A 53738-nucleotide genomic window follows, 5' to 3' on the forward strand; every position below is an offset into this window, starting at 1 on the left:
TGCCGACGGCAAGGAAGTCCAGATCGGCAAGGGGAAGGCTCTCGTTGCCCAACTTCAAGCGGCCGGCGAGCAGGGCCTCGCCCTTCCGACGATCGCCTGCGACATGGTCCCGCGGCACCGCTACCAGCTTCAGCGGCTGACGGCCCGCGCTGGTCAGGCGGGCAAGCAGTGGACGACGGGCGAGCTTCCGGACGAGGGCGGCGTCGGCCAGCCCGCCGGCGCTCATGCCTCTCCCCGAAGCGCCTTGAGATTGGCGGCGTAACGGTCGGGGCCACCGCGGAATGCTGCCGTCCCCGCCACAAGCACCGTTGCGCCGGCATCGATGACGGAAGGTGCAGTTTCGGGATCGACGCCGCCGTCGACCTCCACGTCGACCGCGAGTCCCTGCTTGGCGACTCGATTGGCGATCGCTTCAACCTTTTTGAGCTGGCTCGAGATGAACTTCTGCCCGGCAAAGCCCGGATTGACGCTCATCACCAGGATGAGGTCAATGTCCTCCAACACGTAATCCAGCATCTTGGCCGGGGTGGCAGGGTTGAGCGACACGCCAGCCCTTTTGCCGAGCGCCTTGATGCGCTGGACGGTGCGGTGGAGATGCGGTCCCGCCTCGGGATGCACGGTGATAATGTCCGCGCCGGCCTCTGCAAACGCATCCACAAAATTGTCCACCGGCGAGATCATCAGGTGGACGTCGAACGGCTTGGCGCTGTGCGGACGAAGCGCCTTCAGAACGACCGGGCCGATCGTAAGGTTGGGCACAAAGTGGCCGTCCATGACATCGACATGGATCCAGTCCGCACCCGCGGCATCAATGGCGCGCACTTCCTCGCCGAGCCGCGCAAAGTCGGCGGAGAGGATGGATGCGGAGATGCGGGGACCGGCCATTGGCCCGATTAGACCTTAATATGCGTTCCGGACAAGGCGCGCGACGAAGAAGCCGTCGAGGCCGCCCTCCGCCTCAAGCATGCCGGGAAGGATCCTGAGCCATCCCTCTAGCGACGGCTGAAGACCGGGAGGCGCCTCGGTGATCGGCTCCAGCCGAAAATTGTGGAAGCTGGCTAGGAAAGCCTGGATCACCTGTTCGCCTTCCGCCGGTTCCAGCGAGCAAACCGCATAAACAAGCGTGCCGCCTGGCTTCAGCATCGCGGCGGCATGATCCAGAAGTTGCGCCTGAACCCGCGCGTTTTCCGCAATGATGCTCGGGCGGGCACGATAGAGCACTTCCGGGTGGCGGCGGAACGTGCCGGTGGCCGAGCAGGGCGCGTCGAGCAGGATGGCGTCATACAGCCGCGGAGGTGCCCAGGTCAGCGCGTCGGAGCAGACGAGTTCGGCAGTCAGCTTGGTCCGGGCCAAATTGTCGCGCAGTCGCGCCAGACGACTTTCGCTGCTGTCGAGCGCCGTGACGTCGTGGCCCGCGGCCGCGAGCTGCATGGTCTTGCCGCCCGGGGCGGCACAAAGGTCCAGCACCGCTGCGGCATCCGCCGGAACGAAGCGCGCCGGCAGCGAGGCGGCGAGGTCCTGCACCCACCATTGACCCTGGCTGAAACCGCTTAGCTCGGGAATGGCGGTGCTATTTTCCATGCGGACGTGCCTTGGGGCGAGCGAAACCCCGCTTTCCTGTTCGGCGAAGGCCTTTGCCGCCTCATCGTCGGCAAAGGTGAGATCCAGCGCTGGCCGCGCCACGATCTGCCGTCGCGCCGAGGCGACGACCTGTTCACCCCAGGCCTGCGTCCACCGATACTCGACCGCGTAAGGAAGGTGCGGTGCGTCATCGGTCGCGACGCCCTTGCGGAGCAAGGTGCCGAGAACCCCGTGAACTAGCTTGCGCGGGCCGCCATCGACCAGCGGCAGCGCGGTCGCGACCAAGGCATGCTCGGGCGTGCCGAGCCCGATCTTCTGCGCAAGGGCGAGGCGAAGTACCATTCGCGCCTTGGCATCGTCCGGCAGCCGCTTGCGGGTTGCGCTGTCGATCAGCGCGTCCAGGTCGGGGAGCCATCGCAGCGTCTCACCCGCGATGGCCGACGCCAAGGCCCGGTCGGGCGGCGACAAATCGCGCACCATCCCGGCGGCAGCCTCCAGGGTGAGCCCCCGCCGAAGCACGGCATCCAGCATCTGCAAGGCGGCGCGGCGGGCGCCCAGTCCTTCAACGCTTGGCATCTACGACCCAGCGACCCATGTTGACGTCATGAAACGGCCCAAACACCTCAACGCGCCCGCTTACCTCAGCAAGTCGCCGCCGGTTCCTTCCCCCGATGCACCAGCCGAGCATGGTGCGCCCGAAGGCGAGGAGCTGCGCCCCGACCCGACCCGCTACGGCGACTGGGAAAAGAAGGGCGTCGCCATCGATTTCTGACGGGCGGTTCAATGCGCCTCCGGCCGCGGCGGTCGTGATAGCAATTGCTCCAGCGCCTGGGCGGCGGTCGCGCTACCTTCAAGCAAGGCGGCGACCGCAGCGACGATCGGCATGTCGATTCCTTCCTGCTCGGCAATGCGGGCGAGCACCGGCGCAGTGAAGGCCCCCTCCGCAACCGTTCGGCGATCGCTCATCAGTTCCGCCGCCGAGCGGCCTTCACCGATCCCCTTGCCGAGGGAAAAGTTGCGCGAGTTGGTGGAGGAGCAGGTGAGGACGAGATCGCCTAGGCCCGAGAGACCCGCCAGAGTTTCGCGGCGGGCGCCCCTAGCCAACCCGAATCGCGTCATTTCGGCGAAGCCGCGCGCGATCAATGCCGCGCGCGCATTCTGACCCAGGCCGCGTCCGTCCACCACGCCGCAGGCAATCGCCAACACGTTTTTGACCGCTCCACCGATCTCGGCACCTGTGAGGTCGTCCGTATGATAGATGCGAAAGGTTGGTTGGCCGAGCAGCTGGCGGATGCGCTCGCCACTTACCTCGTCGTCCGCAGCGAGGGTCACGGCGGTTGGCAGCCCGTCGGCAACTTCATGGGCAAAGGTCGGACCGGAGAGCACCGCCACGTGCGATTGCGGGTGAAGCTCACGGGCGACGTCATGGAGCAGTCGACCGCTTCGTTCCTCGATGCCCTTCGAACAGAGGATGAGCGTCCGATCTCCCGCCGGAGCGCTCTCCAGAACGGAGCGCATGTGCTGGGCAGGGGTGACGACGAGCCAGTGTTCGGCGCCGTCGAGATTACTCAACTGATCTGTGGCCCGGATTGCGGGGTGAAGCTGGCGGCCCGGCAGAAAGATGGGATTGGTCCCACCGGTGTTGATGCCCTCGACGACCTCCGGCTCTCGCGCCCACAGCAACACCTCATTGCCGGCACTCGCCGCAACCTGCGCCAGGGCAGTGCCCCACGCGCCGCCGCCGACCACCCCGACCCTGCTCATGCCTTGACCCCCGCTCCGCGCACCTTTTCAGCACTTTCATCCAACGGCCAGCGCGCCCGCGCAGGCGCATCGAGACCGTCCACTAGTCCCGCTTCAAAACGCTCCGCCCCGGCCCAGGCGATCATCGCCGCATTGTCCGTGCAGAGCCAGCCAGGAGGCACGGAGAAGCCGCGTCCACGGCTGGCCGCCAACTGGGCGAGTGCGGTGCGCACTGCTCCGTTGGCGGCAACCCCGCCTGCGACGACCAAGGCCGGTGCCTCGCTGCGGTCCAAGGCACGGGCGGTGCGATCCACGAGACAGTCGATGACCGCTTGCTGAAAACTTGCAGCGATGTCCGCAGGGCGATGGAGACCGCTAGCCACCGCCCGCTGAACCGCGCTCTTCAGGCCGGCGAAAGAGAAATGCGGCTCGCTGCTGCCGAGCAGGGGACGGGGGAGCGGCACTATTGTCGGGTCACCTTCAGTCGCTAGTGTCTCAATCGCGGGCCCGCCCGGATAAGGTAGGCCGAGCAGCTTTGCGGCTTTGTCGAAGGCTTCGCCTGCCGCGTCGTCAATGGTGGTGGCTAGCCGCCGATAGTCGCCGATGCCCCGCACCTCGAGCAATTGGCAATGTCCACCCGAAACCAGGAGCAGCAGGTAGGGAAAGCCGAGCGCGGGATCGACCAGCCGCGGGCTGAGCGCGTGTCCTTCAAGATGGTTGACGGCCACCAGGGGCTTGTTCGCGGCCAGGGCCAGACCCTTGCCGGCGAGAAGTGCCACCATGACGCCACCTATCAGTCCCGGCCCAGCAGTTGCGGCGACCGCGTCGACGTCGGCAACCCCCACGTCGGCTTCCTCGAGCACATCCCGGATCAGCTGCGGTAGGATCTCGACGTGGGCCCTGGCTGCGATCTCCGGCACGACGCCGCCAAAGGGGCGATGCGCGTCATTCTGGCCCCGCACCGCCTGCGCAAGTATGCGCCGGTCGCTGGACACCAGCGCCACCGCGCTGTCGTCGCAGGAGGACTCAAGGCCGAGGATCAGGGACATGGTCGAATTGGCCTTTGCCCGATGCCGGTCCATTGGACTAGGGGGGAGGCATGGCATTGAAGCTCGGGACTCGCGGTTCTCCCCTCGCCCTCGCCCAGGCACGCAAGGTGGCCTCGGCACTTGAAAGCGCCCAGCGCTGGCCCGCCGGCTATGTGGAAATCCTACCATTCACCACCAGCGGCGACAGGATCCAGGACCGGCCGCTTGCCGATGTCGGCGGCAAGGGGCTGTGGACCAAGGAACTGGACCGCGCGCTGATCGAGGGTGAGGTCCACTTCTGCGTTCATTCCATGAAGGATGTGGAGAGCGAACGCCCGCGCGAGATCCACCTGGCGTCGGTTCGGCCTCGCGGGGACATGCGCGACCGGCTGATCGGTGCCAACTCAATTGATGAGCTGCCGCAGGGTGCAAAAGTCGGGACCTCGTCGCCGCGCCGCGCTGCCCAGCTTCGGTCGATGCGACCGGATCTGCAGATCGTGCCCATTCGCGGCAACGTCGAGACACGGCTCAAGAAGGTCGAGCACGGCGAGGTGGACGCCACCCTGCTCGCGTCGGCCGGGCTGAAGCGGCTCGGCATCACCGGGGTGGGAACGGCGATCCCGGTGGAGACATTGCTTCCCGCGCCGGGGCAGGCGGTGATTGGAATCGAATGCCGTACCGATGACCACATGGTCCAAAGCGTCTTGTCGACGATCAGCAACGGCATCACCTTTGCAGCGATCAATGCGGAGCGAGCCTTTACTCGCGCGCTTGGCGGCACCTGCCATTCGCCGGTGGCGGCGCTTGCCATCTTCGACGACGGGCAGCTCAATTTCCGTGCCCAGATTTTCTCGGAGGACGGCACGGAGATAGTGGAGGATAAGGCGATCATCGATTGCGGCGATGAGAAAACGCCCGCCGAGATGGCGCGCCGCATGCTGGAAAAGGCTCCAGCATCGATCCGGAGCCTGTTTCACCCGGCATGACCCGGCTGATCGTCCTGCGCCCGGAGCCGGGTGCGTCCGAGACCGTCCGGCGTGCGCGGGAACTTGGGTTCGAGGTAATCTCCTTTCCGCTGTTCGCAATCGAGCCCGTGCCTTGGGAAGCACCGGATCCGGCCCACTTCGATGCCCTGCTGCTGACCAGCGCCAACGCCGTGCGGTTCGCGGGAGACGATCTGCTGCGCTATCGTGGCCTCAAGACCTTGTGCGTGGGGCAGGCCACGGCGGAGAAAGCCAGAGAGGCGGGCTTCGACGTCGCAAGCGTCGGCTCGGCGGGGGTCGAGCGATTACTCGGCTCCGTCGAATCGGACCAGCGGCTGCTTCACCTGGCGGGGGAGGACCGGACGGAGCTCGGCGAGGCAAAGCAGGAGATCACGGCCGTGGCTGTCTACCGGTCGCGCGCCTTGCCAGCGCCAGAGACTCTCCGGGAGACAGACGGAGCGATCCTGCTCGTCCATTCGCCAAGGGCCGGAAAGAGGCTCGTCGAAGTCGCCGATGAGTTGCGCGTCGATCGGTCGAGGGTGGCGCTCGCGGCGATCAGCAAGGCTGCGCTGGAGGCTTCCGGAGGAGGATGGGCAGAGACCCAAGCTGCCGACAAGCCAGACGATCCGTCATTGCTGGCCCTTGCGCGCGCCATGTGCGACAGTAGGCCCCGACCATGAACGGCACTCGGGGACAAATGGCTGGGCTGGCCGCCTGCTGATCGGGCTTACGCTCGTGCTGCTTGGGGCTGCCGCAAGCGTGTGGGCACTTGCGCGCTACGACCGCGCTGCAGTCTTCCTGGGCATCGCAACGGCGAAGCCGGCACCGCTCGTGAGCGCGCCCCAACCGAGCGCCGCGCCCGTCCCGGCAGCGCCTGCCCAGCCCCTGACCCCCGCCGATCAAGGGCGGGTTGCTCAACTTGAGCAACGGCTTGCGGCGGTGGAGCGCACGACCCAGATGGCTGCCGGCTCCGCAGGCCGCGCGGACGCGCTGGTGGTTGCCTTTGCCGCGCGGCGTGCCATCGATCGCGGAGTCCCGCTCGGCTTCATCGAAAATCTGCTCGTCGACCGTTTCGGCGCCCAGCATCAGCGCGCGGTCGCGACCGTCATCAGTGCGGGCCGGACGCCCGTTCGCCTGCAGCAGCTGAAGGATGAATATGCGGCGCTCGAGCCGGAGCTGCGCGGCGGCGGAGCGCGGGAAAGCTGGTGGTCAAGCTTCCGCCGCGGCTTCAGCTCCTTGCTGGAAATTCGGCATGCCGAGCAGCCGTCGGCCAAGCCTGAAACCCGCTACCTTCGCGCGTCCGACCGCTTGTCGGACGGCGACGTCGAGGGAGCGTTGGCCGAGACCATGCGCCTGCCCGGCGCCCCGGCCGCCGGAGCGTGGGTTGCCAAGGCACGGCGATACGTCGCTTCTCACCAGGCGCTCGATGAACTTGAAGGTGCGGCACTGATGGCAGGGTCGGCGCGCTAGCACGGACGCAGAGATGATGATGCCACTTCGAACCTTGCTGACGACGGCGGTGGCGACTCTCGGCACTTTGGTGAGCGCGTCGGCGGCGCCTCCTCCCAAGCCGAGCCGCTCTCTTGCGCCAAAGCCGCCGACACCGTCCGTCGCTGAGCCCGCAACTGCGCCGGCGGCGCTTCGTGATCAGCTCCGTACCATAACGCGCGCGTTCGACGGCTCGTCGGGCATCGCGATCGTGTCGCTTCGCGACGGCTGGGAAGCGAGCTGGAATGGCGACAAGCTGTTCCCGCAGCAGAGTTGCTCCAAGCTCTGGGTGGCGATCACGGCGATGGACGCAGTGGACCGTGGGAGAATCCGGCTGTCGAACAAGGTCACGCTGACGCGCGACGACCTAACCCTGTTCCACCAGCCGATCCGGCAGAAGATCCTGACGGGGCCTTACACCACGACCCTCGGCGCACTGCTGTTCCAGGCGGTCACTGAGAGCGACAATACTGCCAACGACCGCCTGTTGCGCGCGGTTGGAGGGTCAGAAGCCGTACGCGCCATGATCGCGCGTAAGGGCCTTGGCGCAATTCGCTTCTACGAAGGCGAGCGCAAGCTCCAGTCGCGGATCGCGGGGCTGACTTGGCAGCCGAGCTATTCCTACGGAAATGCATTCGAGACCGCGCGCGCCGCCCTGCCGATGCCAGTCAGGCAAGCTGCGTTCGATCGCTATCTTACCAACCCCTATGACGGTGCAGCGCCACGGGCGGTTGCGAATGCCCTCGCGCGCCTGAAGGCGGGACAGTTGTTGTCGCCAACCTCAACGGCGGAATTGCTGTCGATTATGGGCAGCACCCGCACCGGCAAGCTTCGCGTGCGGGCGGGCTTGGCCCCCGGGTGGAGCTGGAATCACAAAACGGGCACTGGGCAGCAGCTTGGCGGCCGAATCGGCGGGATCAATGACATCGGCCTGCTCACGGCACCGGACGGCGCCATTTACGCGATGTCGATCATGACGGTGCCGAACAGGGCCGACGGTGGCGCACAGGATCTTATGCAGGCCGTCGCAAGAGCGGTGATCGCCCAGCATCGCACCAGAAGGGCACGCCAAGTCTAGAAAATGGAGCGGGCGAAGGGATTCGAACCCTCGACCCCAACCTTGGCAAGGTTGAAAGGCGGCCCATCATGATGGCCAAGACGCCTCTACGCTCCCCTATTGCATGCCTCATATTGGCCATGATGTTGCTTGCTGTTTCACTCACCGTTACCTGATCCGCTACCTAAATTTTGCTAGGTAGCGCGTGTGCCAAGGTTTACCGATCAAAGTGTTCGTTCCATCAAGCCTCCGATCACTGGTCAGGCTGAGCACGCAGATGATTTGGTGCAAGGCTTGCGCCTTCGCGTAGGCGCAGGCGGACGGAAGGCTTGGATCGTCCGGACCAGAGTGGCTGGTAAGCCCACCAACAAAAAGCTTGGGACATTCCCGGTTCTCGGCGTCGCTGAAGCGCGGACAGCCGCTCGAACCTTCCTGGCGATGGCAGCTCAGCAGGGTCCGGGACGAGCCAATCACTCGTTTGGCGAGCTAGCGAAACACTGGATCGATCATGTTGCTCGCGTCAAAAACAAGAGTTGGCGCAATCAAGAACGCCGCATAGAAATTTACCTGCTGCCGGTCTGGAAGGATCGTGAGCTAAGTTCCATACGCCGCTCGGATGTCCGGGACCTCGTTGATGGGATTGAGGGGGAGGTGGCACCCGGCCGTGCTCTTGCGATGGCAAAGACATTGTTCCGGTACGCTCTGACTCGAGATTGGATCGATGCGTCTCCGGCTGACGGGATTCCGGCCCCTAGGGCAGACACACCTCGGGATCGCTTCCTGCGCATGGATGAGGTGCATCGGGTCTACATAGCCGCGGATCTGCTCGGCTATCCCTTTGCTGGCTTCATCAAAATGCTCCTTCTCACGGGACAGCGCCGGACCGAGGTAGCCGCAATGCGCTGGGATCAAATCGATCTAGACACTTCCTCTTGGATCCTCTCAAGAGAAGAGACGAAGTCGGCCCGGCAACACCTTGTTCCACTGTCGCAATTAGCTCGGGAGGTGCTTCGCGCCACACCGCGGCTCGGGCCGTACGTATGGACGAGCGACGGTCAGACGCACGTAAAGGGGTTCAGCAAGGCGAAGGCTGCACTTGATCGTTTTCTAGCTTCTGAAAATGCGGGCGATATCAAGCCCTGGCGCCTACATGACCTAAGACGTTCGGTCGCCACTCACCTAGTTCGGCTGGGGACCTCTGAAGTGGTTGTAGGGCGTATACTCAACCACGCGGCTCGAGGTGTTACCGCCCGAACATACGCCCTACACAGCTACGAGCCTGAAAAGCGGAAAGCACTTGAGCAGTGGTCTGCTGAGATCCTGCGACTTCTACCTCAATCCTAGGCAGCAAAAACAATGGTTAAGCGAGCACGGGCGCCATTTCGTCCTTTTGCCACCGGCGCGCTCGCTGGCCGATTACCGGTAAGCTTTTTAGTTCGCTACCTCGAAGAAGCGAAACAGTACTTAACGCGAGATGTCAGCGATGGGATGGAAGGCACTACTTCTCGAGCAGCAGCCACCAGTCGCGAGATAGGCCAGGTGCTGGGCTTGTTAGCCGACGCGCTAAATGTCGATGGGTCAGGCGACTTCAGTTTGGAGTTCGTCAAGCGGCGCCCAGGTCGGCCCACTAAAGGTCTCCGTGTGGATAGAAAGGCGCTTAGGGCAGCAATTTTTGTCGAAGATCAGGTGGAACAGGGCATCAAGCAAGAGGCAGCCATAGCGGCTGCTAAAGCAGAATTCGATGCGCCTAGAACCGCTATCTACAGTGCCTTAGCAAGTTTGCGGCGTTCGAAAAAGAACAAGAGCAGCCTGTACAATCGGGTCATCTCCGCGACTCAGTCCAGAAAATGAAGCGGGATTCCTGAACGCGGTTGTTGCTGACGGCGCTTGAGCGCTCGTTATGTATCTCGGCTCCTCATCACTGGAGAGCCGCAATGCAGGATGAAGCCTTCCTTACCGAGAGCCGAACGACACAGCTTACGACCTTAAGCCGCGCAACCATCAATCGAAAAGTTGCTCGTGGTGAATTCCCAGCTCCGATCTACATTTCCGCGCGGCGCAAAGCTTGGAGAGAGTCCGCGGTTCGTGCCTGGATGGAAGAGCGCGCCGCCCGTTCTGCCGATCAGTAGCTGAGTCCGCCGAGAAGGTCGGCCTTAACTGATGAGTATGCAGCCGCGACTTACGGAGCAGCTGAACGGCTTAGTTGTCGATAGCTGGCTGCGGCGATTTTACCCTTGGGGCAAGCGCAATCGTTTGGGTTCCACCCGAGAACAAGCGAGACGTGGCTTAAGCCCCCGCATCAAGACCACCATTGCCTATGTCACTGCCCAGGATCCGGAACGCGGCCTCCTGTGCGCTGCCGTTGATCCTGGCGCTCGCGACGTCTTTTGCCGAGTCGAGCATCTCAAGTTCGCTGCATTCCTTGCGCCGTTTAGGTCGGTCGAAGGGGCGCAGGCGGCACTCGAAGCTGCTGGTGGAACGATACAGTAGATGGAGGTGGGTGGCACCTTTTCGGAATGGCAGCCCCGATATGCGGAGCACACCATTGCGACATTTCCGGTGAAGGAGAAGCGCCCCGCTGTTAAGAACTATCTGAAGCTCGGCCTGCTCTATTCCAGCCAGCTAGCGATCAAGTTTCCTGAAGCCGAGAGCTTCGGTTTTGCGTGCCGCCATAATCGTATCACAGTTCTCGACGTCGATTGTTCTGATGAGCGTCTGCTGGCTGACGCGATGGACGAGTTTGGAACTTCCCCGTTTGTGGTGCGCAGCGGTTCCGGCAACTTCCAAGTGTGGTATCGCCACGGCGGGGAGCGGCGGAAGGTTAGACCTGATCCCTCACGGCCTATCGACATCCTTGGCGATGGGTTCGTGGTCGCACCGCCCTCCCGGGGCACAAAGGGCTACTACAGCATCATTGAGGGCTGTTTAGACGATCTGGCCCGCCTTCCAAGAATGCGGCACTCCACAGTCGCCCGGTGCGACCCTGCCGCTGTTTGCGCTGCCGGGTTGGTTGGCGCGGGCCAGCGTAATGACCAGCTGTGGACAGCCTGCATGAAGCGGGCAAGCTCATGCGGGAGCTTCGACGAGCTGCTGGAGATCGGCATGCACCTGAATCAAGCAGAGTTTTACGAACCCTTGCCCGCCGACGAAGTGCTTAAGGTGGTCGCAAGTGCTTGGCAGAAGGAGTGCACCGGCGAAAACTGGTTTGGGCGTGGAGCTCGGGTGGTGTGGGCGACAGAAGACATCGACACCCTTCTCCGCAACGATCCCGACGCCTTCATTCTGCTGACGATCCTCAAGCGCCACCACTGGGGACCGCGCAAATTCGTTATCGCAAATGCAATGGCCGACACGATGCCGGGCGGGGGGTGGTCAAGAAAGCGGTTCGCGGCAACTCGCCATCGCCTCGAACGAATGGGAGTGATCCAGGAACACCGGCCTGCAAGCCGTCAGCACGGACCAGCCCTGTATCAATTCAAGGGTGGCCGCAGATGACTACCAATAAGAAACTCTACACCCCTCTCCTCTTGTCCCCTCGACACTGATGGGCCGTTCAGCGGCGCGTCGTCGGCGGCCAGCTTGGGAACGACAAGCTGGAGCACTGCTCATCGAAAGGGTCTTACCGTAGCCGGGTGCGACGGACAGGGCACTCACAGGAGCGGCGCGGGGTATCCGAGAGCAGACGCTTGGCTTGAGGCGAGCAAGGCTGGGTATCCGACGTTCGCTGGTTGGGCCGTCACGTCCGGAGAGACCCACAATCGGACAATCAGGCCCGGATCGCCGGTGCCTGATAGCCGACGCTCCTTCAGGTGCCGCTGATGTCCCGAACTTGCCGGAGGGAACCGCCGCATCTGAGAGGAATCGCTGACCGCACTCGCATCCTCATCTCAGAGTATATATTTTCGGCTTCATGATCGCCTGATGACTGGCCCCGCCGCGACAGAAGAGGATCTCAAACTTGCAGTGGAGCGATCGGGTGGGGATTGGAACCGTCTACAACATGATCTGGCGCTTCGACGAACACAGATCGAGGCACAATTAGCAAACAACAGAATGCAGGCCTTTGAACTAGGTCTAACAGGGACTCCCGGGTACCTGATCGGATCAATCTTGGTTCGCGGAGCCCTCACGGAACGGGAGTTCTTGCGCGTGTTCGACAAGGCTCGTGAGGCGAGATGAGTGTCGGCAATGTTGTGGAAGGGACGTTGGCTGAATGTCGGCAATGGGTCGAAAGCAGACATTAGGTCATGTATCTAAGCCAAGCCATGTACGCTTGAGAACGGAACCAGAGCACAGTTGCAGCTAACAAGTTGAGTAAATTTCCGTTTACCACTTCACTGTTCTCACTTAGTCTCCCCGTAAACAGGGGGTGATTCTATATGCGGTATCTGCGTGCTTTGGCTGCTGGCGTCCTTGCGGCCACAATGATCCCAACCGTCGGCAGCGCTGCCGTTGTGAAATACGCCTTCGCTCCAGTGGGCGGCACCCTCTCGTATGACCCCAGCGTCGCTGAGGCCATCAGCGGCTCATTCATCCGCCCCGGCTACGGTGGTACCTTCACTTTTGACACGGCTACGAATAGCCTCCTTGGCTTTGAATACGGCTTCCCCTTGTCGCTTAATTGGGGCGCAGGACCAGACGACTTCCCAAAGGATGCCGTAATAAATTTATTCGGTAGCGCAGGTCCGTGTGATCTTCAGTGCTTTACTGACGCGATCAACGCGAGCTCGTATTCCATCGAATTTGTGCAAACAACCGTCAGGCTAAATTTCGGCGGAGCGCTAAATGGCACCGTCACTGGGACTGGTGGGTTTGGCGTGGGTCGCCCGATCTCAGCGACTGGCAATTTCCACGTCACCGGGAGCGTGCCCGAGCCATCCACTTGGGGGCTGCTGCTGTTTGGGTTCACCGCGATCGGGGTCGGCATGCGGCGCTCCCGCAAAGCGAACTTCCGCACCCTTCTTTCGGCAGATTAGCGACGTTGCGATGGCGCTTTCCAGTGGCACTTCCCTACAGCGTTCGTAAACATACAAAAGACGCCCGGAGCTACCGAGCTAAGACGGGCTTCGGGGTCGAAAGCAGACGTTCGTCGTTGATCTCTGATGACCCTACCGCATACGCCTGATGGTCGATATTTCGTGCAAATCGGGAAGGCTGGTCCGAGGCTGTGGCGAGCTGCCAATCCTCACCTCTGCGCAGAGGAGCGACAACGGCTCACCCGCCACCTGATGAGAGCGCGGCGGCAAGTTTCCTCTGCAACGGTGGAAGAAGAACGCAAACTTGCCCGAGCTGCCGTTGACGAGGCGAAATGTGGTTTAGGTGAACGTGGTCCAGTGTGGTGGGATGATGGCTCTCCTGACTGCAACAGGGTGCTGGTCAAGAACTCTCCCTACGCTGAGTGGTGGTCCAGCACTCAGAAGAAAACCTAGTTTGGCGAAGTGGCTGGCGCATCGTGCGTGAGATAGCGCTTGACCCCAAGATAAGCGCATAAGCACTCGTTAGCCGATTGGTGCTATCCGGTGGCTCATGAAGCGCCACTTTGCTCTTACTATCACACTCTTCCTGACCGAGCCTGGCTTTGCACAGGAGATCGTCTCCGGCGTCGGAAAGGCCGCTGATGGCGACACCTTGACCCTTGGCGCGGACCGTATTCGGCTATTTGGAATAGACGCTCCGGAGCTTAATCAAACTTGCGAGCGCTCTGGGCAAAGGTGGAACTGCGGCGAGGAAGCCAAGGTGCGCTTGGCTTCGCTTATCTCTCGGGGGATCTCGTGCTCAACGAACGGCACGGACGACTTTGGCCGGTTGCTTGCCCGGTGCTCGCTGAATGGGGTCGACCTCAACCAGCTTATGGTCACCTCAGGCTTCGCAGTGGCATTCCGGCGCTACTCGTTGGATTATGTCAGCGCAGAGGAAAAGGCACGAGCAGCTAAGCGCGGCATCTGGGCTGGATCATTCCAGATGCCATCCGATTACCGGCAATCTGGACGGGGAGGTAGACCAGATAAGTGGGTCGTCACTACGAACCGTGTGGGTCCGATTTCGCGAGCTGCTGAGGAAGCAACAAGCAGCTCAAATTCCCTCCGCACCGCCTGTGACATCAAGGGCAATCGTAACCGTAAGGGGCAGTGGATCTACCATATGCCGGAAATGCCGTACTATGGCTCAACACGGGCCGAACAGATGTTTTGCAGTGAGGCCGAGGCCCAAGCTGCAGGGTACCGCCGAGCAATCGTCCGCTGACTTGCCTGAGCCGCCGCGGGTTAGCGCTCTGATTTGGGATTATCGTGGATCATCCACCACACAATAGCGGAAGCAATGATTGCAGCCGCTGGGGGAAACACTGCCAGTGCCAGGAAAATGGCAAACGCGATTGCCAGCATGGCGACTAAGAGCAGACTGCCCTTCATCTGCTAATCTGACCGGGTTGCGGAAGATCGTCTAATCCAACTATCAGTAGTACGATCGCACACCATCAAGTCAGGATAGGGCCGGCACAACAGCCCAGCCGCATCCGGCGGACCATCAAGCCAGTCACCCCAATGCTCGCGCTTCAGGATCACCGGCATGCGGTCGTGAACATGGGCGACGTGGATGCACGCCTCAGTCATCACCATCGAATAAGCCGCGCCCCATTCCGGCGTGTCGCGCCATAGACCAGCAACGGCGAACACCTCCTGATCGGGAAGAGTGAACCAGGTCCGGGTCTTGGCCCCCTTCTCCCCCTCGGCTTCGGCGAACGACGATATGGGGATGAGGCAGCGCCGCTCCTGAAAGCTGAAGCGCCACATGAAGGTGTCGAGCTTGTCGGCCCGAGCATTGTTGACCGGCTTGGGCTTCAGCGGCTGGCCATTCTTGCCCTTCAGCACCAAGGGAAAGCCCCAGATCATCGAGCGCACCTGGAGGGCTTTTGCCGAACCGCCTCCGGCTTGGGGCGCAACAACAATACCCGGATAGCCGGGATAGACCTCACCGCCGCCCGCATTGCCGACGTCGCCAAGCGTGGCGTCGAACAGCTGGGCGATCTCGGCATTCGACTTCTTGAGACGGTAGAGGTTGCACATGACGGACAGCTTATCGGAAGCTGCGCCTTGCTCAATCCCGCAAGCGCCGATGCAGCTGCTTCCACGCCGCCTCGCCCTGCGGGAACGGGTCGGAGCCCGGCTTGTCAGGAACAGCGCTCAGGTGCGCATTGCGGGCGCCGCACTGCTTGCAAACCAGCCGGGTGCTGAGGCTGGCAAGGTTCGGGTTCCAGCTGCGAAGCATGCAGAAGCGGGCAAAGCGTTCGGCATGGAACAGCCTAACATGCTGGCAGGTGCGGCACTCGATCTTCAGGCTTGCCTTGTTGCGGGCAAGGTCGTGCAGGTCCTTGAGGCGGGTATTGGCCGACACGTCACAATGGCAACGGCATCTGGTTGACGTCCGGCACCGTCAGAGGCTCGTCCAGCCGCTCGATGATCGTCGCCGCCAGTGCATCGGCCGCCCGCTCCCGCAACGCCGCGTCGCGTACGGTCAGGCCAAGGCGCACCCAGGTCGGGGAGGTCTGAAGAATCAGGGAAAGTCGTTCTCGGTCCATTTGCTGGTGAGAACATAACAGGAACGGTTCGGCAAGACGTCGACTCAGCCGAGGTCCGCTTGGGATTGATCGCCGACCCTCAGCGAACGTCCGGAATGGGTGGAAAGTGGACGTTAGTTGTAGGCCCTCGGGAAGCGCAGGTTCTACCAGTACAGGCCAGTTTTGAGACATTGCTGCCACCGACGATATGCTCTCGCCTTGCCCGTGCTGTCGCTGGCGAGTGCAGCGTCAGCCTGAAACTTTTGCTCACACTCCTTACGATCACCTTTGGCAGCAGCGCCCTTCGCCTTTGCCGTGGCCGTCGTGGCTGGACCCAGAAGCGCCCTCATCTCGGGTGATTGAGCGTAAGCGGCCGGATTTTTCCCATCCTCGTCGCGTGCATTCCGGCTTGCACCGTGCTCCAGAAGGATCTTAGCCGCGTCAAGGCGATCTCGCTCAGCCGCAATATGAAGAAGGGTGGTCCCACCGTCCTTCGCGTTAGCATCCACGCAATCATCGAGCAGCGCCGCCAGTTCTTCCGGATGATTGTACCAGATCGCGTCGCGCGCCTTCAAGATTGGTCGAAGCGCAGGCGATCGGCCGTCGTTGACCTTCTCCGCGCGAACCGCGGCACACATACCAGCGCCATTTTTTGGACCGGGCGCAGACCGCGTCGGCTGAGCTGGCAGATCACTCGCAATTTCGTCCGCAGATGCTCCGGTCGTCGCTCGTGTTTCCTGAGCCTGTGCTTTGGCCAGCAGCACCTTAATCGTGCTTGTCATCGCCATGTCGTAAGGCGTCGATCCGCGGGCAGACTTCAAGGTGGGGTCCGCTCCACGCTGCAGCAGTGCTCTGACCATCTCCAGATTGCCATTGTCAGCCGCGTAGTGGAGCAGCGAGTACCCTTCGTCTGTCTGCATGTTGATGTCGAACTGACCGCTGTCGATCAGCTTCAGAGCATCCTCATTCTTCTTGATGCCCATGTAGTAACGAGCATCGTCAAACGGGTCCCCAGCCATCGCGCTGGTGGAAACGAGCGCCAGCGCTCCGGCGGCAACAAGCAAACGCAACTTCATGAAACAACCCCTGAATTCGGCACGCACCCAATTAGACTTAAGCGCCTACTGAACCTCCGTGCCTTTCCAAAAGGTTAGTTGACGAAATTCCTTCTTTCTACTGCGATGTGATGCAGAATGAGCGTCCCATAGCCTACGCAATGGGTGGAACGCGGACGTTGGTCGCTTTACCATGTGCGCATGGATGCCTCAGCATTTGAGCTTCGGTGCAAGCGTGCATTGCGCAACGGCACGTGGTTTGCAGGAGTTTTCACCGCAGGATGTGCCTTCCTGACGATAGCTCTACGCGCGGGTTGGTATGGACGTGCACAGGATGCCAGCCTGACTGCTGCTCTCACACTACTGGGAGCTTTCCTGTTCATCGCGGCGCTGCTGGCTAGAAGGGTCTTTCTGCCGAAACCCTGAATGTCCGCAATGGGTCGATTGCAGACCTTCGCTGAAAGGCCGGAATGGGTGGAAAGCAGACATAAGCGGGATAAGCTTGATCGGCACAACCTGGCCGAACGCAGCCTGCCGGAATTTGGCTCGAGATTGCTCATCCGGCCGGATCAGATTCTTCTTCCCAGCAGCTGACCTTGGACACGTCGGTCATTCAACTCCAGCCAGCACTGAGGGGTCAGCCCCCGATGCTGACCCACCCACTGTTAACGCGTAGCCGTTCAGACAGCCCGGTTCTTAGTGACGAGCCGGTAGAGGAACAGGAGAAGGATGGCGCCCGCCGTCGCAATCACGATATTGAGGATATTGCCGCCGCCGATACCAAGCTGGCTGGCGACAAATCCGCCAACCACACCCCCCACAATGCCGATGAGGATTGTGATCAATATGCCGCCTGGATCCTTGCCAGGCATAATCCACTTGGCAAGCACGCCAGCGATCAAACCGACGATGATCCAGCCCAGAATACCATATTCCATGCAGTCCTCCCTGTTCGCACTGCTCTGCCCTAGAAGCGGGACATCGAGGGGCTTAACCCGCCAAGATAGTCTCGCCAAGAGAGGTCCTGAAACTGGCTGGCCAAGCCCCGGTTCTTACGCATCGCGACGGCATCCGGAACATTCCGCACGCACCCGAACCAATTAATTGCCTATGCGTATTTGCAGTGGAAGGGTTCCAATTCTTGAGCGGGAGGTTTCTCAATGAACATCGAACAATTGCTGCAACAGACCAATGCGGCTGAGATGATTGCGCGGGAGCTTAACATTGACCCGGCAACGGCACAGGCAGGCGCCACGGCACTGCTGCCGCAGATTCTCTCCGGCTTTCAAAACCCAGTCGCTCCAACGGAGGCCCAGTCGGCGCTGTCAGGGCTTGGCGGCCTCGGCGGATTACTCGGCACGATCGGTGCTCTCGGTGGGAGCGGCTTGCTCGACAATGTCGCGTCAAGCGAGCCAACCGATATCGGCAAAGGCAATCAAATCCTGGGTCAGATCTTTGGCTCGAAGGACGGTAGTCGCGCCGTCGCCGCCGCAGCGGCCGGCACGTCCAGAGTCGAGCCATCCCTGCTCAAGAAGATGCTGCCGATCCTGGCCATGCTCGCCGCAGGCTATGTCATGAAGCAGGCCGGTCAGGGCGGTGGCCTTGGTGGCGCGCTGGGCAACATTCCTGGCGGTCAGACCCCGGCTGGACCGACGCCGGGCAGCAGTGGGGAAGCGCCGGCCGCGAGCGGCGGCATTCTGGATGATCTGATCGGAGCTGCCGGCAAGTATCTCGGTCGTTAGAGTCAACTCGCATGCGCTTGGAAGAGGAGAATGAGTCATGAGCATTTTCGGCAAGATCAAGGACGCGATTTTCGGCAAGAAGGCTGCCCCGGCTCCGGAAACCACGTCAAAGGCTCCCGCAGGCGGCGGCACGACGACAACGGCTCCGGCCCCGACCGCTCAGCCGCAGGCGCAAGTTGATGTCGAGCAAGTGCTGAACGGGATCGCTGCCTCGAAAGGCAACCCCGATCTCAACTGGCGGACTTCCATCGTCGACCTGATGAAGCTGCTGGACATGGATTCGAGCCTGGGCAACCGCAAAGAGCTTGCAACTGAGCTAGGTTATACCGGCGACAAAGACGGCAGCGCGGAAATGAACATCTGGCTGCACAAGGAGGTTATGCGGCAGCTCGCTGCCAACGGCGGCAAGGTGCCGGCCAGCATGATGGACTAATAGTGGTTCGGGGCGGCCGCCGGCGGCTGCCCCCCGATTCCAACCGAGACCATCAGCCAGGTGCGGCGGGCTTGTCCTTCCAAGCCTTTACGATGCGGCTCCCGTTCCACAGTTCGGCGGGCCGGTTGGAGCGGAGTTCTTCCGCAATCGATATGGCTACCCCGTCGCCCGGTGCATCAATGCCCACGGCAGGCTCAAACCGGTGCGTAAGACTGCTCACCAAATAAAGGCGATAGCTCGTCATTATCGGTATCGACGGATTATTGGTGATGGAGGCAGCCCCGAGCGGCGGTGCCGCTGCGGGGTCGCCGTTCCATAAGGTCTAGCTGTTGTCCTCGATCTCGGCGCCAGGGCCGTTCTTCTTGAAGGATTAAATGGCAGCAATCGCCGAGGATTTGTTGGTATAGCCCTCGGTCGCGAACATCGTTTCCGAATTATATTTGAAGCGGACGCGATACTCGCCCTTCTTGTCCTTATGAATCTCAAACTTATGCGGCATGTAGAATCCCCCGATTTGGTTCAGTCGACGATGAAGGTGACGGCCAGCGTTACCCGCCATTCGGTGACTGATCCGTTCCGAACGACAGCCTTGGTGTCCTTGACCCAAGCGCCCTCGATATTCTTCACCGTCTCACCGACCTTGGCGATGCCGCTTTGAACGGCGTCCTCAATGCCCTTGGCCGAGCTAGTGATCACTTCAATCGTCTTGGCGACTGCCATTTACTTCTCCCTTTTCACAAAATGACGTCAATGCACGAAACTGGCTCAACCCTTGTAGAGGTCGGACAGGCCGTCGAAGAGCGGATTGCCGCGCTCGCCCTTGCCTAGCAGGCTCGCAAACCGGTCGAGGGCACTTTCTCCGCCTAGCTGTTCGAGGATCTGGCCAAGCAGGTGCGGAGCAATACCCGAGGTAGGGGCGGCGGTTTCAATAGTATCGCCGGGCTGCGTATGGGCGACGCCCAGGGCAGCAATGGCCTGCTCAACCTTCTCGGCCGGCAGACCCACGCGTTCGCTCAGCGCCCCAGCATCTACATTGGCGCCAATCTGCGAAAGGATTCCGTCGAAAATGCCCATCTGCTGCATCCGCCTGGAATTGAACAGGTACGCAACGCAACAAAAAACTGGCGGGTATCATATCGCCCCACGCTTAATAGAGATTATGCTTGAGCCGGCCTTTCTAACAAGCCCCTTCTGGGCTGATCGTCACGGCTTGCGGCGAAGCTCGTCGCGAATCTCAGTAAGGAGTTCGACTTCGCTGGGGCCGGCCGCTTCATCGGCGCGCCGCATCGCCTTGTTGGCGTAGCGGACCAACAGGAAGATGACGAAGGCGAGGATCAGGAAGTTGATGATTACCGTCACGAACTGACCCCAGCCGAGCACGGCCACGCCAGCCTCTTTGAGTGCGGCATAGCTGGTCGGATCACCCTTGAAGGATGCCGGGATTGGGCCAAGCAGCGTGAAGTAATTCGCAAAGTCGAGGCCACCAAAGATGGCGCCGACGATCGGCATGATGATGTCATCGGTCAGTGACGCAGTGATGGTTGCGAACGCCGCGCCGATGATAACGGCGACTGCCAGGTCGAGGACATTGCCCTTGGCGATGAAGGCTTTGAACTCGGAAAGCATGCAGGCCTCCTTCTGTAGTGGTCCGCTAAGGCGTAACTAGAAAGAACCAGTCGGCAAGCGGAAAGTTTGCTTGAGCTTTGCGCCAGCAGATGACAGGATTTTATCGATGCGCCGAGTCGGGAGGCCAATTCCGTGGCGCATTACGAGCGCGGCGATGGCCGAACCCTCCCCACCCCCAGGTCGTCGCCGCGCCGCGCCTTGGCGGTGAACTCAAGCTAATCTTTGACGGCTGAACGACTGTTTCGAAGGGTCGAAACGGCCCTGCGATTACGACTGAGGAGGGCGCCCTACTGCCGAAGCGCTGATGTCCGCAATGGGTCGATTACAGACCTTCCTCGAACGTCAGCAACGGGTGGAAAGCGGACATTTGGCTGATCCGCACTTTTCGCTATCACTGCGCCATGAAGAGTTCGCCGTGGGTGATTGGACTTGTCGCATTGACGATGTGCCTCGCGGGCTGCGACCTCTACTTCAGCAATCTTCAAATCGTGAACAAAGCCGACAGCCGAGTGGTTGGCCTGACAATTTCGGACGGTCGAAAGACATGGAAGCTCCGCGACTTGGACCGTGGCGAGCGGGTCACTTTCTCCGGCCATCTTTCGGGAGAAGGCGGACCCAACATTTCTTGGACCTGGCGCGGCAAGAGGTTCTCAGAGGACGGCTGCTACTACACCGGCGGCAGCCCAGCCAAAGGCACAATAACGATTGCTGGGGAGAAGCTACGCTATCGCTGCCAATGACGGGCAGTTCGCAAGGTCTGCTTTGGGTCGAAGTCAGACGTTCGCTGAATGTCGCGTTCAGGTGGAAAGCAGACGTTCACGGCACCAGTGTCGTGAACAGATAGACGGCAAAGATCACGAGATGGACTGCACCTTGGAGGACCGTGGTGCGGCCGGTGCCTAGGGATAAAGTGGAGACGATCAGAGTAAGGAAGAGCAGGACGCTGCTTTTCGCATCGAGTCCAAGGGCGATTGGCAAACTCGCCATCAACGACAGAGCTGCAACGGCGGGAATAGTCAGACCGATGGTCGCCAATGCGGAGCCCAATCCCAAGTTGAGGCTAGTCTGAAGGCGGTTCGCTAAAGCCGCCCGGACAGCAGCAACACTTTCCGGAAGCAGAACCAGTGCGGCGATAATCACGCCCACGATGGCTATGGGGGCTCCGGCAGCCCTGACCGCCTCTTCAATCGGAGGCGCGAGGGTCTTAGCCAGAAGCACGACTGCTCCCAAACAAACGAGCAGCAGAACCGCAGAGATTAGCGTTGCTCAATTGCTTGGCGGCGCAGCATGGACTTGCTCGTCTGCCACCACTGCCTTGTCTGGTAGGAAGTAGTCTCGGTGCCGGACAGTCTGAACGGCGATGAAGGTGGCATAGAGCAGGAATGAAACCACCGCCACGAAGCCCAGCTGGGACGGTGCGTAAACCGGCCCCGGCTGGCTCAGGGTGAAGTTGGGTAGAACCAACGTCAGCACGGTCAGCGCGCAGATTGTTGCAAGTGCCGCGCTTACGCCGGTTTGCTGGAAGACCTGCTCCTTGTGACGAATGGCACCTACAAGGATGCAGATGCCGACTAGTCCGTTCAAGATGATCATCACTGCGGCGAAGACCGTGTCCCGCGCCAATGTCGCGGCACTCTCCCCACCGGCAGCCATAAGGGTGATAATGAGGCCGAGTTCGATCACCGTAACTGCTATAGCAAGTAGGAAAGTGCCGAAGGGCTCACCCACGCGGTGCGCTACGAGCTCAGCATGGTGCACCGCCGATAAAACCGTCCCGATCAACGCAGCACCGAGGAGGATTGGCCACACGGTGGCGGCGGTGCTGGCGAAGAACATCAACCAAGCAATCACCGGGGCAAACCAGGTCCAATTAGCAAGTATCCGGCCCATGCTCCGCATCTAGGCCTCCTGCCTGCTCACGCAATGGCCGCAAACGGAGAGAATGTCTGCTTTGGGTCGTTTTCAGACCTTCACTCAATGTCTGCAAAGGGTGGTAAGCGGAAGTTCAATGGTTCTTCCCAATTGATTTACTAGAGGATGCGGTCGGCTGCGCGAGCAGCGAGATCGGCTACGGTTAAGGCCGGAGGAGCGGTTGCGGCGCCTGCGAAGGCGCACTACCACGCCCGACTGATCAAGGAAGGAAGCTTTGATGATGCCGGGTCGCTCGTTCGCTGTACTTGCAATGTTCACCGCGCTTCCGCTGGCCGCGTGCGGCGGTTCGGACCAGCCCTCGTCCAATCAGGCCGCAGAACCCGACACATCGGCCGCCGGCGGCGTCACGCGGGAAGCCGTCGTTCGCGAGGAAACGCCGGTCACGCCGATCGCGCCCGCGGCCGCCATCCAGAGCCAGCCGGGGCCCGACGGTAGCCAGGTCGACCTCATCAAGCTGGCGGTGACCGGGGATATTCTCACCGCCACGTTCCGCTGTTCCAGCCAGGACAAGATCAACACCGAAGCCTTCCGCGTCGACGGTATCAGCATCATCGACGATGCCACCTCGCAGCGAATCTCGATCCTGAAAGACAATGCCGGCGACTGGCTGGCGTCGAGCGTGAGCGGCAATTCGATGATGGTGAGCTGCGAAGTGAAGCCGGGCATCTTCTGGGCGAAGTTCCCGGCTCCACCGGCGACGAGCAAGACGGTGTCGATCAACCTGCCCAACACGGCGCCGTTTGACGGTGTACCGGTGACGCGGTGATCCGGACGCGCTGCGCCGCGGTCGCGGCCGGCTTGCTGACCGCTTGTTCGGGTGGCGGCGATGCCGGCAACACGCAGCAGGCGTCTGTCGGAAAGAGCGGGCCGGCCGCCGCTGCTGGTGAGCGAAGTGAGACGGCCACCGCCGTCGATCCGTCACGGGGTAGCGGGTTGAGGGCGCAGGTGAGCGACCTGACCGCGGAGGTCAGCGGCCTCAACACCCGCATGAGCGACATGGGGCTGGTGATCGACCTGCCGGCCGATGCCTTGTTCGATTTTGACAAGGCGACGCTGACTCCGGCTGCTGAGGCAGAATTGCGCAAGGCAGCCGAAGTGATCCGCAGAAGCCCTCCGGGCGACGTGCGGGTGATCGGCCACACGGACTCCAAGGGCGACAACGCCTATAATCTGAACCTGTCGCAAGCGAGGGCGCAGACCGTCCGCGATTGGTTCGGCGAGCAAGTTGGGGTTCGCCAGCGCCACTTCGAGGTCTCAGGACAGGGTGAAGCCGCCCCGGTTGCCCCTAACACCTTGGCCTCCGGCGAGGACAATCCCGCCGGGCGCAGAAAGAACCGTCGGGTGGAGGTAATCGTGCCGGCTTCAAGCTAGCATAGAGCTAGCGGCCTTCACTGACCACTAGGCCCCAGTTGCGGGCCGACAAACGTCCGCAATAGATCGCAGTCAGACATCGGATGAGTTTCGGCCGTGGGTTTATAGCTAAACTTCAGCCAATTCGAGTTAGCTAGGCGGGTTACTCCATCTCGCCGTAGCCGTTCTCGCAAAGCCATCGGCACATAGCTTCGGCAATCGCGTCCTTGTCTGTGCCTAGTGTCACACAGAAGAACTCACCGCCATGGTTTGGATCTAGGCTCGGCATCTCAAGACGCACCGCGCCGTTCTCGTCCGGGCCGGTGAAAACATAGGCGGGCTGCGCTTCAGCATCGTTATGCATGTCGCAAGCTAACACGTGACTGTGAGCAGCGGAACGTCCGCAGCTGGTGAATAGCAGACATTCACCAGCTCAAGCGGCTTTGGCTCACATTGTTTGCCTGAACCAGATGCGCTTTGTGATTGCCAAGCCAACCGCATCTTTCAAATCTGCCGAGCGGAAAGGTTTTTGCACCACGATGGCATCAAGCACCTCATCTCTAATATGCCGCTCATCGCCCGTGATAAACACAACGGGGATCGGCCTGTTTTCACAAATCGATCGAACAGCTTCAACGCCGCTTCCGTCGGTCAGGCGATCATCAGCCGTGACCAGGTCCGGGCAGCGTTCCGCCGCGAGCTTCACAGCGGCAGCCTCGCTCTCCGCAATGTCGAAAGATTGGTAGCCGAGGTCCCGTAAGCCATCCTGGATCAAATCCGCGATGAGAAATTCATCTTCGATAATTAGCGCGTGCATGAGCGTGCCTCACAAGCGACTCAGGAAGTCGCATCAGAAGTAGGTACGGGCCCGTCACGAACTAATCTAGGTGAATCTGAGAGTTGAACGCTCTACGTTTACTACAGGTGCTTAACTCGCTGCTCGGAAGCATTCGCGAGAAGGGGCACCTTGGCGAAGCGGCTTGGTTCATCCTCGTGCCCGGGCCGCTTCGTTTCAAGGTGCATCAGGCTTGCTGAAGAGCAGGTTAGAGAGGCGATTGGTCCTTCAGTTCGAGTGGCAACTTTTCAGCCGGCAACTTCCGCTTGAGGTGCTCTTTCACGATCCCCACGCTAAATGGCTTCGGTACGAAAGTCGTTGTGCCCGGCAGGTCATTGGCACTTAGGCCGACATGACCGCTAGCGAGAATGATCTCGATTGTTGGATATAGCCGGGTAACGCGTTCGGCGAGTTGAAGACCGTTCATTGTGCCCGGCATGTCGACATCGCTGAACAATAGTGTGACCTGACCCTCATGCTCGCAGATGACTTCCCACGCACCATCCCCACTTTCAGCTTGCAGGCATTCGAAACCGGCATCCTCAAGAATCTGGCAGGCGTCGAGCAGAACAAACGCATTATCGTCTACGACGAGCGCTCGTGGCTTGTTGGCACTTTCCACGACATCTCCCCTCCGTTCAAGGCTTTCTCCAACGAGGGGAGAGCAGGCAGCCTCAGAAACTCGACGCCCTAACTTGATAGCGGCAATTGACTGAGCGGCTTCGGAGGCGTTCCGCCGCCCCAGCCTTGCATTTCATCGATCCAACACTGAAGCTCTGCGGCATAAGCGGGCTTCAACCAGATGCTGGCTTCATCAAACGCGTCGTGAGCACCTTGGCGGTAAGCCCATCGTACGTCTGAGTTATTCCAGTCCATGCGGAGGAAAACAGGAGAGCTCAGGAAACGGTCCACGGCCTGTCAGATAAACTTTTGTTGGACATTTTTGTCACACGCGGCGGTGAAGCGTTGTCTCGGCACCAGCAACGTCCGCCATGGGTCGATCACAGACCTCCAGCGAACGTCACGTGTGGGTGGAAAGCGGAACTAGCTCTGGTGCACGATGCGGGGCATCTGTGCACGTAGAAGTGCGGCCTTTTCCTCAAGCTCTTCCGCCCACGCGATAAGCGTCTCGGAAGCAAAGCGATCAACCACATCGTTCGCCAAGTCTCGACATTTTGTCGCCTGTTCAAGCAGGTTCTCTTCGCTTTCCCCAATCATGTGACTTCTTGAGCAGCTGACGATCAAAAAAGGGCCCGGTCCGGGGGTCACCAAACCGGGCCAGTATTCGAGATGTTGTCCCGAGGGGCGTCCGCGGGACGCGACCTTAACTCATGTTATGAGCGACGGTTCCCTGCGAAGGGCTGCAGTGCACAAAATCGGACTTGAATGGACCTAGGAGCCCAAGATGCAGCGTCGCTCATTCACCATGTAGCCGACGGAAGGTGATGCGCTTTGTGAGTGCCACCCCAACAGCCTCTTTGAGGTCGTCAGTTCTGAATGGCTTGTCGACAATTATGGCGTCCGGGACGATCTTCACAATAGGTGTTTGATCTCCTGTTATAAAGACAACCGGTATCTGTCGGTTTTCGCAGATCGACCGAACAGCCCCGACGCCACTTCCGTCAGTCAACCGGCCGTCCGCCGTTATCAGTTCGGGACAGCGTTCCTCAGCAAGTGAAACGGCCTCGTCCTCATTCCTGGCTACATCGAAGCTGGTGTAGCCAAGGTCGCTCAATCCACCCTGGATAAGATCCGCGATAAGCCAGTCATCTTCAATGATCAGTGCGTGCACTTGGCGTCCTAGATACACGGCCGCCGAGGTGCGCCACGTGAGGAACTTACCTTAAGTTAGTTTCGCAGCAGTCGTGAGTCTCCGAGCAGACACACGGGCTTAAGCCCGTGGGTGAGACATTCACTCTCCACCTTCACCGTGGTGGCGGCCAGCGGAACGCCGTATCTCCCGATCAGCTTCATCAATGGCTTGAAGCAGCTCAGAGAAGCACCCCGTGTCTTCCACTGGCCACAAGCGGCTAAAGGCAGGATCCAGTAGCCCTACCTCTCGTCGCGTAAGTAGAGCGACAGCATAGATGCGATCGTCGTCCATCTAGCGACAACGCTAACTTAGATTAGTGGGCCAAGCGTCTCAGCGGCGTAGCACGAAGCCAGCTTTCCCAAACCTTTAGACCAGGCTCAAGGTAACGGCTCGACCACAGGGAGCCATGGTCGAGCCGGAGTTCCAAACTCACGTCGAGGGGGTCAACTACGTAAGTTCCAACAAAACTCACTAGCATCTAAGCAGTTCCAGGCCTTCGAACTTTGGCAGAAGTGGTTGCACGGGCGGAACAAAGAAGCTCTGTGCGGCGTATTTTAGCCTCACTCTAAGGGGATCCGTAATGAAGATTGTTCCTATTGCAGCACTCGGCTTTGCCCTTGCCTCCTTGGCAGCGTGCGGCAGCAACAACACGCCGCAGGAGCAGCAAGCTGACAACATCGAGGTGAACGCGGAGAGCACTGCAGATAACCTTGAGGAAGCTGCAGACGACGCTGCGAACGAAGCCACGGAAGACAACCTGGAGGACAAGGCGGACGCCACTCGGGCAGCAGGCGAGAAGGCCGCTGACGCCACCCGATCAGGCGCTGACCTGGACGGCAACAGCGCGGACTAATCTTGGAATGCCGAGCCACTCGCACGCATGTGGCTTGGAAGAAGGGGGCACTCGCTTCGGCGGGGGCTCCCTTCGTTCTAATAGGCGTCAAAGCTGACGCTCGTTGAATAGCCGCATTCGTTGGTAAGCAGCCGTTGAGGCGACGCCTGAATGCTGGCAGAATCGCAGTGCATGACTGTAATCACTGCACGATGCGTTGAACGAACAACGTACCCCTTAATCGCTTCGAGGCGCTCAGCCACCTGACGCGCCGAGACATTACCGACCTCCAGAAACTTGGCGGCCCCGTCGTCTCCAGGCAGCGCGGTGAGGTAATCTCGCGCGAAGGTCAGCCAGCCGAGGGGTTTCACCTTCTGCTCGACGGGTGGGTCTCTTCATCAGTACGTCTTCGGAATGGCAAACGCCTAATCCAGAAGCTGCACCTACCTGGCGACATGTTGGGCACCCCAAGTCTGACCCTGCCTTCAGCAGCGGATACATTGACGGCATTGACGGAAGGCAAGACCTCGTTTGTTTCAGAGGTCTCGCTGAGGAAGCTCTTTGCCTCAAATCCTAAACTTTCAGCCCTTTTCTTCATGGCAGCCCAACTCGAGCGGATCACCCTAATGGATGCGCTCGCAAGCGCTGGCCGAAGCAGCGCTCTTGAGAATATGGCGCACTTGCTGCTTGACCTGCACGGCAGGCTCGGCGCCCTCGGCGCGGTAAGCAACGACAGCTTCTACTTGCCCATCACACAAGAGATGATCGGCGACATACTTGGTATAACTGCGGTGCACGTGAACCGCGTTCTCCGGGAGATGAGCCGGGGCGGCCTTGTCAAATTTGAAGGCCGAACAATGTGCCTTCTAAACTTGCAGAAACTTCGGGCCCGATCCCCCTTGCCGATAAGGGTCCCGCGATCAAAACTCCCATGGCTGCCAGGCGCCAAAGCAGTCGCTTGAAGACGTCTACGCAGCAGAACAATGTCTGCCGCGTCTTACTCGGTTCCTGCAGTTCGCCAGCTGCCCGCCGAACGTCTGCTTTGGGTGGAAAGCGGACATTTGGCTGATCCGCACTTTTCGCTATCACTGCGCCATGAAGAGTTCGCCGTGGGCGATTGGACTGGTCGCATTGACGATGTGCCTCGCGGGCTGCGACCTCTATTTCAGCAATCTTCAAATCGTGAACAAAGCCGACAGCCGAGTGGTTGGCCTGACAATTTCGGACGGTCGAAAGACATGGAAGCTCCGCGACTTGGACCGTGGCGAGCGGGTCACTTTCTCCGGCCATCTTTCGGGAGAAGGCGGACCCAACATTTCTTGGACCTGGCGCGGCAGGAGGTTCTCAGAGGACGGCTGCTATTACACCAGCGGCAGCCCAGCCAAAGGCACAATAACGATTGCTGGGGAGAAGCTACGCTATCGCTGCCAATGACGGGCAGTTCGCAAGGTCTGCTTTGGGTCGAACTCGGACATCCGCCGAACGCCCTGTTAGGGTGGGAAGCGGACGTTCCAGCTTTGAGCCTTAACGAGGAACTCGGCCCCAAGCAGGAGGTCCGGTCCGTTGCACAGCAGACCTTCGGCGTTATCTATCGCCGCGCCAGCATCCGTTCCACAGCCTCTTGGCTGTGCGCCTCTCCGCACGGGACGGATACCTCGCGTTCGAGGCGCAGGCGAATGCTCTCAATCTCGTGGTCCGTAAGGTGCTCGATCCCAATGAACTCATTGCGCGCTCGACGGTCCGCTCGGATCATCTCATCAAGCTTTGCTTGTAGTGCTGCCGCGTCCCGATTTTGTGAGTTCTGAATAAGGAACACCATCAGGAAAGTGACGATGGTCGTCGCAGTGTTCACGACGAGCTGCCAGGTGTCAGACCAGTGGAACAGCGGCCCCGTTACAATCCAAAGTGCAATGAGGCCAACGGCCGCAACGAAGGAAATCGGCTGACCAGCCGCAGTCGCGGTGATTGTCGAAAACCTTGTAAAGAAACGCTCCATTGCCACTCCGTGTTGCCCTGGCTTCAAGCCGGGCTTTCAGCATAGCCCCACATTTGGTGAGGCAACTCAGGGGAATCCCTTAGATTTTCAGTGGTCAGAGCCGGCTAGCTGCTGGAGCTACGCCATCACTCTTGCTCGTCCTATCACCCTCTAGCACGGTGAGGCTCGTTCCGGTCGAGCCAGCCTTCAGAGAGTCCGGCGTCACTACAATCGTGGTTCCGGGTTGAAGGACGGAGGCCACAGCCTTCTTGAACGCTGGCGCTGCGGCGAACCGTTGCCACTCCTGCCGGGAGACCGCAGCATTCCCTTTTTCATCGCCAAGATCCAGGCGGACCCATTGTTGGCCGTGGTCGTCAATCGCCCGCAGGGCGTAGGCCCAAGTGCCTGTGACACCTCCGTTAACCTCGACGACCCCTGTTCCGATTGGGACTCCGCTCCGTAGCACGACGGCACGCCTGTCCGCGGCACTCACCACGATCGAAACCGGCCCGGATGGAGATCTTTCCGGATGCCAATCCAGCGTCTCGGCAGAGGCAGGCATTGGTCCTGCCATAGTAAGGTTCGGTGTCGGTGCAATCCGCGGAGTTGCCGCCTTGTCCGTTACGACGACTGTCATGCCTAGGCTGGTCACGCCGAAGAGAAGCTTCGCAAACTCTTGAGGAAGCCGGACGCAGCCGTGCGATGCGGGGAAGCCCGGCAGTTTGCCGGCATGTATCGCGACCCCGCGCCAAGTGAGTCTCTGCATGTAGGGCATGGGCGCGTTGTCGTAGGTGCTGGAATAATGCTCGACGTGCTTCTGAAGGATGGTGAAGACGCCAGTCGGGGTTCGGTAGCCGGGCTTGCCCGTCGAGACCGTCGATGCCGCGATTGGTATCCCGTTCCGAAAGAGCACCGCTCGCTGAGTTTTCACGTTTACGATCAAAAGTGTCGGGCCGGTCGGAGCGATCTCCGGTGCCCAGACGAATTCTCCGGGACGCAGTTTCGCAACGGCCTCCGCTACCGAGCCTGATGCGACCTTCACTTCCTGTGCGCCGACGGAAGGTCCATCAAGGATTGAGGTTGCACAGAAAAGCACGAGCAGCTTCTTCATCGTTGCGCCCTTATTCAGGCCTGTCGGGCGGGCATTCCTGCGGACAGGCCTCCTGTGCTCGGCCGGGGGGCTGAACGGGCGCCTCATTCGGAGACGGAAGAACACAAGGGTTCGGCTGTTCCGCCGGTATGCCGGTGGGCTCTTCAAACGGACGGTCGTCCGGTGAGTTCGATTGTTCGAACATCCTTTACACTCCTGAAGTGCGACCAAGTTGGCCGTTTATGGTTGAATCGGTGCCAATCTGTCAGAGCGGAGGCGGATGATCGCTACGCAAATCTCCGTAGCAAGAGGAAAAACGGTGTCAGTATCATTGCGTATTTAGAACCACGGGGCGCTCCGGCAGGTGCGGGGCATGAAATGGAATTCCATTCGCCTGGAACTAGCCAGGACGCCTGATTTTCCCAGTGGGTCAGTCAGCCGCGCCTTTCTCTTGCGACTACCGATCGACGAAAAGGGCATGGTCGACTGGGGCGAAGTATCTAAACAGCCATCGCGCGCGACCATCCGTCGTTTCTGGGCGTCAGAACCGGACCGGCGCGGCCGCATTCGCGCTGGACCTGACGGAGGGATTTTGAAAGACTCGCCCGGGGGCACCGCACCAATGTTCGATATGGCCCCGCAACCTTTGAAGTTGGGTGAGAAGGTCATGGTCACCGCCGCTGATGGAAGTGAACTTCCCTTCAAAGTCGCCTTCATTAAGCAGCTCGAGTGAAGTCGTCTGGGTGACCTTACTGGCTGCTAATGCTACTAAATGCGCCCATGGATCGAGCTGAAAATTCCGTGGACGATGGCGAGGCGCACCTGCGCTCGATCCTCGCCACCGTTCCCGACGCGATGGTGGTGATAGACGAGCGAGGTGGCATCCTTTCTTTCAGCGCAGCAGCAGAAAAGCTGTTCGGTTTCTCCGAAGCCGAAGTGCTCGGGGAAAACGTAGCTATGCTCATGCCATCGCCCGATCGGGAGCGTCACGACGGCTATCTCAAGCATTACCGGGCGACCGGCGAACGCAAGATCATAGGTATCGGCCGGGTAACAACGGCTCTTCACCGCGATGGCTATACGTTCCCCATCGAACTCTCGATCGGAGAGGCCTGGATCGGCGAGAAACGAATATTCACCGGCTTTATTCATGACATTACTCGCCGACAGAAGACCGAGCTGACGCTCCAAGATCTACAATCGGAACTCGCTCACGTTGGAAGGGTCAGTGAGATGGGAACGCTCGCCTCTTCCCTTGCCCACGAATTAAATCAGCCGCTCACGGCTATCGCCACATACTGCGAGGGCGCTCGCAGCCTGCTCTCCAGGCAGCCCGATGACGCGACTTTGGACATGGTGCGGGAAGCGCTCGACGATGCAGCACAGCAGGCCCTGCGGGCGGGCATGATTGTTAAGCGGCTCAGAGAATTCGTAAGCCGCGGGGACACGGAACGGCGAGCAGAGAACCTGCCGCGGCTGATAAGCGAAGCAAACGCTCTGGCGCTGGTGGGTTCGCGGGAATACGGGATTGAAGTTCAGGTCGAGCTCGACCCAGCTGCCGAGCAGGTATTCATTGATCGCATTCAAATCCAGCAGGTGCTGGTGAACCTCATTCGAAATGGGATGGATGCGATGATGGACAGCAAGGATCGCATGCTGCTCATTCGGTCCGACGCGGGGCCGGTCGGCTTTGTAACCGTCAGCGTTGAAGACAGCGGAACCGGCATCACCCACGAACTGGCAGACCAGTTGTTTCAGCCATTCGTAACCTCGAAGGAGAGCGGCATGGGCATCGGGCTCTCAATTTGCAGGACCATCGTGGAAGCGCATGGTGGACGCATCTGGTTTGAGCCCGCAGCTGACTGCGGCACAATATTTCAGTTCACGTTGCCGGTAGCAGGAGCAAGCCGATGAGCGATGAAGCGAAAGTGGTGCATCTCGTAGACGACGATGACGCGATCCGTCGCTCGGTTGGCTTTATGCTGAAAACATCAGGTTTTCGCGTCGTCAGCCACGAGTCCGGCGTGGATCTCTTGAAGGAAACAAGTCTCGAGACTGGCTGCATACTTCTCGACATTCGGATGCCAGGAATGGATGGCCTGGATGTGCAGCAGGCCCTGCTGGACAAGGGTGTGTCGCTTCCCGTCATCATCATGACTGGTCATGGCGACGTGAGTCTTGCAGTAAGGGCGATGAAGGCGGGCGCGACCGATTTCATCGAAAAACCGTTCGAAAAGTCCCTTTTGCTTGCCGCACTCGACCGTGCATTCAAGCGGATCGAGAAATCGGAAGTTTTGGCGAACCGCGCTCAGGACTCTCTGGTCAAGCTACAGGCTTTAACCGCCCGCGAGCGTGAGGTGCTGGACGGGCTCGCTCAGGGCCTGCCCAACAAAACCATCGCCTATGATCTTGGTATCAGCCCACGGACCGTGGAGATCCACAGATCGAATGTCATGTCGAAGCTTGAGGTGCGGAGCTTGTCGGAAGCGCTCCGCATCGCCTTTGCGGCTGAGGAAGCGAAGAACTGAACGGCGGTGAGATGCGGCATTCCGCACCCCACCGCTATGGGGTTAATGGGCAATGACCAGCGGCACCTGGCAGTCTTGCAGCACCGTCCGGGTTACGCCGCCGAACAGGAATTCGCCGATCCGAGTATGGCTGTAGCCGCCCATCACGAGGTAAGCGCCCATCCGCTGAGCCTGGCTCATGATGCAGCCTGCAACGTAGTCGTCTCCGCCGCCACTGCTGTTCGTGTTGACCGTCAGCTCGGCGTGGATGCCGTGACGCGAAAGATATTCCAGCAGCTGGGTTCCTGGGAACGCCTCAGAACGCTCCTGATCGACACGGAGGACACGCACCTCCGATGCGCCCTGAAGCAGTTTTAAGGAGGACCGAACTGCATCCGCCGCTTCCGAACTCCCGTCCCATGCAATCAACGCGGGCCCGGTCGGATCGAATGGAGAGCCTTTGCTGGACGGGATTAGTAAAGGGGTCCGAGACCTTTGGAGCAGGTCACCAAGGATGCCGATCGCCGGGCCGGCGAAGTCGGTTCTGTGGGGCTCACGACCAGTGATCACGATGTCGGCCAGAGAGGCGTGTTTAAGAATCTGAGCGACGACGTTTCCTGTGATCTCGACATAATCCCACGTCACGTCCTCGCCGCGCAACTTCTCCTCCACGCGCGCACGCAGCTGCTTTTCCGCATCTCCGAGCGCGTCGATGACGTCGTCCATGACGAAGATCCCGCCAAAGGTGTCGAACGCCACGTAGGCTTCGATAGGCGTGACATGGAGGCACCTGAGATGTCCCGACGATGCGCGGGCCAGGGAAAGTGCCGTTTCAAATCGCTCTTCGAGGGAGGTATCGTCCTGAACGTGAAGCAGAATGCATTTAACGGCGGGCTGCCGGGCGCTTTGTGCTGCGGCGGGCCGGTCGATGAGCATCTGAGTATCGCCTAGCATTGGCTTTCTCCTGTTTGTGCTGGGGACAGGCCGCCAGCATCGCGGACATTTTGAGCTTTTCGCTGAGACGTTGAATCAGGGTTTTCCCGTATCTTCCGATCACCGCGGCGCGCTCCCGACGAGATACGGGACTTCACCTATATGAAGTTGGGCGCCGGAGGTGCGAACAGGTCAACAGGTCTTGCGGAGACTCGCGATCCCCAGCCCGACACCTTCGCAAGACCCGGATCTCTCTTACGCGTCAGGATGGTTGGATGAAGGACAAGGCCGTCAGGATCCTGGACGAAAACAGGATTATGGCTCTCGCCACCGTCCGGCCCGATGGGTGGCCGCAGGCGACCATGGTGAGTTACGCGAACGATGAACTAGTTCTCTATTTCGTCGTGTCTCCCGAGAGCCAAAAGTTTAAGAACATTTGCTGGGACGACCGGGTCTCCATCGCCATTGGGCGAGACTTCCATCATCCCGGCAGTATCCGCGGCCTCTCGATCGCAGCTCGAGCTTCAGAGGTGCGCGATGCTGCGCAGCGGCGCCGAGCCATTGATCAAGTCATTATCCGACATCCGGCGCTCAAGCGCTTGCAGTTGGCCGATGGCACGGCCGTGATGCGCGCCGACTGCAGTATCATAAGCATCCTAGATTACGCGATGGGTTTTGGACACACCGATCTGCTCGCCGTCAAAAAGGATGAACTCACGCAATTGGATCCAGCGCGGGACGACGACTGGGGGTTTGGAAACACCCCGGCGCCGCTCAAAGACTTCTAGTCCGCTATGCTCGCAGCGGTAGTCGCATCGCTTCTGCTTCAGGTAGCGGCGCCTGCAGCGTCGCCAGAGGGTTTCTGGATGAACCCAGCCGGCACGGTTGTCGTGGAGGTCCGTCAATGCAGTAAGCGGCTTTACTGCGGTCGCGCACTATGGGCGTCTGACAAGGCGCTTGCCGATGCACGCCACGGCGGAACGCCCCAACTTGTCGGAACCGAATTGATGAGGAACTTTGCGCCTGCGGGAGATCGCCGTTGGAAGGGCAAGTTCTTCATTGCCGACCGCAATCAGACCACCTCGGGTGAAATCAAACTGCTAAACGCTGAGCAGCTCCGTGTCAGCGGCTGCGCTGTCGGTCGGTTACTGTGCAAGTCGCAGATTTGGACTCGCACGACGCGTCGGTGAGTTACAATCGGTTTAGGCTGATGATGAGGCCCGCCGACAATACGGCCATGCTGGCGGCCAGGGCGACGGCAGCCGACCGACCGCGACCGCGCGCATACACCAGGGTGACGCCGACTTTCACGGCCATATTGGCGAGAATGGTCCCCCGAGGGCTATGGCAGCAAGGGCCGGTGCGATTGCGTCAGGCTTCAAGCCACCCACGGTTACAATCGCGGCATCGACATCTACGCTGCCCATCAGCAGGATGAGGATCGCCAGGCCCTGATCGCCAAACCTGTGTTCGGCCCATCTGGCCGCGACAGCTGCGGCGGCGAGAAACAGAAGGAACCCAAGCGCCGGAACGATAGCGATTGGGTTCCCTGGAGGAGTGGGACCCTCCGACCTGCTCGCCGTCCGATAGAGCAAAACGCCTGCGAGCCAAGCGATCAGCAGCGCCGGGGCGACCAGCAATGCGAAGGGCAACAGCACCGAAGTTGCAAGCACCGCCACCAATATGAGGACGCGAAGATACATGACGGCGCTCGCAAGGGCGATCCCTGCCGGCTCTGTGCCGCCTGCCTGTCCTGACCCCAGCCGCTGTGCCAGTGACTGCGTCACGGCGGTCGAGCTGTAAGCGCCCCCTATAACCGCAGTCGCAACTGTCCCATGCCGCGCACCGAAGATCCGGTTGGCAATATAGCCGGCGAAGGAAAATCCGGTGACCAGAACCACCACGAGCCAAAGCTTCTGCGGATCCCAGGCCCCATATGGCCCATAGTCGCCGCTGGGCAGGAAGGGCAGCACTGCCGCGGCTATCACGGCGAACCGCGCAAGTGCCTTCACGTCCTCGGCGTCCAACTTGGCTATGAGGCGATGCACCTCTGCCTTCATCGCAAGCACCAGGGTGACGAGCGCCGCTGCGGCAATTGCCAGTGAAGGGGTGCCACTCCCCGCAATCATGCCGAGCCCGAGCGTCAGAAGAGCAGTAATTGCGCTCGTCGCATCGGGTTTGCCGTCCTCGCCGCTGCGACGGACGTAGCTAAACGCGATTATAAGGGCTGCAGCACCGATGATCGCTGCGGCCGCAAAGCCTTGTCCGACGTCGCCGAGAATACCGGCAAGGCCACCGAGCATGCCAAGCAAGGTAAAGGTGCGCACCCCGGCGACGCGGTGACCATCGGTAGCACCTTGAAGCCTCCACCCGCGCTCGATGCCGATCAGCAGGCCGGCACAGGTGGCAGTGGCGAGCCCAAGAGCTTGATCGCCCCAGTTCAAGCTCGCAGGCCCTTTTCTTGCACGTGCCGGAGATGCGCGTCGGCCGTCACTTCGTGCAGCGGCTTGCCCGAGGCCTCAAACGCCGCGATGTTCGCGATAGTCGTCTCAGCAATGGCCTGCATGGCCTCGCTCGTAAAGAATGCCTGGTGCCCGGTGATGAGCACGTTCGGAAAGGTGAGTAACCGCGCAAAGAGGTCGTCCCGGATGGCTTGGTCCGATAGATCCTCGAAGAAGAGGTCGCCTTCCTCCTCATAAACGTCGAGGCCGAGGTGCGCGATGGTCCCCGACTTCAAGCCCGCGACGATCGCCGTGGTGTCGACAACCGCGCCTCGGCTGGTGTTGATGAGCATGACGCCTCGCTTCATCCGTTCGATGGCTTGGCGATCGATCAGGTGGCGCGTTTCGGGCGTCAGCGGGCAATGCAACGTGATTACGTCCGAGGATGAAAGCAATTCGTTTAGCGGCACATATCTGCCGCCCAGCCCCTTCACGTCCTCGCTTTCAACTGGATCGAAAGCCAGCAACTGGCACCCGAAGCCGGCCATGATGCGCGCGAACACGGTGCCGATGCGACCGGTCCCGATAATGCCGATGGTGCGACCATGAAGATCGAAACCAAGTAGACCCTCCAAGGAGAAGTTCCCTTCTCGAACTCGGGCGTAGGCTCGGTGGATCTTCCGGTCCAAGGCAAGGATCAACGCAACCGTATGCTCGGCAATGGCATGAGGGGAGTAAGCCGGAACCCTAGCCACTGCGATCCCAAGTTCTGCAGCTGCTGCTAGATCTACATTGTTGAAGCCTGCGCCTCGGAGCGCGATCAAACGCGTTCCCTGCCTCGCGAGTATCTCGAGAATGTCGCGATCGACTTGATCATTGACGAAGGGGCACACGACTTCACTGCCGCGCGCCAGGGCCGCAGTGGAGGCATCCAGATGCGCTTCGAAGTAGCTGATGCGGTGAACTGCTCCAGCGATGACATTCGACTGATCGAGGAACTGTCGATCATAGCTTTTGGTGCTGAAAACGGAGACTTTCATGTGAACCTTAGCGCTGCGCGATGGCTGAATGCCGATCTGAATATTGGCGCAGCGAGGCCCGGCACGCACCACGGACTATTACTTATGTTGGCCCGTCCGGCGTTCGGTGAAAAAGGCCCAGGTGCGGAAGCGCACTTCGAACACGTCTGGGGCGGGCAAACAAATGAGCCGAATTCTAATCATCGACGGGCATCCCGATCCGAATATGGACCACTTCGTCCATGCGGCCGCCAGCGCCTATCAAGAGGGCGCAGAAACAGCGTTTCATAATGTTCGCCGGATCGATGTAGCCCGGCTTAACTTTCCAATTCTTCGGTCTCAGCGTGAATGGAACGATGCTCCTCCAGTCAGTGACATCAGAGAGGCGCAAGACGCCCTACAATGGGCCGAGCACGTCGCCATCTTCTATCCAATGTGGCTTGGCGACATTCCGGCCCTTCTTAAAGGCTTTCTCGAACAAGTAGCGCGTCCTACTTTCGCCTTTCGCTACCGCCACAATGGCTTTCCCGAAAAGCTACTGAAGGGCAGGTCGGCGCGTGTGGTGGTATCAATGGGGATGCCAGCTGCCTTCTACAGCCTCGTATATCGCGCTCACAGCCTTAAGAGCCTGAAGCGAAACATACTCGGCTTCGTTGGCTTCTCGCCGGTTCGCCAGGCAGTCATCGGCGCCGTTGAAGGCAGCCCCCACCACCGAGACCGATGGCTGAACAAGCTCCAGCGCTTGGGCGAGCAAGCACGATGATGCGCTCGTCAAATGCTGGCGTTCGTCTAACGAGTTTTGGCGGCGCTGGAACTGTGACAGGTTCCAAACACCTGCTTCAATCCGGCAAGCACCGATTGCTGATCGACTGCGGGCTTTTCCAGGGACGCAAGGAATTGCGTGAGCTCAACTGGCAGCCACTTCCGATTGATCCGTGTTCAATCGACGCGGTGGTTCTGACGCATGCTCACCTGGATCACACTGGCTATTTGCCTCGGCTGGTAAAGGACGGCTTCTCGGGACCGATCTTCGGGACACCTGCGTCGATTGACGTTGCTAAGCTGATCCTGCTCGACAGCGCCTTTCTTCAGGAGAAAGACGCCGAACTGGCCAACAAGTTCGGTTACAGCCGCCACGCTCCGGCTATGCCATTGTATCGGCGCATCGACGTCGAGAACTGCTTTGATTTGTTCAGGCCGCTGCCGATGCACAAGCGGGCGCCCCTTCCCGGCGGCGCGGACATCCTCTTCCGGCCGGCAGGTCACATTCTTGGGGCTGCCACAGCGGAGATCCGGACTGCTGGCAAGGCGATCCTGTTTTCCGGTGATCTGGGTCGCTTTGACGATCCGATGATGCCCGATCCGGAAATGGTATCACGGGCCGACATCGTAATCGTCGAATCTACATACGGCAGTCGTTTGCACGAGAAGGTGGATGCGCCAACTGCCATTCTCGACATCGTGGAGCGCACGGTGCGCCGCGGCGGAACGGTCATCGTGCCTGCCTTTGCGGTCGGAAGGGTTCAGTCGCTACTCTACTATTTCTGGCAGTTGAAAAAGGCCGGCCGGTTACCCTTGGTGCCGATCTACGTTGACAGCCCGATGGCAACGGATGCGACAAGCCTGCTTTTCGCACATCCGAGAGACCACCGGCTGGATGAAGAAGCCTGTCGGGACGTCTGCCGAGTGGCCACCTATGTCCCGGATGTCGACGGGTCCAAGGCGCTTTCCGGCAATCCGATGCCGAAGGTCATCATATCCGCAAGCGGAATGGCTACGGGCGGGCGCGTCCTGCATCACATCAAGGCCTTCGGCACCGACCCGCGGAGCACCATCCTCTTCTCAGGCTATCAGGCGGAGGGCACTCGCGGCCGGAAGATGATCGAAGGCGAACGGCAGGTGAAGATCCACGGCAGCTGGGTGGACATTCGGGCAGAAGTCACGGAGCTGTCGATGCTCTCGGCCCATGCTGATTCAGATGAAATTATGCGGTGGCTTGGAGGCTTTGAAGCACCACCTGAGCGACTCTTGATTGTTCATGGAGAGCCTGACTCCGCGCGTGCCCTTCAGGGGCGGGTTTCCAAGGAGCTCAATTGGAAGTGCGACGTCGTTGAGATGAACCAGCCGGTGGAACTTGGACGATAGAGGTAGGATCGCTTCTGCACGGAGCGAGCGGGGGAGTCGAAATGTTTGAAATAATCGAAAGTGCCCCGAACGTGCTGGCACTCAGAGTGTCGAACAAGATTACAGGCGCAGACCTCGACCGGATCATGGATGGCTTGGACGAAGCTATGTCCGCTGACGACAAGGTCCACGTCTTTGTCGAGACGCACGGAATTGACGGGATCGAACTCACAGGCCTCCCGAGCTACGTGGCGAGAGCGATGCCTCTGTTAGGCAAGCTGTCACAGTTCGGCAGGGTAGCGGTAGTTGCGGACCAAGCGTGGATACGGGCAGGCACCCGTATCGAGAGCGCCATGCTGCCCTTCATAAGCTATCGGACCTTCATGCCGGATGAGCGTGACAATGCGCTCGCGTGGGTGGAAGGCACAGCGAAGTAAGCCTTAAGGCGGGACTACGGACTATTCCGTAGTTCTAGGCTAGTGGTCGCCGCCTATCTGGCTCCTGGTCAGCGGTAACGCTGGAGATCTGGAGACAAACATGACCGAACCCTTCATCGACCTCAGCGTTCATCACCAGCCGAAGGGTGCTTCGGACCGAGTGGCTTACGCTTTCACCAAGCTTCTGCGTTGGACGGCGGATACTTTCTTTGCCGAGCGCTACGGCCATCGCGCAGTGGTTCTGGAGACAGTTGCGGCTGTTCCGGGCATGGTTGGTGCCACCATCAATCACCTGCACTGCCTCCGCCGTATGTGCGACGACAAGGGCTGGATCCGCACGCTGATGGACGAAGCGGAAAATGAGCGCATGCACCTGATGACCTTCATCGAGATCAGTAAGCCGACCATTTTCGAACGCGCAGTCATCATCGGCGTCCAATGGGTCTTCTACTGCTTCTTCTTCGCTTTATACCTGATCAGCTCCAAGACGGCGCACCGCGTAGTCGGCTACTTCGAGGAAGAAGCAGTGATCAGCTACACCCACTACCTCAAGGAGATCGACGAGGGCCGCTCGGACAATGTCCCGGCTCCAGCTATCGCCAAGCGCTACTGGGGTCTGCCTGGCGGTGCTACGCTGCGGGACGTGGTTCTGGTTGTTCGGGCCGACGAAGCTCATCACCGCGACGTCAATCATCAATTCGCCAACGAGCTTGCAGGGCTGCCGCAAGGGCAGGTGGCTCCTTGCCCGCACCACGTCGAACTTCAGCCCCAGTGGAAGAAGGCTGCTTAGGCCATCGAAAATCCGGCTCAAGCTTCGTGAAGCTTGGAAGAGTAGCCCCGCGAGAAGCAGTGCCTTCCGCGGGGCCTACTCGGCCGCTGTTGCAAGGGCGTCAGCAACCTCGCAATGTCCGCTTTGGGTCGAAAGCGGAAGTTCTGCTTTGCGGCGCTTTGGCTCGTAAGCTGAAGTTCACCATGGCTGAAGAGGCACGAAGCCAGCTTGACTCGCGGCTTACGTCTGCCTGAGACTTGGTGCCAATCTGAGGTGTAGCCTAATTTGACGTCCAACGATGCACTGAAAATCGTCAGGTTGGGGTTAGTTACTATGTTTTTTGACAATCGGCTACAGAAGTTTAAGATCCTATCCTGACAATGGGAGATCGGGTCATGAAGGGATACCGTTTCGGCTACACCCGTGTGAGTTCCGCTGACCAGAACCTCGATCGGCAGCTCGAAGGGATGGAGGTCGACAGGATTTTCTCTGAGAGAGCGTCGGGCAAGGACGTGGAGCGGCCTCAACTTGAGGCCATGCTTTCGTATGTTCGGGAAGGCGACACAGTTGTCGTGCACAGCATGGATAGGCTCGCGCGCAACCTTGATGACCTTCGTAAGCTGGTTCAATCCCTGACCGGCCGAGGAGTTCGAGTAGAGTTCATAAAAGAGCGCCTGGTTTTCAGCGGCGAGGACTCACCCATCGCTAACCTAATGCTTTCTGTAATGGGAGCTTTCGCCGAGTTCGAACGGGCGCTCATCCGCGAACGGCAGCTTGAAGGGATTGTTCTCGCTAAAAAGCGGGGCGCCTATCGAGGCCGGAAGCGGGCACTTTCCGATTCTCAAGTCCTTGAGTTGAGGCGGCGTCTAGACGGAGGCGAGTCGAAGTCAGCAGTAGCCCGTGACCTGGGAGTGAGCCGAGAGACCGTCTACCAATACCTTAAGGCTATAAGCACCCAGTCACTAGTGCTCGCCCAGTCTGGGTGATGTTTCTCGCGCACGCGCACGCGCAGGAGCCTCCGAAAAGGCGGCATGCGGCGCGTGCGTGCCATATCAGTTGGCACTCAGATATTCACTGCCGAGCACTATGAAAGCGGGTGACAACCGTGTCAGGGTTGAGGTCTGCCTTCTGCCCTCCTCTACAGGACTTCGACTGGAACTATTTAGGAAACCAAATAGGTAACGCCTGTGCCGGGGCGCCGCATTTTGGTCTGAGTTCAGACAAATAGCACACATCCGCGCCTAGACCGCGAAGCACCTTCTTTATCATAGTTTAAGCGGAAATTCTGCCAGGAAACCTATCGCTCCGGTCGAGCCTGCAGAGGATCGAGCGAACTGAAGGCACGCATGATTATCTCCGCCGCGCGCTTACTGGTGCTAGGTCGTTCAAGAACAAAACATGTAACCTCGGATAGCAGACTGGCTTCCTTCGGACTGAGGTCGGTGATCAGATGTCGAGCTTCTGCTCGCAACATGAGCATGAGCCGGTTGTGCATGGCACGGGTAGACTCAGCCCTTAGGTGAGGGCTTAGCTGAGGATCTTTGGCCGCGATCAACAATGCGCCAAGCACCTGAAAATCGGACTTGGGCCTCACCGCGTTAGATTCCTAAAGAAGGCTGCGTAACAGCCTCATGATCAAGTTCTCTCTTTGCCCTCGGCCCGCGCCTGCTAAGTTCTCGTCGGCCTCTTCGTGTTTCCACAAGCAATAACCTTGGTGGATCTCATACAGTTCATTGCACATCGCTTGTTCAAGCCCCTGGCCAGACATCAGCCTCTCCGTTCCTGCTAAGGACCTCTATGCTTTAGGCTAGGCGAAATCGGATGCTGCCGGCAGTGAGCACGCGATCAAGCGCTCGCAGATTGGGATAGCTCTGCGGCATCGGCGCTAGAGGCCAAGAGTAAGGACGTCATTGCTTCAAGTCAGCAATGGTGCACTGACGCGGGCGATAGATTGTGCCGCCGTTCTCGAGTTGAACCGTTTCGTAACCACAAGCGCCTCTCTTAGTCATCGCAGCAGCGGCCGCTTCGTTCTCGATACGAGCATTCTCATTCGCGATACGAGCATTGTGATTCACTTGGCCCTGAAGGGCACTGACATCGCTCGTGGACCGCTCGAGCTTCGACTTGATCTCCTCGACTCTGCTTTCCAGCTCCTCCACTTGCGCACGAACTTTCGCGGCGGCAGCCTCCGCGTGATCTTCTGCAATGTCCTCGGCCTCCGAATGTCGCACCGGAGGGTCGCACGACGTAAGAAGAACCGCAGCACTCAGCATCAACATCAGCCTCATCAAACCTCCCCGGCGAAGCAGCGACATAGTTGCACACGGTCGGTGAAAGCCGAAACTCGGCCCGGGGTGCCCAGGGTCAAGCAGCGTCGGTTCTACTTCGTCGCGTTCATGCCTACGATTTGGTTCTTACGCTGCGACGCACGAAATTGTCCGCCGCGACAAAAACATCAACGATTTGAGTCGCTTGAGCTCGGCGCTAAGCATTTGAATCTGCATGATGAATCTGCTATTACCGAGCATCTTGGAATAGGCTGGCACCGCGCATGAACGACCTTGCCTTGCACACACGCCAATTCTCGCCCATCGCCCGCGAAATGGCGTACACTCCGCCCTCTGCTGTCCGTGAAATTGATCTATCGGAACTGCTGGCCCGGCACGGCGGCGCGCCTTTCGAAGCGAAGCAGCTTGATCTGGTATTCGGTAGGGAAGCGGGTCACCAGAAGCGCCGCACGACCAAGCCGATTTGGTGTGCCGGCCACCTCGACTCCCTTCAAGCTCCGGCTGTGGCGATTGTCGGCACTCGCAAAGTTTCTCCGGCTGGCGCCGCACGCGCCCGCAAGCTGGCCCGCGGGCTCGCGACGAGCGGCGTCGCAGTGGTCTCCGGCCTGGCCGAAGGCGTTGATACGGAAGCGCTCACTGAAGCGATGACCGTTGGCGGCCGGGTCGCGGCCGTGATTGGTACTCCGATCGACAAGGCTTACCCGGCGAAGAATGCGGCGCTCCAAGAGACAATTTACCGGGATCATCTACTTATCTCACAGTTCCCGGTCGGCACGCGGACATTCAGGTCACACTTCCCGGAACGGAACCGGCTTATGGCAGCCATCTCCGACGCTACGGTCGTAATCGAGGCATCCGATACGTCAGGTACGCTTCACCAAAGCGCCGAATGCATGAAGCTCGGCCGTTGGCTATTCATAGCTAAGTCAGTCGTGGAGGATCGTGGCCTGTCTTGGCCAGCTAAGTTCCTGCCGTACGAGAAGACAGTGGTGCTCGAGCGAGTCGAAGACGTTCTCGAGCGTCTGAACTCTTAATGGGTCGTTCGCGCCAGAGCGACTAACTTCACGTCGGCTGCGCCAGCCTCCAGCAGTAGCCGCCGGCAGGCGAGAAGCGAATTGCCGGACGTTGTGACGTCGTCAAGCAAGAGCACGACCCGACCTCTGATCCGATCGACGTTGTCGACCCTAATAGAGTTCAGATGGGTCTCAATGCTTCGATCGCCGCCCGTCGCCAATTTGGGAACCGTTGTATGCCGCACAAGGCATGCACCGGCACTGGTCAGCCCATGCAGCTTCTCGATTAGTCGGTCGGCCAAGTCGTGCACTCCGGACTTCGAAGCCTTTGCGGCGTCATGGGAAGGTACGACGGCAATCGCGTAGGCCGTCTTAATCCGCGGCACCATATAGTCGGCGAAGTACCTCAGCCCGCGTTCGTATCGCTTTTTCAGGTCGAGGACCCGGCTGCTGTGAACCGGATAGTCGCCCCCGTTCCCGCCCTGCTCCTTGTGCCAGCCCCAAGGACGGTATTCGCCCAAAACCGTGATCTCGGCCTCGAGCACGTCGAACTTCGCTGGGTTGAACGCGATGCCAGTACCTTACTGCACGTGACAACCGAGCAATAGGTTCATAGGACGTGAAGGCTTATAGGCCCAATCGCAGTTACCTATGCGTTACCTCCTCGAAAGGTGGTAACTTTAAAATCAGCAGAAAACTGGAGCGGGCGAAGGGATTCGAACCCTCGACCCCAACCTTGGCAAGGTTGTGCTCTACCCCTGAGCTACGCCCGCTCTGGCGCTGAACCGCGGTCGGTGACCGTCGGCAGGGTGGCGGGCGCCTAGCACGGGCCGCGCCGGGACTGCAAGGGGCCGCGGCGCCGCTTGTGAGAAGAGACGCTGCCGCCCATATGAGCTCCCTGTCTGCGACACCAAGCAAGGAGCACACGTGGCGACTTTGGGGCTGAACGAATCGGAACGCGAGGCGATTGCACGCTTCGAACAGGACGTCATCCAGCCGTCGATGACCAATCTGGTGGTGCTTCAATTCACCGCCGAATGGTGTGGCCCGTGCAAGCAGCTCTCGCCCATCCTCGACAAGGTTGCCGCCGATTATTCCACGAAGGCGGTCAAACTGGTGCGGGTCGACGTCGACCAGGACAAGATGATCGCAGCGCAATTTCGGATTCAGTCCGTGCCGACGGTCTACGCGCTCTACCGCGGCCAACCCGTTGCCGACCTCACCAATTATCGCACCGAAAGTCAGATCGCCCGCGCGCTCGACCAGTTGCTCGGCCAATTGCACATCGAGGGTGAGGAGGCAGCGCAGCAGGCGCAGATCGCCCCCTGATCGAGATGGCGGAGCAGGTGCTGGCGGACGGCGATGCGCCGCGCGCAGTCAACATCTTCCGTCAGATCCAGGAAATGGTGCCGGACGACGAGCAGGTGATCGGCGGCCTGGTGCGCAGCCTGCTCGCGGCCGGCGAGCGCGAGGAGGCTCAAGCGGTAGTCGACGGCCTGTCCGATGAGAGTAAGGCCAAGCCGGCGATTGCACGCGCAAGGGCCGCACTCGAATTGGCAAGCAGCGCACCTGCCGCCGACTTCAGCGCGATCGAGGAACGGATTTCCGGCAATCCCGACGATCTTGATGCCCGCTTCGAACTGGCGGGTGCCAAGGCAGCAGCGGGCGACCGTGACGGGGCCGCGGATGCGTTGCTCGACATCGTACAACGCGATCGCGAATGGAACGAGGGTGCCGCCCGCCAACGCTTCCTGCAGTTGCTGGAGGCGGAGGGCATCGCCGATCCATGGTCGCGTGAGCAACGTCGGCGCTTGTCGGCGTTGCTGTTCACTTGACCCGCATTCCCATCTTCCCGCTGGCGGGTGCGATTCTTTTCCCACGCTCCCAGCTACCGCTGCACATCTTCGAGCCGCGGTACCGGGAGATGGTTCGTGACGTCATGGCGTCGAGCGCCCGCATCGGGATGATCCAGCCCAAGGGCGAGCACGGCGAGCTTTACGACGTCGGGTGCATCGGCGAGGTCGTCAACGTCGAGGAGCTGGATGACGGCCGCTTCAACATCGTTCTGCTGGGTTCGGGGCGGTTCCGGTTGTTGGCGGAAGAGGATTTGGGCACCGCTTACCGCAACGCCACTATCGACCCTGCCGCGTTCGACGAAACGGAGCCGGAACCGCTCGGGCTCGCCGCGCGGGCGGAAGTTGAGCGGGAGGCTAGGCGGCTGGGTGATGCCATGGGTTTATCGGTGGACTGGCAGGCTGTCGGCCGGCTGGATGACGAGATGCTGGTCAATGCCATCGCCCAGGTGGCGCCGTTCGACGTTGGCGCAAAGCAGGTGCTGCTCGAGGCTGCGAGCCTAGCCGAGCGTGCCGACCTGCTGGTTCAGCTGATGCAGTTCCAGCGGCTCACCCTGCGCGGCGGTGCGGACGCGGAGCCGTCGATCCAATAATCAGATCGGCAGCCCGCGCAGCAGCAGGGGGAGGTCGCCGCTAGTTCCGCGGGCTTCGGCCATCAGCCGGTTGCGGATCGGGCCTAGGCGGTTGACGACGCCCATGCCAAAGCGGCGCACCGCCGATGCGGTGCGTCCGGGAACGCCGTACAGCCGGGTCAAGCTGTCGGTCGCCACGGACACCATCAGCGAGTCGAGCGACCGCCAGCGCTGGTAACGGGCGAGCAATTGCGCATCGCCTAGGTCGAGCCCAAGCCGTGCCCCCTCGACGATCACCTGCGCCAGGGCAGCAGCGTCGCGAAAGCCGAGATTGAGGCCTTGCCCGGCAATCGGATGGATCGCGTGCGCCGAATCGCCGACCAACGCCAACCGCTGCGCCGTAATCTCCGCGGCGTGATGAAAGCCGAGCGGGTAGGTCGAGCGAGGCGCCGCCATGGCAATCGACCCGAGAAAGCCGCCCATGGCCGACTCTGCTTCCGCAGCGAATTGCTCATCGCTTAGCGACATCCAGCCCGCAGCGTCGGCCTCGGGAACGGACCAGACGATCGCCGATCGGTGACCTTCCTCGTCATCGGTCATCGGCAACAGAGCGAACGGGCCTGTCGGGAAGAAAATCTCGTACGCGACATTGTCGTGCGCACGCTGGTGGCGCAATGTCGAGACGATCGCCTGATGCTTGTAGCGCCAGTTGGCCATGCGGATCCCGGCCATGTCTCGAACCGCCGAGTTGCGTCCGTCAGCGGCGATCATCAAGGGCGCATGGAGGCGACGACCGTCGGCCAGCGCTACGCTGACGCCATGATCTCCGCGCTCGATGTACGCCGGGGAGGACTTCCAGATCGGCCAGATACTCTTGCCCGCTTCGGCACGCGCACGGAGCGCCGCGCGGAGATGGCGGTTCTCGTGCATCCAGCCGAGCGGCTCCCCATCATCGGCGGGCGGATCGAAGTGCAGCGCGCCCGGCTGCAACCCGTCCGCGACACTGATGCGAAGGATGGGGCAACCCGGGACGGGGAGATGATCGATCACCCCGATCGCCTCCAGCATCCGCATCGAACTCGAGGACACGGCCGAGGTCCGGCCATCGAACGCCATCCCGACACGCTGATCCGGATCGGCAGGGTCGACGATGATGGAGGAAATGCCGCTGGCATCCAGCGCCGAGGCGGTCGCCAGTCCCACGAGCCCGCCACCAAGGATGATTACGTCAGCGCGATCCATGAGCGATGCCCTAGCCGAGTGACGCCAAGACAGAAAGCTTGACCCGGGAGTCGGCGGCAAGGCATTCTCCCGCGCAGACTTTTTGGGCGGGGTAGAAACGATGGCAACCGCAGCGGCGGGGGCTCGCAAGCGCGACATTGGGCCGGACTGGCGCGATTCCCTGCGTCTGGCGATGCGCAATCTGCTGATTCGAGTCACAGGAATGGTGCTGCTGGCGCTGGCCGTCGCAACCGCCGTGGCGTTGGCGACCTACCATTCGACGGACCCCTCGCTGATGACCGCCGCCGGTGGCCCGCCCAGCAATTGGATCGGCGCACCCGGTGCTTTCGTCAGTGACCTGCTGCTTCTGCTGCTCGGCATACCGGCCGCGCTGCTTTTGCCTCCTGTTGCGCTTGCGGGCGTTCGGCTGCTCAGGCTTCGGACCGGCGCTCGCCTGGCAAGGTCGCTCGGCATCGCCGCAGCCGGCGCGCTGGTTCTTGGCATTGCACTTAGCCTGAACAGCAAGTCGGCCGTTTCAGGCCTGCCCAGCGGCTGGGGAGGCGCCGTTGCTCTGGAGCTTGCAACCCTGATCGAAGCAGGCATCGGGCTGATCCCCAATGCTGCCATCTCGGGTCCGCTGCGGCTGACCCTGCTCCTCTTGTTCGCCATCGGCGGCCTGGTGCTCGGCTATTGGTCGCTAGGACTTCAGGCAGAGGAGAAGGGCTGGGCCAGCGGCCTTTTCCGGCGCACCCCGTCCGAGAAGAAAGCGGCGCCGCGCCGGACCATGGAGCAGGCGGAGCGTGCCCCCGCAGCCGCTCCGCCCAAATCGCGGCCGGCGGTGGCCGTCGCCGAACCGTCGCGCCAGATCGCGCCCGCCAAACCTGGTGCCAGGACCAAGTCGGGGGCGCAGCCAAGCCTCGCGCTTGGCGACAATTACCAGCTGCCGTCGATCGACCTGCTCGCCGCGCCACCGGAACAAGGCAAGACGCAGATCGATCGAGCCGGCCTTGAACGCAATGCCCGTCTGCTCGAGTCCGTGCTCGAGGATTTCCACGTCCGCGGCGACATCGTCGAGGTCCGCCCCGGTCCCGTGGTCACCATGTACGAGCTGGAGCCGGCAAGCGGGATCAAGGCGAGCCGGGTGATCCAGCTCGCCGACGACATCGCCCGCAACATGTCCGCATTGTCTGCCCGCGTCGCCACTATCCCCGGTCGCAGCGTGATCGGCATCGAGCTTCCCAATCAGAAGCGCGAGACGGTGAGCCTGTCGGAGCTGGTCGGGAGCCAGGCGTTCGAGGATCAGGCAATGGCCCTCCCGTTGATCCTCGGCAAGAATATCGCCGGCGACCCGGTGATTGCCGACCTCGCGCCGATGCCGCACCTTCTCGTCGCCGGCACCACCGGGTCGGGTAAGTCGGTGGGCCTTAATTGCATGATCCTGTCGCTGCTCTACCGGCTGAGCCCGGACCAGTGCCGGATGATCATGATCGACCCCAAGATGCTGGAGCTCAGCATCTATGACGACATTCCTCACCTGCTGTCGCCGGTTGTCACCGAGCCTGCCAAGGCGATCCGTGCGCTGAAGTGGACCGTCGAGCAGATGGAGGAGCGCTATCGCATGATGGCGAGCCTCGGCGTTCGCGCCCTGCCGAGCTTCAATGCCAAGGTGCGTGAGGCGAAGGCGAAGGGGGCGCAGCTCGGGCGGCGGGTCCAGACCGGCTACAACGCCGAAACCGGCCAGCCCGTCTACGAGACCGAAGAGCTGGAATATGAGGTTCTGCCCCAGATCGTGGTGGTAGTTGACGAGCTTGCCGACTTGATGATGACCGCCGGCAAGGAAGTCGAGTTCCTGATCCAGCGGTTGGCACAGAAGGCTCGCGCCGCCGGAATCCACCTGATCATGGCGACTCAGCGGCCCTCGGTCGACGTGATCACGGGCGTTATCAAGGCGAACCTTCCCACCCGCATCAGTTTCCAGGTCACGAGCAAGATCGACAGCCGCACGATCCTTGGCGAGCAGGGCGCCGAACAGCTGCTGGGCAAGGGCGACATGCTCTACATGCCCGGTGGCAAGCAGATATTGCGTGTCCACGGTCCGTTCGTCAGCGACGAGGAGGTGCGCGGGGTCGCGGAGCATTGGCGGCGTCAGGGCGTGCCCGACTATATCCAGGCCGTAACCGAAGAACCGGAGGACGGCGGCTACCTCTTTGACGGCCAGCCGACCGAGGAAGATGACGCCGAAACGGCACTCTACAAGAAAGCGGTGCAGGTGGTTGCCGAAAGCCAGAAGGCGTCGACCTCTTACATTCAACGGCAGCTGCGCATCGGCTATAACAGCGCGGCTCGGCTCATCGAGCGGATGGAGAAAGACGGCAAGGTCGGGCAGCCAGACCATGTCGGCCGCCGCGAAGTGCTGATGGACACGGACGGCCATCCGATCTGATCCGAACACATGAACGGACCGGAACCGTAAGGTTCAGAACGCATTCAATGCCGGAGCCCTAGCCGGGGCGAAACAATCCAGGAGTGTTCCCATGACTTACGCGACCAACTTCGCGCGCGCCCTGACGCCGCTGGCGATCGTGGCCGCAGCGGCGCCAGCAGCGGCTCAGAATGCCGATCTCGCCAAAGTGCAAGCGCATCTGCGCGCGGTAGATTCGATGAGCGCCAACTTCACTCAGACCGACGCGCGTGGGCGTTCTTCCGCCGGCACGCTGCAGATCAAGCGCCCTGGCCGAGTACGCTTCCAATATGGCAGCGGCGATCTGTTGCTGGTGGCAGACGGCAGCCGTCTCTGGTTCCTCGATTACACGGTTGGGCAAAAGAGCAGCTACGCGCTGAACCGCACGCCGCTCGGCCTTCTGCTCTCGAGCAATCCGGACGTTCGCTCCGCCAAGATCCTGCCGAGCGCCGACCCGCGCGTGATCACCGTCCGGGCGAGCCGTGCGGCCTATGGCACCCTCATCCTCGTCTTCACCCGCAACGCATCAGCGCCGGGCGGCCTATCCCTCTATGGCTGGACGGCGATCGACGCGCAGAACAAGCGCACAACGGTCAAGCTGAGCAATGTCCGCTACAATGTCGCGGTGCCGGCGTCGGCGTTTACGTTCCGCGATCCGAAGAAAAGATAGGCCTAAAGACCAGTAGCAATCGGCAACCTGTTCATCGCGGCGTCAGCCTGCCTGGTCTAAAAGCAAGCGTGATCCGGCAATTGCCTGGGGTTTCCCCCTGTTACCCAGGGCACCGCCGGACACCTTGCGTGACGAACGCTTGGTCGGCCCTCGTTCCATGCCCCCGGAGCGAGGGCCTTTCCATGTCCGGCAACGGCTTTGCGCGGCGGGCGCAGCGGGGCTAGGGAATAAACGTGGGGACCACGCTTAAGATCGCTTCCTGGAACATCAATTCGGTGCGCGCGCGCACGCCAATTGTCGAGCGGCTGCTCAAGGAAGAGGCACCGGATATCCTGTGCCTGCAGGAGACCAAGGCGCACAACGACGTCTTCCCCGCCTCTTTCTTCCGCGAGCATGGCTATGTTCACCAGCAGCTGAACGGCCAGAAGATGCATCATGGCGTGGCGATCGTCAGCAAGGTACCGCTGCACGAGCCTGGCGCCCATGACTGGCAGGACAATGGCGAGGCCCGGCATGTCGGCGCCCGGCTCGACTGCGGGATCCGTATCGAAAATGTCTACGTGCCCGCGGGCGGCGATATCCCGGACCGCACGGTGAACGTGAAGTTCGGCCAAAAGCTCGACTTCGTGGAGCGGATGACCCGCTGGTCGGAGAAGTTGCGCGAGCCGACTTTGATCGTCGGCGACTTCAACATCGCGCCGCTGGAATGCGACGTTTGGAGCCACAAGGCGCTTCTCGATGTCGTCAGCCACACACCGGTCGAAGTCGACGCACTGACCCGCCTTCAACAGGCGCATGACTGGATCGACATCGGCCGCACGTTCGTGCCGGCACCGGAGCGCTGCTTCACCTGGTGGAGCTATCGCTCGCCCGACTGGACCAAGAACGACCGTGGGCGGCGGCTCGACCATATGTGGGCCTCGCCGGCGCTGCGCGACGTCTTGGCGTCGCACCAGGTGCTGGAGCCGTGTCGCGCGTGGACACGCCCGTCCGATCATGTGCCACTCATCTGTGAGATCCAGGTTTGAGTGGAGCGCTGCTTGAAGAAGCGATCGCAGCGCTTCGCGCGGGCCGCCCGGTCGGTGTCGGCGACCACAGCTTCGCCGCCGTCGAAACTTTCACCGATTCAACGCTGGCCTTGCTCGACCCGCACCAGTCCGCGCGGCTGCTGATCAGCGGCACGCGGGCCGCCGCTGTTTACCTGGCCAATGATCTCAACGCCGCCGACCCGCATCAGCCTGTAGCAATCCAGCGGGCAGATTGGCTTGACCGCCAGGGCGCGCTCTCCATCGCCGACCCGGGGCAGGATCTCGACCGCGCGCCGCTGGGACCGCTCACCACCGTTCCTCTGAGCGCCGAGGATGAGGCGGCAGCAGCGTTGGAGCTGGCGCGACTTGCAGGACTACTGCCGGCGCTCTGGCTGTTGCCGGCAGGCGAAACGGCGCTGACCGTCAACCCGTCGGACCTGTTGGGCCACCGGCCGGGCGTTTCCCTGACCGCGCGTGCGAAACTGCCGCTGGAGGGTTTGCCGCCAACGCAGATCGTCGTTTTCCGCGCTGCCGGCGATGGTCAGGAGCATGTGGCGCTTGTGATCGGCGCCTTCGGTGGGCAGCCGCCGCTTGTCCGCCTTCATAGCGAGTGCCTGACCGGCGATGTGTTCGGCTCGCTTAAATGCGATTGCGGCCCGCAGCTCCACGAAGCGCTACGCATCATCGGCGCGAGCGGCGGAGGCATCCTGCTTTACCTGCGTCAGGAGGGGCGCGGCATCGGAATTGCCAACAAGATCCGCGCCTACGCCCTGCAGGACCGCGGCCTCGACACCGTGGACGCAAACCGGCGGCTTGGGTTTGGGGATGATGCCCGCGGCTATGGTGACGCTGCGGCAATGTTGAAGGCGCTTGGTGCCGATCGTGTCCGGCTGCTCACCAATAATCCGTCCAAGGTCGAGGGTCTGGTTGCGGCTGGAGTCGAGGTGGTCGAGCGGGTGGCGCATCATATGCCGGCCAATCCGCACAATGCCGATTATCTTGCAACGAAGCGCCGCAAGAGCGGGCACCTAGCGTAGGTCGAGCAACTCGCCGATTTCATCGAAGCTGCCGGCGATTTCTTTTACGCCCAGCGCACGCAACCGTTCCTCATGACCGTCGGCGCAATGCCGGCCCGCCACAAGCCCGATCACGCGTGCCCCGGAGGCCACGGCGCCAGAGACGCCGATTTCCGAATCCTCGATGATCGCGCACTTCTCGATGGGAATGCCGATCTGCCCCGCCGCATGAAGGTAGATGTCTGGCGCGGGCTTGCCGTTGGCGACATGCTCGTGGCCACTATAGATGTGAGGTGCAAAGGTCTGCCGCAGGCCTAGGTGGTCGAGGTGAGTGCGGATCCAGTGCGTCGTGCTGGAAGAGGCGATCGCCTTGGGAAGCGCCGGATCGAGCGAGCGCACGAAACCCACCGCGCCGGCGACCGCCTCCAGTCCGTGGCGAAGCGCCCGCAAATCCTCTTCCCGCCGCTGATGATGAAATTCGTCCGGTACCGGCCGGCCGATATGCCGTTCCACAGCGTCAAGGAATGCCGGGCCGCTCAAGCCAGTAAAGTTCGTGAGTGCATGATCGACGCTGGTGGGATGCCCAAGCTCGGTCAGCAAGTCGGCAAGGTGCCGGTTGCTGACCCATTCGCTTTCCAGCAGCACTCCGTCGAAGTCGAAGATCAGCCCGTCCGGCCTCATTCCTGGAACAGCGCCGATCCCACCCGAACGGCGGTCGCCCCTAGCTTCACGGCCGCCGGATAGTCGGACGACATGCCCATGCTCAAACCGGTGACGTCATGACGCCGCGCCAAGTCGGCGAGCAGCGCGAAGAAGGGCGATGGCTCCACGTTCAGCCGTGGGATGGCCATCAAACCCGCGAGGGGCAGCGGCGACTCGCGGACTGCCTCGATCAAGGCCCCCACGTCCTGAATAGGGCAGCCTCCCTTTTGCTCTTCGGCGCCGATGTTCACCTGTACGTAAACTGCCGGGTTGCGGTCTGCCCGCTGAGCTTCCTTCACCAGCGCATCAAGCAAGGAGTGACGGTCAAGCGAGTGGATCACGTCGAACAGCACCACAGCTTCCGCGGCCTTGTTGGATTGCAGACGGCCGATGCAATGCAGGCGAATCTGTGGGTGATCGGCTCGCAAGGCTGGCCACTTTGCCTGCGCCTCCTGGACGCGGCTTTCGCCGAAGTCGGTAACGCCGGCCCGAATCAGCTCCTCGATTGCCTCGACGGAGCGCGTCTTGCTGACGGCAATGAGTGACACGTCGCCGGACTCACGCTT

66 protein-coding genes, 2 tRNA genes and 2 pseudogenes (2 of these 70 cut by a window edge) are annotated in these 53738 nt (G+C 60.9%); 36 read left to right on the forward strand and 34 right to left on the reverse strand.

The genetic code is table 11. The features are described from left to right. The 3 genes in view from G7077_RS06700 to G7077_RS06710 are tightly spaced (at most 15 nt apart) and all read right to left on the reverse strand, a layout consistent with a single transcriptional unit that may run on beyond the window. On the reverse strand, positions 1–226 hold the start of the coding sequence (locus G7077_RS06700; RefSeq protein ID WP_166411025.1) for a heparinase II/III family protein. It extends 1427 nt beyond the left edge of the window; the window shows 226 of its 1653 coding nt (coding positions 1–226); the start codon lies at positions 224–226; the stop codon falls past the left edge of the window. Beyond that, on the reverse strand, positions 223–885 hold the full coding sequence (rpe, locus tag G7077_RS06705) for a ribulose-phosphate 3-epimerase (RefSeq protein WP_166411026.1): 663 nt from the start codon (positions 883–885) through the stop codon (positions 223–225). The genes G7077_RS06700 and rpe overlap by 4 nt, the downstream gene beginning before the upstream one ends. A 15-nt stretch (positions 886–900) precedes the next feature. Then, positions 901–2157 (reverse strand): RsmB/NOP family class I SAM-dependent RNA methyltransferase, encoded by a 1257-nt coding sequence (locus G7077_RS06710; RefSeq protein ID WP_166411027.1) that lies wholly within the window; start codon positions 2155–2157, stop codon positions 901–903. A gap of 28 nt (positions 2158–2185) precedes the next feature. On the opposite strand from G7077_RS06710, the gene G7077_RS06715 reads away from it, so the two are divergent. Continuing rightward, entirely contained in the window at positions 2186–2353 is a 168-nt protein-coding gene (locus tag G7077_RS06715; protein WP_166411028.1) for a DUF1674 domain-containing protein, read from the forward strand. An 8-nt stretch (positions 2354–2361) separates the two neighbouring features. Here G7077_RS06715 and G7077_RS06720 read toward each other — a convergent pair whose 3' ends face one another. Both G7077_RS06720 and tsaD read right to left on the reverse strand, forming a co-directional pair. Continuing rightward, entirely contained in the window at positions 2362–3345 is a 984-nt protein-coding gene (locus G7077_RS06720) for an NAD(P)H-dependent glycerol-3-phosphate dehydrogenase (RefSeq protein WP_166411029.1), read from the reverse strand. Next, positions 3342–4373 (reverse strand): tRNA (adenosine(37)-N6)-threonylcarbamoyltransferase complex transferase subunit TsaD, encoded by a 1032-nt coding sequence (tsaD, locus tag G7077_RS06725; RefSeq protein ID WP_166411030.1) that lies wholly within the window; start codon positions 4371–4373, stop codon positions 3342–3344. Before tsaD ends, G7077_RS06720 begins: the two co-directional genes overlap by 4 nt. Before the next feature lie 50 nt (positions 4374–4423). Here tsaD and hemC point away from each other — a divergent pair, with 50 nt between their 5' ends. From hemC to G7077_RS06745, 4 genes are all read left to right on the forward strand, one after another. Beyond that, a complete protein-coding gene (gene hemC / locus G7077_RS06730; RefSeq protein WP_166411031.1) occupies positions 4424–5338 on the forward strand; it encodes a hydroxymethylbilane synthase in 915 nt (304 codons plus the stop codon). Next, positions 5335–6015 (forward strand): uroporphyrinogen-III synthase, encoded by a 681-nt coding sequence (locus tag G7077_RS06735; RefSeq protein ID WP_166411032.1) that lies wholly within the window; start codon positions 5335–5337, stop codon positions 6013–6015. Before hemC ends, G7077_RS06735 begins: the two co-directional genes overlap by 4 nt. A gap of 79 nt (positions 6016–6094) precedes the next feature. Beyond that, positions 6095–6805 carry a hypothetical protein gene (locus tag G7077_RS06740; protein ID WP_166411033.1) on the forward strand — a complete coding sequence of 237 codons (711 nt, stop codon included), beginning with the start codon at positions 6095–6097 and terminating at the stop codon, positions 6803–6805. A 13-nt stretch (positions 6806–6818) separates the two neighbouring features. Further along, a complete protein-coding gene (locus tag G7077_RS06745; protein WP_246167088.1) occupies positions 6819–7901 on the forward strand; it encodes a serine hydrolase in 1083 nt (360 codons plus the stop codon). A gap of 4 nt (positions 7902–7905) precedes the next feature. Here G7077_RS06745 and G7077_RS06750 read toward each other — a convergent pair. Continuing rightward, positions 7906–7997 (reverse strand) — tRNA-Gly (locus G7077_RS06750). 90 nt (positions 7998–8087) lie between these two features. On the opposite strand from G7077_RS06750, the gene G7077_RS14505 reads away from it, so the two are divergent. The 6 genes from G7077_RS14505 (at position 8088) to G7077_RS06780 (ending at position 14123) form a co-directional block, all read left to right on the forward strand. Continuing rightward, positions 8088–9224: a tyrosine-type recombinase/integrase gene (locus G7077_RS14505; protein ID WP_166411034.1), complete on the forward strand. Its 1137-nt coding sequence runs from the start codon at positions 8088–8090 to the stop codon at positions 9222–9224. 12 nt (positions 9225–9236) lie between these two features. Continuing rightward, positions 9237–9731, forward strand: a complete 495-nt coding sequence (locus G7077_RS06760; protein WP_166411035.1) for a hypothetical protein — start codon at positions 9237–9239, stop codon at positions 9729–9731. 83 nt (positions 9732–9814) lie between these two features. After that, positions 9815–10009, forward strand: a complete 195-nt coding sequence (locus tag G7077_RS06765; RefSeq protein WP_166411036.1) for a helix-turn-helix transcriptional regulator — start codon at positions 9815–9817, stop codon at positions 10007–10009. 367 nt (positions 10010–10376) lie between these two features. Next, positions 10377–11375: a bifunctional DNA primase/polymerase gene (locus tag G7077_RS06770; RefSeq protein WP_166411037.1), complete on the forward strand. Its 999-nt coding sequence runs from the start codon at positions 10377–10379 to the stop codon at positions 11373–11375. A gap of 929 nt (positions 11376–12304) precedes the next feature. Further along, entirely contained in the window at positions 12305–12856 is a 552-nt protein-coding gene (locus G7077_RS06775; protein WP_166411038.1) for a PEP-CTERM sorting domain-containing protein, read from the forward strand. Positions 12857–13406: 550 nt separating this feature from the next. Continuing rightward, the gene (locus G7077_RS06780) at positions 13407–14123 is read left to right on the forward strand and encodes a thermonuclease family protein (protein WP_166411039.1); all 717 of its coding nucleotides are present in this window, start codon (positions 13407–13409) and stop codon (positions 14121–14123) included. 170 nt (positions 14124–14293) lie between these two features. On the opposite strand, the gene G7077_RS06785 is transcribed toward G7077_RS06780, so the two are convergent. The 5 genes from G7077_RS06785 to G7077_RS06805 all read right to left on the reverse strand — a co-directional run bounded on the left by G7077_RS06785 (position 14294) and on the right by G7077_RS06805 (position 17428). Continuing rightward, positions 14294–14944: an SOS response-associated peptidase gene (locus G7077_RS06785; RefSeq protein WP_166411040.1), complete on the reverse strand. Its 651-nt coding sequence runs from the start codon at positions 14942–14944 to the stop codon at positions 14294–14296. A 31-nt stretch (positions 14945–14975) separates the two neighbouring features. Then, positions 14976–15272, reverse strand: a complete 297-nt coding sequence (locus G7077_RS06790) for a hypothetical protein (RefSeq protein ID WP_166411041.1) — start codon at positions 15270–15272, stop codon at positions 14976–14978. A gap of 1 nt (position 15273) precedes the next feature. Continuing rightward, a complete protein-coding gene (locus G7077_RS06795) occupies positions 15274–15456 on the reverse strand; it encodes a DUF6771 family protein (RefSeq protein WP_166411042.1) in 183 nt (60 codons plus the stop codon). Positions 15457–15599: 143 nt separating this feature from the next. Beyond that, positions 15600–16538 carry an ankyrin repeat domain-containing protein gene (locus G7077_RS06800; protein WP_166411043.1) on the reverse strand — a complete coding sequence of 313 codons (939 nt, stop codon included), beginning with the start codon at positions 16536–16538 and terminating at the stop codon, positions 15600–15602. 632 nt (positions 16539–17170) lie between these two features. Further along, positions 17171–17428 carry a GlsB/YeaQ/YmgE family stress response membrane protein gene (locus G7077_RS06805; protein WP_166411044.1) on the reverse strand — a complete coding sequence of 86 codons (258 nt, stop codon included), beginning with the start codon at positions 17426–17428 and terminating at the stop codon, positions 17171–17173. A 222-nt stretch (positions 17429–17650) separates the two neighbouring features. On the opposite strand from G7077_RS06805, the gene G7077_RS06810 reads away from it, so the two are divergent. Then, a complete protein-coding gene (locus G7077_RS06810; RefSeq protein ID WP_166411045.1) occupies positions 17651–18232 on the forward strand; it encodes a DUF937 domain-containing protein in 582 nt (193 codons plus the stop codon). Positions 18233–18269: 37 nt separating this feature from the next. Continuing rightward, positions 18270–18665, forward strand: coding sequence for a DUF3597 domain-containing protein (locus G7077_RS06815; RefSeq protein ID WP_166411046.1), 396 nt, complete (start codon positions 18270–18272; stop codon positions 18663–18665). A gap of 373 nt (positions 18666–19038) precedes the next feature. On the opposite strand, the pseudogene G7077_RS06820 reads toward G7077_RS06815, so the two are convergent. The 4 genes and pseudogenes from G7077_RS06820 to mscL all read right to left on the reverse strand — a co-directional run. Next, positions 19039–19164, reverse strand: a pseudogene (locus tag G7077_RS06820) (YegP family protein); the annotation flags it as partial. Between the two features lie 20 nt (positions 19165–19184). Next, on the reverse strand, positions 19185–19385 hold the full coding sequence (locus G7077_RS06825; protein WP_166411048.1) for a dodecin family protein: 201 nt from the start codon (positions 19383–19385) through the stop codon (positions 19185–19187). Positions 19386–19430: 45 nt separating this feature from the next. Beyond that, positions 19431–19739, reverse strand: coding sequence for a hypothetical protein (locus G7077_RS06830; protein ID WP_166411049.1), 309 nt, complete (start codon positions 19737–19739; stop codon positions 19431–19433). A gap of 129 nt (positions 19740–19868) precedes the next feature. Then, complete coding sequence (gene mscL / locus G7077_RS06835) at positions 19869–20291, reverse strand: large conductance mechanosensitive channel protein MscL (RefSeq protein WP_166411050.1); 423 nt, start codon at positions 20289–20291, stop codon at positions 19869–19871. Between the two features lie 401 nt (positions 20292–20692). Between mscL and G7077_RS06840 the strand changes: the two genes are divergently transcribed. Next, on the forward strand, positions 20693–21031 hold the full coding sequence (locus tag G7077_RS06840; protein WP_166411051.1) for a hypothetical protein: 339 nt from the start codon (positions 20693–20695) through the stop codon (positions 21029–21031). Between the two features lie 76 nt (positions 21032–21107). Here the strand turns inward: G7077_RS06840 and G7077_RS14110 are convergent, their stop codons facing one another. Further along, the gene (locus tag G7077_RS14110) at positions 21108–21509 is read right to left on the reverse strand and encodes a calcium:cation antiporter (protein WP_246167090.1); all 402 of its coding nucleotides are present in this window, start codon (positions 21507–21509) and stop codon (positions 21108–21110) included. 48 nt (positions 21510–21557) lie between these two features. Continuing rightward, positions 21558–22190 carry a calcium:cation antiporter gene (locus G7077_RS14115; protein WP_246167091.1) on the reverse strand — a complete coding sequence of 211 codons (633 nt, stop codon included), beginning with the start codon at positions 22188–22190 and terminating at the stop codon, positions 21558–21560. A gap of 250 nt (positions 22191–22440) precedes the next feature. On the opposite strand from G7077_RS14115, the gene G7077_RS06850 reads away from it, so the two are divergent. Next, positions 22441–22989 carry a hypothetical protein gene (locus tag G7077_RS06850; protein WP_166411052.1) on the forward strand — a complete coding sequence of 183 codons (549 nt, stop codon included), beginning with the start codon at positions 22441–22443 and terminating at the stop codon, positions 22987–22989. Next, entirely contained in the window at positions 22986–23594 is a 609-nt protein-coding gene (locus G7077_RS06855; RefSeq protein ID WP_166411053.1) for an OmpA family protein, read from the forward strand. The genes G7077_RS06850 and G7077_RS06855 overlap by 4 nt, the downstream gene beginning before the upstream one ends. 142 nt (positions 23595–23736) lie before the next feature. Here the strand turns inward: G7077_RS06855 and G7077_RS06860 are convergent, their stop codons facing one another. From G7077_RS06860 to G7077_RS06880, 5 genes are all read right to left on the reverse strand, one after another. Then, positions 23737–23937 carry a hypothetical protein gene (locus G7077_RS06860; RefSeq protein WP_166411054.1) on the reverse strand — a complete coding sequence of 67 codons (201 nt, stop codon included), beginning with the start codon at positions 23935–23937 and terminating at the stop codon, positions 23737–23739. A gap of 84 nt (positions 23938–24021) precedes the next feature. Further along, positions 24022–24390 carry a response regulator gene (locus G7077_RS06865; protein WP_166411055.1) on the reverse strand — a complete coding sequence of 123 codons (369 nt, stop codon included), beginning with the start codon at positions 24388–24390 and terminating at the stop codon, positions 24022–24024. A gap of 226 nt (positions 24391–24616) precedes the next feature. Next, positions 24617–25030, reverse strand: coding sequence for a response regulator (locus G7077_RS06870; RefSeq protein WP_166411056.1), 414 nt, complete (start codon positions 25028–25030; stop codon positions 24617–24619). 422 nt (positions 25031–25452) lie between these two features. Next, positions 25453–25626, reverse strand: a complete 174-nt coding sequence (locus G7077_RS06875) for a hypothetical protein (protein WP_166411057.1) — start codon at positions 25624–25626, stop codon at positions 25453–25455. A gap of 199 nt (positions 25627–25825) precedes the next feature. Beyond that, the gene (locus tag G7077_RS06880) at positions 25826–26200 is read right to left on the reverse strand and encodes a response regulator (protein WP_166411058.1); all 375 of its coding nucleotides are present in this window, start codon (positions 26198–26200) and stop codon (positions 25826–25828) included. A 601-nt stretch (positions 26201–26801) separates the two neighbouring features. Here G7077_RS06880 and G7077_RS06885 point away from each other — a divergent pair. After that, positions 26802–27074: a hypothetical protein gene (locus G7077_RS06885; protein WP_166411059.1), complete on the forward strand. Its 273-nt coding sequence runs from the start codon at positions 26802–26804 to the stop codon at positions 27072–27074. A gap of 77 nt (positions 27075–27151) precedes the next feature. Here G7077_RS06885 and G7077_RS06890 read toward each other — a convergent pair whose 3' ends face one another. Next, positions 27152–27424, reverse strand: a complete 273-nt coding sequence (locus G7077_RS06890) for a hypothetical protein (RefSeq protein WP_166411060.1) — start codon at positions 27422–27424, stop codon at positions 27152–27154. Positions 27425–27427: 3 nt separating this feature from the next. Here G7077_RS06890 and G7077_RS06895 point away from each other — a divergent pair, with 3 nt between their 5' ends. Continuing rightward, complete coding sequence (locus G7077_RS06895; RefSeq protein WP_246167511.1) at positions 27428–28015, forward strand: Crp/Fnr family transcriptional regulator; 588 nt, start codon at positions 27428–27430, stop codon at positions 28013–28015. 133 nt (positions 28016–28148) lie between these two features. Next, on the forward strand, positions 28149–28487 hold the full coding sequence (locus G7077_RS06900; protein WP_166411061.1) for a hypothetical protein: 339 nt from the start codon (positions 28149–28151) through the stop codon (positions 28485–28487). 154 nt (positions 28488–28641) lie between these two features. Here the strand turns inward: G7077_RS06900 and G7077_RS06905 are convergent, their stop codons facing one another. Continuing rightward, positions 28642–29049: a low affinity iron permease family protein gene (locus G7077_RS06905; RefSeq protein WP_166411062.1), complete on the reverse strand. Its 408-nt coding sequence runs from the start codon at positions 29047–29049 to the stop codon at positions 28642–28644. Between the two features lie 94 nt (positions 29050–29143). Then, complete coding sequence (locus tag G7077_RS06910; protein WP_166411063.1) at positions 29144–30139, reverse strand: L,D-transpeptidase family protein; 996 nt, start codon at positions 30137–30139, stop codon at positions 29144–29146. A 352-nt stretch (positions 30140–30491) separates the two neighbouring features. Between G7077_RS06910 and G7077_RS06915 the strand changes: the two genes are divergently transcribed. The 3 genes from G7077_RS06915 to G7077_RS06925 all read left to right on the forward strand — a co-directional run bounded on the left by G7077_RS06915 (position 30492) and on the right by G7077_RS06925 (position 32646). Next, positions 30492–30851 carry a hypothetical protein gene (locus G7077_RS06915; RefSeq protein WP_166411064.1) on the forward strand — a complete coding sequence of 120 codons (360 nt, stop codon included), beginning with the start codon at positions 30492–30494 and terminating at the stop codon, positions 30849–30851. 68 nt (positions 30852–30919) lie between these two features. After that, a complete protein-coding gene (locus tag G7077_RS06920; protein ID WP_246167092.1) occupies positions 30920–32032 on the forward strand; it encodes a sensor histidine kinase in 1113 nt (370 codons plus the stop codon). Further along, the gene (locus G7077_RS06925) at positions 32029–32646 is read left to right on the forward strand and encodes a response regulator transcription factor (RefSeq protein WP_166411066.1); all 618 of its coding nucleotides are present in this window, start codon (positions 32029–32031) and stop codon (positions 32644–32646) included. Before G7077_RS06920 ends, G7077_RS06925 begins: the two co-directional genes overlap by 4 nt. 42 nt (positions 32647–32688) lie before the next feature. Here G7077_RS06925 and G7077_RS06930 read toward each other — a convergent pair whose 3' ends face one another. Beyond that, positions 32689–33579, reverse strand: a complete 891-nt coding sequence (locus G7077_RS06930) for a universal stress protein (protein ID WP_166411067.1) — start codon at positions 33577–33579, stop codon at positions 32689–32691. A 254-nt stretch (positions 33580–33833) separates the two neighbouring features. Here G7077_RS06930 and G7077_RS06935 point away from each other — a divergent pair, with 254 nt between their 5' ends. Together G7077_RS06935 and G7077_RS14510 are read left to right on the forward strand one after the other, a co-directional pair. Continuing rightward, the gene (locus tag G7077_RS06935; protein ID WP_166411068.1) at positions 33834–34346 is read left to right on the forward strand and encodes a pyridoxamine 5'-phosphate oxidase family protein; all 513 of its coding nucleotides are present in this window, start codon (positions 33834–33836) and stop codon (positions 34344–34346) included. Positions 34347–34424: 78 nt separating this feature from the next. Next, positions 34425–34748, forward strand: a complete 324-nt coding sequence (locus G7077_RS14510; protein ID WP_166411069.1) for a DUF2147 domain-containing protein — start codon at positions 34425–34427, stop codon at positions 34746–34748. 117 nt (positions 34749–34865) lie between these two features. Here G7077_RS14510 and G7077_RS06945 read toward each other — a convergent pair whose 3' ends face one another. Continuing rightward, entirely contained in the window at positions 34866–36002 is a 1137-nt protein-coding gene (locus tag G7077_RS06945; protein WP_166411070.1) for an MgtC/SapB family protein, read from the reverse strand. Further along, the gene (locus G7077_RS06950; protein WP_166412378.1) at positions 35999–37039 is read right to left on the reverse strand and encodes a 2-hydroxyacid dehydrogenase; all 1041 of its coding nucleotides are present in this window, start codon (positions 37037–37039) and stop codon (positions 35999–36001) included. Before G7077_RS06950 ends, G7077_RS06945 begins: the two co-directional genes overlap by 4 nt. A 163-nt stretch (positions 37040–37202) precedes the next feature. Here G7077_RS06950 and G7077_RS06955 point away from each other — a divergent pair, with 163 nt between their 5' ends. From G7077_RS06955 to G7077_RS06975, 5 genes are all read left to right on the forward strand, one after another. Further along, on the forward strand, positions 37203–37781 hold the full coding sequence (locus tag G7077_RS06955; RefSeq protein ID WP_166411071.1) for an NAD(P)H-dependent oxidoreductase: 579 nt from the start codon (positions 37203–37205) through the stop codon (positions 37779–37781). Positions 37782–37834: 53 nt separating this feature from the next. Then, entirely contained in the window at positions 37835–39163 is a 1329-nt protein-coding gene (locus tag G7077_RS06960; RefSeq protein WP_246167093.1) for an MBL fold metallo-hydrolase RNA specificity domain-containing protein, read from the forward strand. A gap of 41 nt (positions 39164–39204) precedes the next feature. Continuing rightward, positions 39205–39579, forward strand: a complete 375-nt coding sequence (locus G7077_RS06965) for a SpoIIAA family protein (RefSeq protein ID WP_166411072.1) — start codon at positions 39205–39207, stop codon at positions 39577–39579. Between the two features lie 100 nt (positions 39580–39679). Further along, complete coding sequence (locus G7077_RS06970) at positions 39680–40369, forward strand: alternative oxidase (protein ID WP_166411073.1); 690 nt, start codon at positions 39680–39682, stop codon at positions 40367–40369. A gap of 374 nt (positions 40370–40743) precedes the next feature. Next, a complete protein-coding gene (locus tag G7077_RS06975; protein WP_166411074.1) occupies positions 40744–41334 on the forward strand; it encodes a recombinase family protein in 591 nt (196 codons plus the stop codon). 921 nt (positions 41335–42255) lie between these two features. Here the strand turns inward: G7077_RS06975 and G7077_RS06980 are convergent. Next, positions 42256–42636, reverse strand: a complete 381-nt coding sequence (locus G7077_RS06980; protein ID WP_166411075.1) for a hypothetical protein — start codon at positions 42634–42636, stop codon at positions 42256–42258. A 263-nt stretch (positions 42637–42899) separates the two neighbouring features. On the opposite strand from G7077_RS06980, the gene G7077_RS06985 reads away from it, so the two are divergent. Then, on the forward strand, positions 42900–43670 hold the full coding sequence (locus G7077_RS06985; RefSeq protein WP_206367603.1) for a DNA-processing protein DprA: 771 nt from the start codon (positions 42900–42902) through the stop codon (positions 43668–43670). Here G7077_RS06985 and G7077_RS06990 read toward each other — a convergent pair. Further along, complete coding sequence (locus G7077_RS06990; RefSeq protein ID WP_166411076.1) at positions 43667–44194, reverse strand: ComF family protein; 528 nt, start codon at positions 44192–44194, stop codon at positions 43667–43669. The genes G7077_RS06985 and G7077_RS06990 overlap by 4 nt on opposite strands. 153 nt (positions 44195–44347) lie before the next feature. Next, positions 44348–44422, reverse strand: a tRNA-Gly gene (locus G7077_RS06995). A gap of 154 nt (positions 44423–44576) precedes the next feature. On the opposite strand from G7077_RS06995, the pseudogene G7077_RS07000 reads away from it, so the two are divergent. Together G7077_RS07000 and G7077_RS07005 are read left to right on the forward strand one after the other, a co-directional pair. Then, positions 44577–45484 (forward strand): annotated as a pseudogene (locus G7077_RS07000) (tetratricopeptide repeat protein). Next, positions 45481–46095: an LON peptidase substrate-binding domain-containing protein gene (locus tag G7077_RS07005; RefSeq protein ID WP_166411077.1), complete on the forward strand. Its 615-nt coding sequence runs from the start codon at positions 45481–45483 to the stop codon at positions 46093–46095. The pseudogene G7077_RS07000 and the gene G7077_RS07005 overlap by 4 nt, the downstream one beginning before the upstream one ends. On the opposite strand, the gene G7077_RS07010 is transcribed toward G7077_RS07005, so the two are convergent. Next, positions 46096–47316 carry a UbiH/UbiF/VisC/COQ6 family ubiquinone biosynthesis hydroxylase gene (locus G7077_RS07010; protein ID WP_166411078.1) on the reverse strand — a complete coding sequence of 407 codons (1221 nt, stop codon included), beginning with the start codon at positions 47314–47316 and terminating at the stop codon, positions 46096–46098. A 100-nt stretch (positions 47317–47416) separates the two neighbouring features. Between G7077_RS07010 and G7077_RS07015 the strand changes: the two genes are divergently transcribed. The 4 genes from G7077_RS07015 to ribA all read left to right on the forward strand — a co-directional run bounded on the left by G7077_RS07015 (position 47417) and on the right by ribA (position 52491). Beyond that, positions 47417–49738 carry an FtsK/SpoIIIE family DNA translocase gene (locus tag G7077_RS07015; protein ID WP_425505271.1) on the forward strand — a complete coding sequence of 774 codons (2322 nt, stop codon included), beginning with the start codon at positions 47417–47419 and terminating at the stop codon, positions 49736–49738. A 91-nt stretch (positions 49739–49829) separates the two neighbouring features. Further along, the gene (locus G7077_RS07020) at positions 49830–50426 is read left to right on the forward strand and encodes a LolA family protein (protein WP_166411079.1); all 597 of its coding nucleotides are present in this window, start codon (positions 49830–49832) and stop codon (positions 50424–50426) included. 233 nt (positions 50427–50659) lie between these two features. Next, positions 50660–51454 (forward strand): exodeoxyribonuclease III, encoded by a 795-nt coding sequence (locus tag G7077_RS07025; RefSeq protein ID WP_166411080.1) that lies wholly within the window; start codon positions 50660–50662, stop codon positions 51452–51454. Continuing rightward, a complete protein-coding gene (gene ribA / locus G7077_RS07030) occupies positions 51451–52491 on the forward strand; it encodes a GTP cyclohydrolase II (RefSeq protein WP_166411081.1) in 1041 nt (346 codons plus the stop codon). The genes G7077_RS07025 and ribA overlap by 4 nt, the downstream gene beginning before the upstream one ends. Here the strand turns inward: ribA and G7077_RS07035 are convergent. Beyond that, positions 52483–53151 carry an HAD family hydrolase gene (locus G7077_RS07035; protein WP_166411082.1) on the reverse strand — a complete coding sequence of 223 codons (669 nt, stop codon included), beginning with the start codon at positions 53149–53151 and terminating at the stop codon, positions 52483–52485. The two genes, ribA and G7077_RS07035, sit on opposite strands and share 9 nt — an antisense overlap. Beyond that, on the reverse strand, positions 53148–53738 hold the 3' portion of the coding sequence (locus G7077_RS07040; RefSeq protein WP_166411083.1) for a YggS family pyridoxal phosphate-dependent enzyme. 63 nt of this gene lie beyond the right edge of the window; only the last 591 of its 654 coding nucleotides appear in the window; the start codon falls outside the window, past its right edge — the gene reads right to left on this strand; it ends in the stop codon at positions 53148–53150. The genes G7077_RS07035 and G7077_RS07040 overlap by 4 nt, the downstream gene beginning before the upstream one ends.

This window comes from Sphingomonas piscis, assembly GCF_011300455.1.
Taxonomy (GTDB): domain Bacteria; phylum Pseudomonadota; class Alphaproteobacteria; order Sphingomonadales; family Sphingomonadaceae; genus Sphingomicrobium; species Sphingomicrobium piscis.

Excerpts from the sequence above, each read along its gene's own strand:
- rpe (WP_166411026.1), bottom strand. The coding sequence starts at position 885 with ATGGCCGGTCCCCGCATCTCCGCATCCATCCTCTCCGCCGACTTTGCG.
- G7077_RS06710 (WP_166411027.1), bottom strand. The coding sequence starts at position 2,157 with ATGCCAAGCGTTGAAGGACTGGGCGCCCGCCGCGCCGCCTTGCAGATG.
- G7077_RS06715 (WP_166411028.1), top strand. The coding sequence starts at position 2,186 with ATGAAACGGCCCAAACACCTCAACGCGCCCGCTTACCTCAGCAAGTCG.
- G7077_RS06720 (WP_166411029.1), bottom strand. The coding sequence starts at position 3,345 with ATGAGCAGGGTCGGGGTGGTCGGCGGCGGCGCGTGGGGCACTGCCCTG.
- tsaD (WP_166411030.1), bottom strand. The coding sequence starts at position 4,373 with ATGTCCCTGATCCTCGGCCTTGAGTCCTCCTGCGACGACAGCGCGGTG.
- hemC (WP_166411031.1), top strand. The coding sequence starts at position 4,424 with ATGGCATTGAAGCTCGGGACTCGCGGTTCTCCCCTCGCCCTCGCCCAG.
- G7077_RS06735 (WP_166411032.1), top strand. The coding sequence starts at position 5,335 with ATGACCCGGCTGATCGTCCTGCGCCCGGAGCCGGGTGCGTCCGAGACC.
- G7077_RS06745 (WP_246167088.1), top strand. The coding sequence starts at position 6,819 with ATGATGATGCCACTTCGAACCTTGCTGACGACGGCGGTGGCGACTCTC.
- G7077_RS06760 (WP_166411035.1), top strand. The coding sequence starts at position 9,237 with ATGGTTAAGCGAGCACGGGCGCCATTTCGTCCTTTTGCCACCGGCGCG.
- G7077_RS06765 (WP_166411036.1), top strand. The coding sequence starts at position 9,815 with ATGCAGGATGAAGCCTTCCTTACCGAGAGCCGAACGACACAGCTTACG.
- G7077_RS06775 (WP_166411038.1), top strand. The coding sequence starts at position 12,305 with ATGATCCCAACCGTCGGCAGCGCTGCCGTTGTGAAATACGCCTTCGCT.
- G7077_RS06780 (WP_166411039.1), top strand. The coding sequence starts at position 13,407 with ATGAAGCGCCACTTTGCTCTTACTATCACACTCTTCCTGACCGAGCCT.
- G7077_RS06785 (WP_166411040.1), bottom strand. The coding sequence starts at position 14,944 with ATGTGCAACCTCTACCGTCTCAAGAAGTCGAATGCCGAGATCGCCCAG.
- G7077_RS06795 (WP_166411042.1), bottom strand. The coding sequence starts at position 15,456 with ATGGACCGAGAACGACTTTCCCTGATTCTTCAGACCTCCCCGACCTGG.
- G7077_RS06805 (WP_166411044.1), bottom strand. The coding sequence starts at position 17,428 with ATGGAATATGGTATTCTGGGCTGGATCATCGTCGGTTTGATCGCTGGC.
- G7077_RS06810 (WP_166411045.1), top strand. The coding sequence starts at position 17,651 with ATGAACATCGAACAATTGCTGCAACAGACCAATGCGGCTGAGATGATT.
- G7077_RS06815 (WP_166411046.1), top strand. The coding sequence starts at position 18,270 with ATGAGCATTTTCGGCAAGATCAAGGACGCGATTTTCGGCAAGAAGGCT.
- G7077_RS06825 (WP_166411048.1), bottom strand. The coding sequence starts at position 19,385 with ATGGCAGTCGCCAAGACGATTGAAGTGATCACTAGCTCGGCCAAGGGC.
- G7077_RS06830 (WP_166411049.1), bottom strand. The coding sequence starts at position 19,739 with ATGGGCATTTTCGACGGAATCCTTTCGCAGATTGGCGCCAATGTAGAT.
- mscL (WP_166411050.1), bottom strand. The coding sequence starts at position 20,291 with ATGCTTTCCGAGTTCAAAGCCTTCATCGCCAAGGGCAATGTCCTCGAC.
- G7077_RS06840 (WP_166411051.1), top strand. The coding sequence starts at position 20,693 with ATGAAGAGTTCGCCGTGGGTGATTGGACTTGTCGCATTGACGATGTGC.
- G7077_RS14115 (WP_246167091.1), bottom strand. The coding sequence starts at position 22,190 with ATGCGGAGCATGGGCCGGATACTTGCTAATTGGACCTGGTTTGCCCCG.
- G7077_RS06850 (WP_166411052.1), top strand. The coding sequence starts at position 22,441 with ATGATGCCGGGTCGCTCGTTCGCTGTACTTGCAATGTTCACCGCGCTT.
- G7077_RS06860 (WP_166411054.1), bottom strand. The coding sequence starts at position 23,937 with ATGCATAACGATGCTGAAGCGCAGCCCGCCTATGTTTTCACCGGCCCG.
- G7077_RS06865 (WP_166411055.1), bottom strand. The coding sequence starts at position 24,390 with ATGCACGCGCTAATTATCGAAGATGAATTTCTCATCGCGGATTTGATC.
- G7077_RS06875 (WP_166411057.1), bottom strand. The coding sequence starts at position 25,626 with ATGATTGGGGAAAGCGAAGAGAACCTGCTTGAACAGGCGACAAAATGT.
- G7077_RS06885 (WP_166411059.1), top strand. The coding sequence starts at position 26,802 with ATGAAGATTGTTCCTATTGCAGCACTCGGCTTTGCCCTTGCCTCCTTG.
- G7077_RS06900 (WP_166411061.1), top strand. The coding sequence starts at position 28,149 with ATGAAGAGTTCGCCGTGGGCGATTGGACTGGTCGCATTGACGATGTGC.
- G7077_RS06905 (WP_166411062.1), bottom strand. The coding sequence starts at position 29,049 with ATGGAGCGTTTCTTTACAAGGTTTTCGACAATCACCGCGACTGCGGCT.
- G7077_RS06910 (WP_166411063.1), bottom strand. The coding sequence starts at position 30,139 with ATGAAGAAGCTGCTCGTGCTTTTCTGTGCAACCTCAATCCTTGATGGA.
- G7077_RS06915 (WP_166411064.1), top strand. The coding sequence starts at position 30,492 with ATGAAATGGAATTCCATTCGCCTGGAACTAGCCAGGACGCCTGATTTT.
- G7077_RS06925 (WP_166411066.1), top strand. The coding sequence starts at position 32,029 with ATGAGCGATGAAGCGAAAGTGGTGCATCTCGTAGACGACGATGACGCG.
- G7077_RS06930 (WP_166411067.1), bottom strand. The coding sequence starts at position 33,579 with ATGCTAGGCGATACTCAGATGCTCATCGACCGGCCCGCCGCAGCACAA.
- G7077_RS06935 (WP_166411068.1), top strand. The coding sequence starts at position 33,834 with ATGAAGGACAAGGCCGTCAGGATCCTGGACGAAAACAGGATTATGGCT.
- G7077_RS14510 (WP_166411069.1), top strand. The coding sequence starts at position 34,425 with ATGAACCCAGCCGGCACGGTTGTCGTGGAGGTCCGTCAATGCAGTAAG.
- G7077_RS06950 (WP_166412378.1), bottom strand. The coding sequence starts at position 37,039 with ATGAAAGTCTCCGTTTTCAGCACCAAAAGCTATGATCGACAGTTCCTC.
- G7077_RS06955 (WP_166411071.1), top strand. The coding sequence starts at position 37,203 with ATGAGCCGAATTCTAATCATCGACGGGCATCCCGATCCGAATATGGAC.
- G7077_RS06965 (WP_166411072.1), top strand. The coding sequence starts at position 39,205 with ATGTTTGAAATAATCGAAAGTGCCCCGAACGTGCTGGCACTCAGAGTG.
- G7077_RS06970 (WP_166411073.1), top strand. The coding sequence starts at position 39,680 with ATGACCGAACCCTTCATCGACCTCAGCGTTCATCACCAGCCGAAGGGT.
- G7077_RS06975 (WP_166411074.1), top strand. The coding sequence starts at position 40,744 with ATGAAGGGATACCGTTTCGGCTACACCCGTGTGAGTTCCGCTGACCAG.
- G7077_RS06980 (WP_166411075.1), bottom strand. The coding sequence starts at position 42,636 with ATGAGGCTGATGTTGATGCTGAGTGCTGCGGTTCTTCTTACGTCGTGC.
- G7077_RS06985 (WP_206367603.1), top strand. The coding sequence starts at position 42,900 with ATGAACGACCTTGCCTTGCACACACGCCAATTCTCGCCCATCGCCCGC.
- G7077_RS07010 (WP_166411078.1), bottom strand. The coding sequence starts at position 47,316 with ATGGATCGCGCTGACGTAATCATCCTTGGTGGCGGGCTCGTGGGACTG.
- G7077_RS07015 (WP_425505271.1), top strand. The coding sequence starts at position 47,417 with ATGGCAACCGCAGCGGCGGGGGCTCGCAAGCGCGACATTGGGCCGGAC.
- G7077_RS07020 (WP_166411079.1), top strand. The coding sequence starts at position 49,830 with ATGACTTACGCGACCAACTTCGCGCGCGCCCTGACGCCGCTGGCGATC.
- G7077_RS07035 (WP_166411082.1), bottom strand. The coding sequence starts at position 53,151 with ATGAGGCCGGACGGGCTGATCTTCGACTTCGACGGAGTGCTGCTGGAA.